51 protein-coding genes, 1 tRNA gene and 1 pseudogene (1 of these 53 running past the window's edge) are annotated in these 49708 nt (G+C 67.2%); 24 read left to right on the top strand and 29 right to left on the bottom strand.

All coding sequences use genetic code 11. The annotated features are described in order from the left end of the window. Nucleotides 1-228: DNA translocase FtsK (locus tag AC1DDA_RS24050; RefSeq protein ID WP_476797683.1), on the top strand; the 228-nt coding region annotated here is incomplete at its 5' end. A gap of 21 nt (nucleotides 229-249) precedes the next feature. On the opposite strand, the gene AC1DDA_RS24045 is transcribed toward AC1DDA_RS24050, so the two are convergent. Next, nucleotides 250-1020 (bottom strand): DUF899 domain-containing protein, encoded by a 771-nt coding sequence (locus tag AC1DDA_RS24045; protein WP_476797682.1) that lies wholly within the window; start codon nucleotides 1018-1020, stop codon nucleotides 250-252. 109 nt (nucleotides 1021-1129) lie between these two features. Here AC1DDA_RS24045 and AC1DDA_RS24040 point away from each other — a divergent pair, with 109 nt between their 5' ends. Together AC1DDA_RS24040 and AC1DDA_RS24035 are read left to right on the top strand one after the other, a co-directional pair. Then, nucleotides 1130-2350 carry a helix-turn-helix domain-containing protein gene (locus AC1DDA_RS24040; RefSeq protein ID WP_476797681.1) on the top strand — a complete coding sequence of 407 codons (1221 nt, stop codon included), beginning with the start codon at nucleotides 1130-1132 and terminating at the stop codon, nucleotides 2348-2350. Between the two features lie 34 nt (nucleotides 2351-2384). Then, entirely contained in the window at nucleotides 2385-3023 is a 639-nt protein-coding gene (locus tag AC1DDA_RS24035; RefSeq protein ID WP_476797680.1) for a Vgb family protein, read from the top strand. A 7-nt stretch (nucleotides 3024-3030) separates the two neighbouring features. Here the strand turns inward: AC1DDA_RS24035 and AC1DDA_RS24030 are convergent, their stop codons facing one another. After that, nucleotides 3031-4194, bottom strand: a complete 1164-nt coding sequence (locus AC1DDA_RS24030) for an amidohydrolase (protein ID WP_476797679.1) — start codon at nucleotides 4192-4194, stop codon at nucleotides 3031-3033. Nucleotides 4195-4294: 100 nt separating this feature from the next. After that, nucleotides 4295-5188, bottom strand: coding sequence for a LysR substrate-binding domain-containing protein (locus AC1DDA_RS24025; protein WP_476780882.1), 894 nt, complete (start codon nucleotides 5186-5188; stop codon nucleotides 4295-4297). A gap of 128 nt (nucleotides 5189-5316) precedes the next feature. Here AC1DDA_RS24025 and AC1DDA_RS24020 point away from each other — a divergent pair, with 128 nt between their 5' ends. Further along, a complete protein-coding gene (locus AC1DDA_RS24020; protein WP_476780883.1) occupies nucleotides 5317-6021 on the top strand; it encodes an SDR family oxidoreductase in 705 nt (234 codons plus the stop codon). Nucleotides 6022-6060: 39 nt separating this feature from the next. On the opposite strand, the gene AC1DDA_RS24015 is transcribed toward AC1DDA_RS24020, so the two are convergent. From AC1DDA_RS24015 to AC1DDA_RS23975, 9 genes are all read right to left on the bottom strand, one after another. Then, nucleotides 6061-7089: a GGDEF domain-containing response regulator gene (locus AC1DDA_RS24015; RefSeq protein ID WP_476797678.1), complete on the bottom strand. Its 1029-nt coding sequence runs from the start codon at nucleotides 7087-7089 to the stop codon at nucleotides 6061-6063. A gap of 10 nt (nucleotides 7090-7099) precedes the next feature. Next, nucleotides 7100-8122: a chemotaxis-specific protein-glutamate methyltransferase CheB gene (gene cheB / locus AC1DDA_RS24010; protein ID WP_476797677.1), complete on the bottom strand. Its 1023-nt coding sequence runs from the start codon at nucleotides 8120-8122 to the stop codon at nucleotides 7100-7102. Between the two features lie 22 nt (nucleotides 8123-8144). Next, entirely contained in the window at nucleotides 8145-10409 is a 2265-nt protein-coding gene (locus AC1DDA_RS24005) for a hybrid sensor histidine kinase/response regulator (RefSeq protein WP_476797676.1), read from the bottom strand. Beyond that, entirely contained in the window at nucleotides 10406-11107 is a 702-nt protein-coding gene (locus AC1DDA_RS24000) for a chemotaxis protein CheW (RefSeq protein WP_476797675.1), read from the bottom strand. Before AC1DDA_RS24000 ends, AC1DDA_RS24005 begins: the two co-directional genes overlap by 4 nt. Beyond that, nucleotides 11107-12381: a CheR family methyltransferase gene (locus tag AC1DDA_RS23995; RefSeq protein WP_476797674.1), complete on the bottom strand. Its 1275-nt coding sequence runs from the start codon at nucleotides 12379-12381 to the stop codon at nucleotides 11107-11109. The genes AC1DDA_RS24000 and AC1DDA_RS23995 overlap by 1 nt, the downstream gene beginning before the upstream one ends. After that, entirely contained in the window at nucleotides 12381-12845 is a 465-nt protein-coding gene (locus tag AC1DDA_RS23990; RefSeq protein WP_476797673.1) for a chemotaxis protein CheW, read from the bottom strand. The genes AC1DDA_RS23995 and AC1DDA_RS23990 overlap by 1 nt, the downstream gene beginning before the upstream one ends. A 24-nt stretch (nucleotides 12846-12869) precedes the next feature. Continuing rightward, nucleotides 12870-14507: a methyl-accepting chemotaxis protein gene (locus AC1DDA_RS23985; protein ID WP_476797672.1), complete on the bottom strand. Its 1638-nt coding sequence runs from the start codon at nucleotides 14505-14507 to the stop codon at nucleotides 12870-12872. 154 nt (nucleotides 14508-14661) lie between these two features. Then, the gene (locus tag AC1DDA_RS23980) at nucleotides 14662-15948 is read right to left on the bottom strand and encodes an NAD(P)/FAD-dependent oxidoreductase (protein ID WP_476797671.1); all 1287 of its coding nucleotides are present in this window, start codon (nucleotides 15946-15948) and stop codon (nucleotides 14662-14664) included. A 100-nt stretch (nucleotides 15949-16048) separates the two neighbouring features. Beyond that, on the bottom strand, nucleotides 16049-18397 hold the full coding sequence (locus AC1DDA_RS23975) for a molybdopterin guanine dinucleotide-containing S/N-oxide reductase (protein WP_476797670.1): 2349 nt from the start codon (nucleotides 18395-18397) through the stop codon (nucleotides 16049-16051). A 174-nt stretch (nucleotides 18398-18571) separates the two neighbouring features. Between AC1DDA_RS23975 and AC1DDA_RS23970 the strand changes: the two genes are divergently transcribed. After that, on the top strand, nucleotides 18572-19360 hold the full coding sequence (locus tag AC1DDA_RS23970; protein WP_476797669.1) for an enoyl-CoA hydratase/isomerase family protein: 789 nt from the start codon (nucleotides 18572-18574) through the stop codon (nucleotides 19358-19360). Here AC1DDA_RS23970 and AC1DDA_RS23965 read toward each other — a convergent pair. After that, nucleotides 19324-19803, bottom strand: a complete 480-nt coding sequence (locus tag AC1DDA_RS23965) for a MarR family winged helix-turn-helix transcriptional regulator (protein WP_476797668.1) — start codon at nucleotides 19801-19803, stop codon at nucleotides 19324-19326. The genes AC1DDA_RS23970 and AC1DDA_RS23965 overlap by 37 nt on opposite strands. A gap of 116 nt (nucleotides 19804-19919) precedes the next feature. On the opposite strand from AC1DDA_RS23965, the gene hmgA reads away from it, so the two are divergent. Next, nucleotides 19920-21278 (top strand): homogentisate 1,2-dioxygenase, encoded by a 1359-nt coding sequence (gene hmgA / locus AC1DDA_RS23960; protein WP_476797667.1) that lies wholly within the window; start codon nucleotides 19920-19922, stop codon nucleotides 21276-21278. Nucleotides 21279-21318: 40 nt separating this feature from the next. Here hmgA and AC1DDA_RS23955 read toward each other — a convergent pair whose 3' ends face one another. The 5 genes and pseudogenes from AC1DDA_RS23955 to AC1DDA_RS23935 form a co-directional block, all read right to left on the bottom strand. After that, on the bottom strand, nucleotides 21319-22773 hold the full coding sequence (locus AC1DDA_RS23955; protein WP_476797666.1) for an FAD-dependent oxidoreductase: 1455 nt from the start codon (nucleotides 22771-22773) through the stop codon (nucleotides 21319-21321). Beyond that, nucleotides 22770-23090, bottom strand: a complete 321-nt coding sequence (locus tag AC1DDA_RS23950; RefSeq protein WP_476797665.1) for a (2Fe-2S)-binding protein — start codon at nucleotides 23088-23090, stop codon at nucleotides 22770-22772. Before AC1DDA_RS23950 ends, AC1DDA_RS23955 begins: the two co-directional genes overlap by 4 nt. Beyond that, nucleotides 23071-24198, bottom strand: coding sequence for an NAD(P)/FAD-dependent oxidoreductase (locus tag AC1DDA_RS23945; protein WP_476797664.1), 1128 nt, complete (start codon nucleotides 24196-24198; stop codon nucleotides 23071-23073). The genes AC1DDA_RS23950 and AC1DDA_RS23945 overlap by 20 nt, the downstream gene beginning before the upstream one ends. Nucleotides 24199-24202: 4 nt before the next feature. Then, nucleotides 24203-24524, bottom strand: a pseudogene (locus AC1DDA_RS23940) (hypothetical protein); the annotation flags it as partial. A 254-nt stretch (nucleotides 24525-24778) separates the two neighbouring features. Beyond that, a tRNA-Leu gene (locus AC1DDA_RS23935) sits at nucleotides 24779-24865 on the bottom strand. Nucleotides 24866-25142: 277 nt separating this feature from the next. Between AC1DDA_RS23935 and AC1DDA_RS23930 the strand changes: the two genes are divergently transcribed. Together AC1DDA_RS23930 and AC1DDA_RS23925 are read left to right on the top strand one after the other, a co-directional pair. After that, complete coding sequence (locus tag AC1DDA_RS23930; protein ID WP_476797663.1) at nucleotides 25143-26147, top strand: complex I NDUFA9 subunit family protein; 1005 nt, start codon at nucleotides 25143-25145, stop codon at nucleotides 26145-26147. A 22-nt stretch (nucleotides 26148-26169) separates the two neighbouring features. Next, entirely contained in the window at nucleotides 26170-26850 is a 681-nt protein-coding gene (locus tag AC1DDA_RS23925; protein WP_476797662.1) for an HAD family hydrolase, read from the top strand. Between the two features lie 140 nt (nucleotides 26851-26990). Here the strand turns inward: AC1DDA_RS23925 and AC1DDA_RS23920 are convergent, their stop codons facing one another. Further along, nucleotides 26991-27986 carry a 2-hydroxyacid dehydrogenase gene (locus AC1DDA_RS23920; protein ID WP_265058007.1) on the bottom strand — a complete coding sequence of 332 codons (996 nt, stop codon included), beginning with the start codon at nucleotides 27984-27986 and terminating at the stop codon, nucleotides 26991-26993. Between the two features lie 182 nt (nucleotides 27987-28168). On the opposite strand from AC1DDA_RS23920, the gene AC1DDA_RS23915 reads away from it, so the two are divergent. Then, nucleotides 28169-28690 (top strand): SH3 domain-containing protein, encoded by a 522-nt coding sequence (locus AC1DDA_RS23915; protein WP_476797661.1) that lies wholly within the window; start codon nucleotides 28169-28171, stop codon nucleotides 28688-28690. A gap of 18 nt (nucleotides 28691-28708) precedes the next feature. On the opposite strand, the gene AC1DDA_RS23910 is transcribed toward AC1DDA_RS23915, so the two are convergent. Then, nucleotides 28709-29479, bottom strand: a complete 771-nt coding sequence (locus AC1DDA_RS23910; protein ID WP_476797660.1) for an META domain-containing protein — start codon at nucleotides 29477-29479, stop codon at nucleotides 28709-28711. A gap of 13 nt (nucleotides 29480-29492) precedes the next feature. After that, on the bottom strand, nucleotides 29493-29957 hold the full coding sequence (gene irr / locus AC1DDA_RS23905; protein ID WP_476797659.1) for a Fur family transcriptional regulator Irr: 465 nt from the start codon (nucleotides 29955-29957) through the stop codon (nucleotides 29493-29495). A 292-nt stretch (nucleotides 29958-30249) separates the two neighbouring features. Between irr and fabA the strand changes: the two genes are divergently transcribed. From fabA to AC1DDA_RS23880, 5 genes are all read left to right on the top strand, one after another. Further along, entirely contained in the window at nucleotides 30250-30762 is a 513-nt protein-coding gene (gene fabA / locus AC1DDA_RS23900; RefSeq protein ID WP_441513589.1) for a 3-hydroxyacyl-[acyl-carrier-protein] dehydratase FabA, read from the top strand. A gap of 111 nt (nucleotides 30763-30873) precedes the next feature. Continuing rightward, on the top strand, nucleotides 30874-32100 hold the full coding sequence (gene fabB / locus AC1DDA_RS23895) for a beta-ketoacyl-ACP synthase I (RefSeq protein WP_476797658.1): 1227 nt from the start codon (nucleotides 30874-30876) through the stop codon (nucleotides 32098-32100). 7 nt (nucleotides 32101-32107) lie between these two features. After that, entirely contained in the window at nucleotides 32108-32377 is a 270-nt protein-coding gene (locus tag AC1DDA_RS23890) for a DUF3303 domain-containing protein (protein ID WP_476797657.1), read from the top strand. A gap of 142 nt (nucleotides 32378-32519) precedes the next feature. Beyond that, nucleotides 32520-33353 (top strand): enoyl-ACP reductase FabI, encoded by an 834-nt coding sequence (gene fabI, locus AC1DDA_RS23885; protein ID WP_441513592.1) that lies wholly within the window; start codon nucleotides 32520-32522, stop codon nucleotides 33351-33353. Nucleotides 33354-33407: 54 nt separating this feature from the next. Continuing rightward, entirely contained in the window at nucleotides 33408-33653 is a 246-nt protein-coding gene (locus tag AC1DDA_RS23880) for a DUF2188 domain-containing protein (RefSeq protein WP_441513593.1), read from the top strand. 88 nt (nucleotides 33654-33741) lie between these two features. Here the strand turns inward: AC1DDA_RS23880 and AC1DDA_RS23875 are convergent, their stop codons facing one another. Together AC1DDA_RS23875 and AC1DDA_RS23870 are read right to left on the bottom strand one after the other, a co-directional pair. After that, nucleotides 33742-34092, bottom strand: coding sequence for a hypothetical protein (locus AC1DDA_RS23875; RefSeq protein WP_476797656.1), 351 nt, complete (start codon nucleotides 34090-34092; stop codon nucleotides 33742-33744). A gap of 101 nt (nucleotides 34093-34193) precedes the next feature. Next, the gene (locus AC1DDA_RS23870; RefSeq protein ID WP_476797655.1) at nucleotides 34194-35426 is read right to left on the bottom strand and encodes an argininosuccinate synthase; all 1233 of its coding nucleotides are present in this window, start codon (nucleotides 35424-35426) and stop codon (nucleotides 34194-34196) included. 247 nt (nucleotides 35427-35673) lie between these two features. Between AC1DDA_RS23870 and AC1DDA_RS23865 the strand changes: the two genes are divergently transcribed. Then, a complete protein-coding gene (locus tag AC1DDA_RS23865) occupies nucleotides 35674-36282 on the top strand; it encodes a 2-hydroxychromene-2-carboxylate isomerase (protein WP_441513595.1) in 609 nt (202 codons plus the stop codon). 4 nt (nucleotides 36283-36286) lie between these two features. Continuing rightward, on the top strand, nucleotides 36287-37195 hold the full coding sequence (locus tag AC1DDA_RS23860; protein WP_476797654.1) for an NHL repeat-containing protein: 909 nt from the start codon (nucleotides 36287-36289) through the stop codon (nucleotides 37193-37195). Here AC1DDA_RS23860 and AC1DDA_RS23855 read toward each other — a convergent pair whose 3' ends face one another. Both AC1DDA_RS23855 and AC1DDA_RS23850 read right to left on the bottom strand, forming a co-directional pair. Then, on the bottom strand, nucleotides 37196-38269 hold the full coding sequence (locus AC1DDA_RS23855; RefSeq protein WP_476797653.1) for a M48 family metallopeptidase: 1074 nt from the start codon (nucleotides 38267-38269) through the stop codon (nucleotides 37196-37198). A gap of 34 nt (nucleotides 38270-38303) precedes the next feature. After that, nucleotides 38304-38861: a LemA family protein gene (locus AC1DDA_RS23850; protein ID WP_476797652.1), complete on the bottom strand. Its 558-nt coding sequence runs from the start codon at nucleotides 38859-38861 to the stop codon at nucleotides 38304-38306. A 351-nt stretch (nucleotides 38862-39212) separates the two neighbouring features. Between AC1DDA_RS23850 and rpsA the strand changes: the two genes are divergently transcribed. The 6 genes from rpsA (at nucleotide 39213) to lhpI (ending at nucleotide 45079) form a co-directional block, all read left to right on the top strand. Beyond that, nucleotides 39213-40916: a 30S ribosomal protein S1 gene (gene rpsA, locus AC1DDA_RS23845; protein ID WP_441513599.1), complete on the top strand. Its 1704-nt coding sequence runs from the start codon at nucleotides 39213-39215 to the stop codon at nucleotides 40914-40916. A 192-nt stretch (nucleotides 40917-41108) separates the two neighbouring features. Beyond that, nucleotides 41109-42398 (top strand): Hsp70 family protein, encoded by a 1290-nt coding sequence (locus AC1DDA_RS23840; protein WP_476797651.1) that lies wholly within the window; start codon nucleotides 41109-41111, stop codon nucleotides 42396-42398. Between the two features lie 73 nt (nucleotides 42399-42471). Beyond that, nucleotides 42472-43443 (top strand): signal peptide peptidase SppA, encoded by a 972-nt coding sequence (gene sppA, locus AC1DDA_RS23835; protein ID WP_476797650.1) that lies wholly within the window; start codon nucleotides 42472-42474, stop codon nucleotides 43441-43443. Between the two features lie 28 nt (nucleotides 43444-43471). Beyond that, nucleotides 43472-43756: an integration host factor subunit beta gene (gene ihfB, locus AC1DDA_RS23830; RefSeq protein WP_441513707.1), complete on the top strand. Its 285-nt coding sequence runs from the start codon at nucleotides 43472-43474 to the stop codon at nucleotides 43754-43756. A 37-nt stretch (nucleotides 43757-43793) separates the two neighbouring features. Next, complete coding sequence (locus AC1DDA_RS23825) at nucleotides 43794-44132, top strand: LapA family protein (protein WP_441513602.1); 339 nt, start codon at nucleotides 43794-43796, stop codon at nucleotides 44130-44132. Beyond that, entirely contained in the window at nucleotides 44132-45079 is a 948-nt protein-coding gene (gene lhpI, locus AC1DDA_RS23820) for a bifunctional Delta(1)-pyrroline-2-carboxylate/Delta(1)-piperideine-2-carboxylate reductase (protein ID WP_476797649.1), read from the top strand. The genes AC1DDA_RS23825 and lhpI overlap by 1 nt, the downstream gene beginning before the upstream one ends. 39 nt (nucleotides 45080-45118) lie before the next feature. Here the strand turns inward: lhpI and AC1DDA_RS23815 are convergent, their stop codons facing one another. Then, the gene (locus tag AC1DDA_RS23815) at nucleotides 45119-45289 is read right to left on the bottom strand and encodes a DUF3309 family protein (protein ID WP_441513604.1); all 171 of its coding nucleotides are present in this window, start codon (nucleotides 45287-45289) and stop codon (nucleotides 45119-45121) included. A gap of 92 nt (nucleotides 45290-45381) precedes the next feature. Further along, nucleotides 45382-45786: a hypothetical protein gene (locus tag AC1DDA_RS23810; RefSeq protein WP_476797648.1), complete on the bottom strand. Its 405-nt coding sequence runs from the start codon at nucleotides 45784-45786 to the stop codon at nucleotides 45382-45384. Here AC1DDA_RS23810 and mepA point away from each other — a divergent pair. Further along, nucleotides 45776-46714 carry a penicillin-insensitive murein endopeptidase gene (gene mepA, locus AC1DDA_RS23805; protein ID WP_476797647.1) on the top strand — a complete coding sequence of 313 codons (939 nt, stop codon included), beginning with the start codon at nucleotides 45776-45778 and terminating at the stop codon, nucleotides 46712-46714. The genes AC1DDA_RS23810 and mepA overlap by 11 nt on opposite strands. Before the next feature lie 8 nt (nucleotides 46715-46722). On the opposite strand, the gene AC1DDA_RS23800 is transcribed toward mepA, so the two are convergent. After that, the gene (locus AC1DDA_RS23800; protein ID WP_476797646.1) at nucleotides 46723-47868 is read right to left on the bottom strand and encodes an extensin-like domain-containing protein; all 1146 of its coding nucleotides are present in this window, start codon (nucleotides 47866-47868) and stop codon (nucleotides 46723-46725) included. Nucleotides 47869-48460: 592 nt separating this feature from the next. Continuing rightward, on the bottom strand, nucleotides 48461-48760 hold the full coding sequence (locus AC1DDA_RS23795) for a hypothetical protein (RefSeq protein ID WP_476797645.1): 300 nt from the start codon (nucleotides 48758-48760) through the stop codon (nucleotides 48461-48463). Between the two features lie 186 nt (nucleotides 48761-48946). Here AC1DDA_RS23795 and AC1DDA_RS23790 point away from each other — a divergent pair, with 186 nt between their 5' ends. Beyond that, nucleotides 48947-49708, top strand: the 5' portion of a protein-coding gene (locus AC1DDA_RS23790) for a Tim44 domain-containing protein (RefSeq protein ID WP_476797644.1). It continues 213 nt past the right edge of the window; the window shows 762 of its 975 coding nt (coding positions 1-762); its start codon is at nucleotides 48947-48949; its stop codon lies off the right edge, out of view.

Here is a 49708-nt window from a genome sequence, read left to right as displayed (position 1 = left end):
GGTTCGGTCGACTCGGACGACCCCTACGAGCAGGCGGTCGCCGTCGTCTTGCGCGACAAGAAGGCCTCGACCTCCTACATCCAGCGCCGCCTCCAGATCGGCTACAACCGCGCCGCCTCGATCATGGAGCGCATGGAGAACGAGGGCATTGTCGGCCCCGCTAACCACGCCGGCAAACGCGAAATCCTCGGGGAGGGCGCCCGGCCGCCGCGCGACGACGAGGATTGATCGGACAACGCCGATCCGCGCTTACGAAGCTGTTTCGTAGCGATCGTGGTGACGCCACCAGGGACCGTCTGCCTCGTTGCGGCCCTTCGGGGCGCGGTCGAGCCAGGCATACATCGCCCAGATGCCGTCCACCCCGCGCGCATAGGCGGAGTAGGTGTGGTAGATCGCGCCGTCCTCGCGGATGAAGGCGCTCATGCCAGGGCGCTCGCGGTGATAGGTGGGGACATCGGTGCCGGCCATCTCCGCGAAGCTGCGCTCCACCGGATTGCCGCCGGAGCGCCATTCGAATTTCGGCTTGTGCCGGAAGTTGTAGTCGATCCCCGTGGTGCGCTCCTGCTCCTCCGTGAAGGAGACGTTGAAGTCGAAATTGAAGCCGCTGTCGCTCGATGAGGCCCAGGGGAAGCTCCAGCCCATCCGTTCGCGAAAGGCGAGGAGTTTTGCGAGCGGCGCCCGCGATACCGCCCACAGCATCACGTCGTGGTTGGCCAGATGCGTGGTACTGCCGTTGAAGCCGTCGGCGATGGCCGAGCAGGACAGGCAGCCCGCCTGATAGTCCGGGCCGAACATGAAATGATAGACGAGGAGCTGCGAGCGTCCTCGGAAGAGATCGGCCAGCGATGCCTCGCCATCTTCGGTGTCGAAGCGGTAGTCGCGGTCGATCCTGACCCAGGGCAGTGCTTGCCGTTGTTGCGCCAGTGCGTCGCCCAGCCGCGTGTAGTGCTTCTCGGCTTCGAGCAGTTCGAGCCGGGCCGCCAGCCATTCCTCGCGCGTTCCGATACGATGTGTCGTCATCGTGCTTCCCTCCTGTCGCCGGATGTCCTGCGCCGCTCGCCGCGGCGCGCCGATTGGTGCTACTGCGAAGAGAACGCGGGAAGGGAGTGACAAGTTTGGCGGGATTCCGATGGACTCGCTGATCACCGCCGCCGGCCGGGCACTCGCCTTGGGCGATCCGTTGGGCGCCCTGAACCGCGTTGCCTTGCGCGACGATCCGCCCGCGTTGGCCCTGCGTGGCATCGCCATGGCGCAGCTTGGCGATTTTCCGCGCGCCAAGCTCCTGTTGCGCCGGGCTGCACGCGGCTTCGGGGCGCGCGAGGTCGTCGCGCGGGCTCGCTGTGTGGTCGCCGAGGCCGAGATCGCCCTGGCGTCGCGTGACCTGATCTGGCCGCCCCGCAGGCTCTCGGCGGCGGCGGCGGTGCTGGAGGCCCATGGCGACCGGATCAATGCCGCGCATGCCCGTTATCTCGACATCCGTCGCCTCGTGCTGATCGGCCGGCTCGACGCGGCCGAACAGGCGCTTGCTGCGATGGACCCCGTGCCGCTGCCTTCGCCGCTCCAGGCCGTGCATGGGCTCGCGACCGCAGGCATCGCCTTGCGCAGATTGCGCGCGGGCGCAGCCCGGGAAGCTCTGGATGACGCGCGCGAAGCGGCCGGCAGAGGCGGCATCCCGGCGCTGCTGGCCGAGGTGGAGGCAGCATCCGCGGCCCTTGAGGCACCGGCGGCGCGGCTGATCGCGAACGGCAAAGAGTGCAATCTCCGCCTTCGCGACGTCGAAGCTTTGCACTCCTCGCCCGCCCTGATCGTCGATGCTTGCCGCTTCGCCGTGCGCGACAGGCATGTATCGGTCTCCCTCGCGACCCGTCCGGTGCTCTTTGCTCTGGCGCGGGCTCTTGCCGAAGCGTGGCCCTCCGATGCGTCGCGCGAAGTGCTGATTGCGCGGGCGTTCGGGGCGAAATTCACCGATGAATCGCACCGCGCCCGCCTCCGTGTCGAGATCGGGCGTTTGCGCGCGGCGTTGCGGCCGGTTGCGAGGCTGGCTGCCACGCGCGGCGGTTTCGCGATGGCGCCGCGCCATGCACCCGAGTTGGTCGTGCTGGCACGCCCTGTCGAGGAGAGGCACGCGGCGGTGCTCGCCTTTCTCGCCGATGGCGAGAGCTGGTCTAGTTCGGCGCTCGCTCTGGCCCTCAGCGCCAGCCAGCGCAATGTCCAGCGCGCGCTTGAGGAGCTGGCTTCGGCCGGCAAGGTGCAGTCTTACGGGCAGGCGCGCGCGCGGCGCTGGACGATGCCGGCCATCCCCGGTTTCGCGACGAGCTTGTTACTCACGGCGCCCTGGCGCGGTGGCTAGGGTCGAACCGTCACCATCCCTACGGAGCAGAACCATGACGGTATCCAAGGCAGAGATCATCCGCGAATACGGCCCATTTCCGGGCGTCGACAAGATCCATGGCGTGAGCTTCGACGGCGAGCGGGTCTGGTTCGCCTCAGGCGACCGGTTGAACGCGCTCGATCCCGCAAGCGGGAAGGTGGAGCGCGCCCTCGACGTGGCCGCCCATGCGGGCACGGCCTTTGACGGCAGCCATCTGTTCCAGATCGCCGAGGACCGCATCCAGAAGATCGACCCTCGTACAGGCGCCGTGCTGTCGACGATTCCCGCGCCCGGCGGCGGCGGCGATTCCGGGCTGGCCTGGGCCGAGGGAGCGCTCTGGGTCGGCGCGTACCGGGATCGCAAGATCCACCAGATCGATCCGGAGACCGGCAAGACGTTGCGCACCATTGAGTCCAACCGCTTCGTCACCGGCGTCACCTGGGTCGACGGTGAGCTCTGGCACGGAACCTGGGAAGGCGAGGAAAGCGAGCTGCGCCGGGTCGATCCCGCCACGGGCAAGGTGCTGGACAGCCTCGCCATGCCGGCGGGCGAGGGCGTCTCGGGCATGGAGTCGAACGGCGACGACCTCTTCTTCTGCGGCAGCACCTCGAAGAGCACGGTCCGGGCCGTCCGCCGGCCGAAGCGGAACTGAGACCTCCTCAGCCGGGGGAGAGCCTGCGGCGGGCGATGGCGGCGTGATAGCGTGCGCCGTGGATCAGCCCGCGATCGTCGAAATCGTAGCGGGGATTGTGCAGCGGAGCGGAATCCTCGCCGTTCCCGACATAGGCGAAGCAGCCCGGCACATGGTCGAGGAAGCGGGCGAAGTCCTCCGACCCTGTCATCGGCTCGCGCGCGACTGAGACGTCGCCATCGTCGAACACCGTGCGCGCCGCGGCGAATGCCTCCTGCACCATCGTCTCATCGTTCACCAGCGGCACGAATTCGCGGGTGTAATGCAGCTCGGCGCTGAGATTGTAGCTCTGCGCCGTGCCCTGAGCGATGATCCCCATCTGCCGCTCGATCTCGGCGCTGACCTCGGGCCGGAAGCTGCGGGCGTCGCCGAGGATGCGCGCGGTTCCGGGCAGGACGTTGCGGGTGCCGTCGGTCAGGAGTTCCGTCACCGAGACCACGGCGATGTCCGCCGGGCTCAGCCGCCGCGAGACGATGGTCTGCAGGCTGGTGACGAGCGCGCAGGCCGCGACCAGAACCTCGTTGCCGGAATGCGGCCTTGCGGCGTGCCCGCCCACGCCCTTCAGCACGATCTCGAAATTGTCCTCCGCCGACATGAACGACCCGGTGCGAGTCTGGAACTGTCCGACGGCGAGGCCGGGCATGTTGTGCAGGCCATGGATCTCGTCGAAGGGAAAGCGTTCCATCAGGCCGTCGGCGAGCATGGCGAGCGCGCCCTTGCCCCATTCTTCTGCGGGCTGGAACAGGAAGCGCACCGTGCCATCGAAGCCGCCCTCGGCCGCGAGCAGCTTGGCTGCGCCGAGCAGCATCGCCGTGTGCCCGTCATGGCCGCAGGCATGCATCACGCCGGGCGTCTGCGAGCGGTAGGGATGATCGCCCTGTTCGGCGATGCGCAGTGCGTCCATGTCGGCGCGCAACGCGATGGCGCGGTTTCCTGTGCCGCGCTTCAGCGTGCCGACGACGCCGGTGCCGCCCACGCCCTCGGCCACCTCGTCGAACCCGAATTCGCGCAGCTTCGCGGCGACGAAGGCGGCCGTCCCGACCTCCTCGAAGCCGAATTCGGGATGGGCATGCAGATGCCGCCGCCATGACGCCATCTCGGCCTGAAGCGTCTCAAGATCGAGTTCGGGCATGGTCGCGGCCTCGCAGGTCAGTCGGTTCCATGGTTAGGGCAGGCGGCGCGAAACAGGCGCTCCAATCCGCCTCGCGGGATGCAAGTTTCTTGCGCTGCCGTCAGCCCATTCCGGCGGCCTCGGTCAGCCAGCCGCGTACGGCTGCGACCGGCTCCGGATGCCGGGGCCGGCGCGGCGACAGGATGTAGAAGCCGGCCTCGATGGGCAGCTCGGCGCCGAAGAGAGGGACGAGCCGCCCGCGCGCGATATCGTCGTCGACGAGGAAGCGGCTCGTCAGCGCCAGGCCCTGGCCGGCGATGGCAGCATCCAGCGCAAGCGCCGTCTGGTTGAAGCGGATGTTCTGGGCGGACTTCGGTGCGGCGGCGGGGAAAACGGCCCCCAGAAACGCCGGCCAGAAATCATGGCCGTCATGCAGCAAGGGATAGCGCGCGAAGGTGCCGGGATCTGCGGGATCGCCGAGCTTTTCCAACAGGAGCGGGCTGCCGACGGCGATGATCCTCTGCTCATAGAGCAGTTCGGCGCTGAGCCCCGCTCCGAAGGGCGGCCGCCCGAGCCGGACGGCGAGGTCGACCGCATCGGTTCGGAAATCGGAGAGGCGGTCGGTGGCGACGATGCGCAGGTCGATGCCGGGATGGGCGTCGGTGAAATCCGGCAGGCGCGGGATGAGCCAACGCGAGGCGAAGCTCGGCGTCACGCTGATGGTCAGGTGCAGCGGCGCGGGCCGGAGTTCCTCGGTTGCGTCCGAAATCAGCTCGAAGGCCCGCCGCACGGAGGCGACGTAGCTTCGCCCGGCCTCAGTGGGCGCCAGCGTCCGCGGCAGCCGTTCGAAGAGCTTGAGGCCGAGCTCCGTTTCGAGCTGGCGGATCTGCTGGGCGACGGCGCCTTGCGTGACCCCGAGCTCCTCGGCAGCGAGGCGAAAATTGAGATGGCGCGAGGCGACCTCGAAGACGCGCAGGCCGTTGAGCGAGGGCAGGCGATGGATGCGGCCGGTCATGCGATAGTTTTTCTACAGGCCGATGCGAGTGAAACTGGTTCGTCAGGCACGAAGCGGAGTGGTAGGAAATTCGCCGGCTCGTGGAATGCGCTGCCAGATAGTGCTGCGCAGCGACAGTGGAGACAAGCATGGCGACAGAAAAAGTGGCTCTCGTCACCGCAGGCGGCAGCGGCATGGGCGCCGCCGCGGCGAAGCGCCTGGCGGCGGACGGCTTCCGGGTCGCCATCCTGTCTTCGTCCGGCAAGGGCGAAGCGCTGGCACAGGAACTTGGCGGGATCGGCGTCACCGGCTCCAACCAGTCGAACGACGATCTGCGCCGCCTCGTCGATCTCGCGATGGAGCGCTGGGGCCGCATCGACGCGCTCGTCAACAGTGCCGGCCACGGGCCGCGCGCTCCGATCCTCGAGATCACCGACGAGGACTGGCATCGCGGGCTCGACGTCTATCTGATGAACGTCATCCGCCCGGTGCGGTTGGTGGCGCCGATCATGCAGGCGCAGAAGGCCGGCGCGATCGTCAACATCTCGACGGCTTGGGCCTTCGAGCCGAGCGCGATGTTCCCGACCTCGGCCGTGTTCCGGGCCGGGCTGGCATCCTTCACCAAAATCTTCGTCGACACCTATGCGGCCGACAATGTCCGCATGAACAACGTTCTGCCGGGCTGGATCGACAGCCTGCCTGCGACGGAGGAGCGGCGCCAGAGCGTGCCGATGAAACGCTACGGGACGAGCGCCGAGATCGCCGGCGCCATCGCCTTCCTGGTCTCGCCGGATGCGGGCTACATCACCGGCCAGAACCTGCGCGTTGACGGCGGCATCACCCGGTCGATCTGAGACAAGGCGGTTGCAAGCCCGGTACCAGGGCTGCGCCGGCTAGCCTCCCGCCGCCGGCGCCGCCTCTGAGAATACCGCGCGGTCGCGCCCGCCGTTCTTCGCCCGGAACAGTGCGAGATCGGCCGCATTGACGAGGCCGCCAGGGCCGGTCTCGGCGCTCGGCCAGGCTGTCGCTACGCCGACGCTGATCGTCACGCGCCCGGAGCCATGGGGAATGTTCAGGTCGCGCACGCCCTGGACCATGGCCTCCGCCACATGGGCCGCGCCCTCGGGCGGCACATCGGTCAGGATCACGACGAATTCCTCGCCGCCGAACCGGGCGGCGAGGTCGGTCGAGCGGCACGCACCGTTCTGGATCACGCCGGCCACCTGCTTCAGCACGTCGTCGCCGGCGAGATGGCCATAGGCGTCGTTGTAGCGCTTGAAATGATCGACATCGATCATCAGCACGGAGAGCGGGTTGCCGGTCCGCACGCCCCGTTTCCACTCGGCTGCGAGATACTCGTCGAAGTAGCGGCGGTTGCCGAGTCCGGTCAGCCCGTCGATCCGTGTCAGTCGCTCAAGCTCGAGATTGGCGCGCATGAGCTCGCGCTGGCTCTCGCGCAGCGCCCGGTATGCCTCGTCGCGCTGGAGGTGATCGATATAGGCCCGGGTGTGGTAGCGGATGCGCGCGATCAGCTCGATCTTGTCCGGCAGCTTCACCAGATAGTCGTTGGCGCCGGCCTGGAAGGCCTCGCTCTTGATCGCCGGGTCTTCCTTGGTCGACAGCACGATGACCGGCACGCTGTGGAGCGCAGGGTGCTTGCGATAGCGCCGCACCAGATCGAGCCCATCCACACCGGGCATCACCAGATCCTGCAGGATAACGGTCGGTTTGACGCGCTGGGCTACTTCGATCGCGTCCAGCGGGTCCGTGCAATAGTGGAAGTCCACGTCGCCCTGATGCGTCAACGCCCGCCGGACCGCCTCGCAGACCATGACCTGATCGTCCACGAGCAGCACCATCGCCAGATAATTGTCGACGGGGAGCGGGGCATCGGGGGAGGAGGTGGTGGGTTCGCCTGCCATGGTAAGCCTTCTAGAGCGCCGGCTGGCCGCAGACCTCGGCGAGGCGCGGCGCGATTGCGGTCAGGGGCAGAATTTCGGTGGCGGCGCCGATGGCCGCAGCTGCCTTGGGCATGCCGTAGACGGCGCTGGTCGCCTGATCCTGCGCGATTGTCAAATGGTGCTTGTCGCGCAGCAGCTTCAATCCACGGGCGCCATCCCGCCCCATGCCGGTGAGCAGCACGCCGACCGCGCTTCCGCGCCATTGCTGTGCGACACTCTCGAAGAAGGCATCGACCGAGGGGCGATAGGCATAGTCGCGCGGTTCCGCCCGGTAGCCGAGCTCATCTGCCGAGGTGAAGACGAGATGGTCCGCGCTGGCGGCGATCAGCACGCTGCCCGGTACGGGACGGTCTCCTTGCAGGGCAGCGCGCACCGCGATCCCGCTTTGCTGTTCGAGCCAGCTCGCGAAGCCCGGGACGAACTGCGCGTCAAGGTGCTGGACGAGAACGATCGCCGCCGAGAAGCCCTGCGGCAGCCCGGCGAGCAGGGTTGCGACGGCCGCGGGGCCCCCGGCGGAGGCTCCGATGGCGACGAGCTGCTGCGTCGAGGCGCTGCGGGGCGCCGGCGGGCGCGATTTGCGCAGCGTTCGCGGCAGGTCGCTGGCAAGACGGCCGACCGCCGACATGCGCGCCAGCAGCGCGCCGCCTTGAGTCGAAGCGATGCCATTCGCGCCGATGACGGGGATGTCGACGGCGTCGAGCGCGCCATAGCCCATGGCCTCGTAGACGCCCGAGACATTGGCATCCACGCTGGCCGTGACGAGCAGGATCGGGCAGGGGGTCTCGGCCATGATTTGCCGGGTGGCCTCGACGCCGTCCATGACCGGCATGTTCAGGTCCATCAGGATGAGATCGGGAAGGTCGCGCCGGGCGGCCGCCACGGCCTCCGACCCGTCCATGGCGATCCAGGCGACCTTGTGCTCCGCGGTCGACGTCACGATCCGTCGCAGGACTTCGACGGCCATGGGCAGATCGTTGACCAGGCCGACTCTCATGGGAGGTCCTTCATGCGGGCGCTCACGGCTCGCCGATGAGATCTTCGACGGCGTGGAGCAAAGTCTCGTCGTGGAAGCTGCTCTTGGTCAAATAGTAATCGGCGCCAGCGTCGAGGCCTCGGCGCCGATCCTCCTCGCGGTCCTTGTAGGAAACGATCATCACCGGGATGTTCCGCAGGCCATTGTCCTTCTTGAGCAGGGTCACGAGCTCGATTCCGTCCATGCGGGGCATGTCGATATCGGTCACGACGAGGTCGAACGCGCCTGACCGGACGGCATTCCAGCCATCCATCCCGTCGACTGCGACCTCGACCTCGAAGCCGCGATGGGCGAGCAGCTTCCGTTCCAGCTCGCGCACGGTAAGCGAATCGTCGACGACGAGGATCCGCTTGCGCTGCCTCTGCGCGGCGCGTTCCGCCCGGTGCTCCAGCGGCTTCAGGCGACCGCTCGAAACCAGCTTCTCCATCGAGCGGATCAGATCCTCGACATCGAGAATCAGCACGGGGGACCCGTCCTCCATCAGGGCGGCGGCGCTGACGTCCTTGACCTTGGCCAGCCGTGGATCGAGCGGACGCACTACGAGTTCGTGCTCGCCGAGGAAACGATCGACAACCATGGCATAGATGTCGTTGCCCTGGCCGACGACGACGGCCGCGAGGTCGGCCCCGGCCGCGCTGGGCTCGCCGTGCCCGAGAACCTCATGCGCGGTGACGAGCCCGACCTGCCGGCCGTCGAATTGGAAATGCGGCCTGCCTTCGAGCGAGGCGATCCGTTCCAGCGGCAGTCGCAGCGCCCGCGTGATCGCGGCAAGCGGGAGGGCGTACGGCTCCCCGGCGATCTCGACGAGCAAGGCCCGGATGACGGACAATGTCAGCGGTAGCTGTAGCTGAAAGCGGGTGCCATGGCCGAGCCGCGAGGTGATCTCGACCTGTCCACGCGTCTGGCGCACCATTGCCTGGACTGCGTCGAGGCCGACGCCACGCCCGGAGATGTCGCTGATCGTCGGCTTCATCGAGAAGCCGGGCAGGAAGAGAAACTCCAGCAGCTCCGCCTCGCTGAGATCGTGGACGGTCTCAGTCGTGCTGAAGCCACGTTCGAGCGTCGCTTGCCGTAAAGCGTCGAGATCGATGCCGCGGCCGTCATCCGAGACGATGATCTGCAGGAGGCCGGCATGATGCCGTGCTTCGAGGCGGATGACGCCTTCGGCCGGCTTGCCGGCTGCGCGCCGTTCCTCGGGCGTTTCGAGCCCGTGATCGACCGCGTTGCGCAAGAGATGGCCGAGCGGGGCGTCGAGCTGCTCCAGGATATCGCGATCGATGCTCGTCGTGCCGCCGACGATGTCGAGGCGAACCGTCTTGCCGAGCGCCCTCCCGATGTCCCGGACCGTGCGGGAGAAGTGCCGGACGCCGTCGTCGAAGGGCCGCATGCGGCTTGCCAGCGTCTCGTCGTAGAGCCGGCTGGCAAGATCGGTGGCCTGCCGGTCGACCACGTCGAACTCGTCGAGCCGCTCGCTCAGGATCGCCTGGCTTTCCTGCAGCCTGATTTGCACGGCCTCAAGCGCCTGCAGCGCGTGCGGATCGGTCGTCGCGGCCGGCAGCGCGGTCTGGAGGGCGTCGACGCTCCGGGCGAGCTCGGCCTGCGCTCGCCGCAGCCGCAAGAGCCCGTCGTTGAAAGGTCGCAGGCGCCGGGATGCCATCAAAGACTCGCCGGCGAGGCCGAGCAGACGATTGAGGCTCTCCGCCGTGACCCGGACCATGCGGCCGCCCTGCCCGTCGTCGGACAGGGGGGGCGAGCCGGTCTCGGCAGACGTCGACAGCGTGCTGCTTTCGGTGAGCGGGGCGGTATTCTGTTCGGGCGCGGGTCCGGCGCTCTCGGGGCCATCCGGTACGCCGCCGGCGGAAGCCTGCTGAAGCGCCGCTATGAAGCCGCCGATCCGCCGCTCCGCCTCGGCTGCGTCGGGGCCCTCGTCGGAGGACAGGGTTGCCAGAAGATCGATGCCCTTGAGCAGGGTATCTATGTGGCCGTGGTTAAGCCGCAGCTTTCCGTGCTGCGCCGCGACCAGGCACTCCTCCATCTCATGGGCGATCCGTACGGCAGGAGTCAGATCGATGATCCGCGCTGCGCCCTTGAGCGAATGCGCAGCCCGCATGCAGGCTTCCAGATGCGTGGCCGCCACCGGATCGCGCTCCAGTGCCAGAAGCCCGGTCGTCAGGGCCTGAGACTGCGTGGAGAGTTCGGCGCGGAACAGCTCGAGCAGGGAGAACTCGCTGAAATCCTCGCCGCTCATGCGATGCTCCGGTCGATCAGCCCGGCCAGCCTTCCGTCGTGGAGACAGCCCACCGCCCGGCCATTCCAGGCGATGACGCCAGCGACGGCGCTCGCGGCGGCCTTGCCGATCGTGGCGGGGGCCATGCCAAGGTCATTCCGGTCGAAGCTGTAGAGCCCGTGGACCTCGTCGACTTCGAAGGCCGAGCGCCGGCCTTCGGCGCCGACCACGACGAGACGGCGGAAGGCCGTGATCCGCTCGCTTGTCCGGGGCACCGCGTCGGCATCGATCCCAAGCAGTTCGGACAGGGCGACGCAGACGAGCAACTCGCCACGGACGTTGACGATGCCGCGAACGGCGCTGCTGCGGCGGTGGGGCAGCGAATGGATCGGGCGCGGCTCAGCGATCTCCTGGCAGGCGGTGGCCGGCAGGGCGAGCCACTCCGCTCCGATCCTGAAGATCAGGACGGTCTTGAGCGCGTCCCGTTTCGCGCCGTCGCCGGCCGGCCGAGCGAAGAAGCGGGTCCATTCCTCGCGGTAGCCCTGCGGCACCGCCCGATCGAGCAGCTGGCGTGCGATCTGCGCATGGGTCGGGCAGTTGCGGCAATGCAGATGCGCCTCGAGCTCGGGGCAGGACTGGTCGCCCCGGACGCCGATCTTTCGCCAGCATTCATTGATGCCGCTCGCCGGCTCAGGCGTGATGTCGACTGCGACGGACATCAGGTTCCGCTCCTCTTCGTCAGCCGATCGAGCCGGTTGGCGAGCGCCCTGGCGCCCGCCTCGTCACCGCGGCGCTGCAGCAGCAGCTTGAGCTGCGCCAGCGCCTGGCGGTGGTCCGGCGCAAGATAGAGCGCCTTGCGGTAATTGCCCGCGGCGGCCTCCCCGGCGTTGTCGGCATCCTGGGCGAGGCCGAGCAGGTAGAAGACCTGCGCCGACGGGCCGAATGCGGCGATGTGGCGCTCCGCTGCGACGCGTGCTTCGGAGAGGCGCCCGGCATTGGCGGCATTCTCGATGGCGGCAAGTCCCGCAGCCTCGCCATCGGGCGGCACGGCCGAGGCCTTCGATGCGTTCTGCAGCGGAGCCGTGAAGGGTCGATGTTTCTGTGGCGGGGCAGCGCCGGAGAGCATGGAAACCGGCGGCTTACGGCGCGCCTGCGGTGCCGGTGCGGGGCGCGCCATGGTCTCGATGCCCGGCGGAGCAGGGGCCTTCGTAAAGGCGAAGGCGCGCGGCAGGCGCGCGCCCGTGAAGCCGTACAGGGAGGGCAGGCCAGACTCTCCCGGCCCAACGAGCAGCAACCCCTCCGGGGTCAAGGCCTGACGCAGCACCGCAAGGGCGGCGGCCTGGGTCTCGCGATCGAAATAGATCAGCAAGTTGCGGCAGAAGATGATGTCGTACGCGTCGCGCCCGGGCGCATGCGCCGGATCGAGGACGTTGCCGAGCGAAAACCGGACCTGCCGCCGCACGAGCTCATGCGGCCGAAATTCTCCCTCGAGCGCCTCGAAGTAACGTGCCCGGAACGCGAGGTCGCTGCCGCGGAAGGAGTTCCGCCCATAGAGGGCCCGTTCGGCCAGCAGGAGGTTGCGGCTGCTGACATCGATGGCGTCGATCGCGAAATCCTTCGGCTCGAATCCGGCATCGAACAGCGCCATCGCCATGGAATAGGGCTCTTCGCCCGTCGAGCAGGGCAGACTCAGCAGCCGGAGCGGGCGGCCCTCGCGCCGCAGCTCGCGTGCCTTGCGCGCCATCGCGGCGAAGGCCTCGCGATCGCGAAAGAACCAGGTTTCCGGCACGACGACGCAATCGACGAGTTCCTGGCGCTCGCTCTCGTTCTCAGCGAAGTAGCGCCGATAGGCCTCGAGGTCGGGCTGCCCGCAAGCCGTCATGCGCCGCGTCAGGGCGTGGCGGATGACGGAGGGGCCGACTGTCTCGATGCTCAGCCCGATCATCTCCCTAAGGATACGCTCGAAGTCGCCGGTGGCCGCGCCCTTCTCCATCACGGCTCTGCCGTCAGCTGCCGGAACAGGATGTCGCGGATCTCCGGTGGCAGCAGCGCTTCCGCCCTGATCCACTGAATGAGGCCCCCCTCGTCGGCCGCGACCGGTCCGAGATAGGCCGGCGTCCCGGCCTCGACGCCGGAGGTGGTGAAATCGGCGGGGTCGCGCGCAATTGTCTCGATGGCACGCTCTGCGATCAGCCCGAGGAGCCTGGGATCTCCCTGTTCCGCCGGATAGTGCAGCAGGATGATCCGGGTGCTCAGCAATGGCGCAGCCGGGCGGCCGAGCGCGAGCAGGGAGAGATCGATCAGCGGCACGGGCGTGCCGCGATAGCTGATCGCGCCGGCGACACCGGCTGGAGCGGCCGGTAGCTGCTTCACGGACAGCAGCGGCAGCACGGTCTCGACCTGCACGGTGTCGAGCACGTAGCGATCCGCCCCGAGCTGGAACATCAGGAACAGCATCTGTCGCTCCCGTTCGCGCCTCCGTCAGGCCCGGAGCTTGAAGCGCGAGATGCTGCTTCGCAGCCCGCTCGACACCTGGTTCAGCTCGTCGATCGCCAGGGTGGATTGCTGCAGGGATTCGACGGTCTGTTGCGCTGCTTCGCTGAGCTGTGCCAGCGCCTCGCTGATCTGGCCGGCGCCGGTCGCCTGTGCCTGCATGCCGTCGTTCGCGACCTCGAAGCGCGGCACCAACCCCTGCACCTGCTCGATGATTTCCGACAGCTGCCCGCCGACCTGCTGGACATCCTGCATGCCGCGCCGGACCTCCTCGGAGAACTTGTCCATGCCCATCACGCCGGCGGCGACGGCCGACTGGATGTCCTTGACGATCTGCTCGATGTCGTAGGTCGAGACGGCAGTCTGGTCGGCGAGGCGGCGAATCTCGGTCGCCACGACGGCGAAGCCGCGCCCGTATTGCCCCGCCTTCTCCGCCTCGATCGCGGCGTTCAGCGACAGCAGGTTGGTCTGGTCGGCGACCTTGGTGATGGTGGTGACGACCTGATTGATGTTGCCGGCCTTCTCGCTGAGGATCGCGAGCTTGGCGTTGATCGCCCCGGCCGCCTCCATCACCTGATGCATTGTGGCCTCCATCCGCGCGAGGCCCGCCTGGCCGCCGCCGGCAAGCGTCGCGGTCTGCTCGGCCACGGCGGAGACCTCGTCCATTGTCCGCACGAGCTCGTTCGAGGTCGCGGAAATCTCCTTGGACGTCGCGCCGATTTCCGTCGTGGTGGCGGCGATCTCGCTCGCCGTTGCCTGTTGCTCCTTCGATGTCGCGGCGACTTCCGTGATCGAGGTGTTGACCTGGATGCTCGACTTCTGGATCTGCCCGATCAGCCCGGCCAGGTCGTCGGCCATGGCGTTGACGCCATCCGCCAGAGTGCTGAATTCGTCGCGCCGCGCGAGGGCGAGCCTCTCGCTGAAATCGCCGCGCCGCATCACCTCGACGATGCCCAGCAGCTTGCCGAGCGGCACGGTGATCGCCCGGAACAGCAGATAGCCGCAGAGGATAGCGACGCCGAGCGCGACGACGAAAGCGATGATCAGCCCGAACTCGGCGGCGCGGACGATGCGGACGATGTTGCGGGTCGAGTCGTCGGCCTCGGTCTTGTTGAACTCCATCATGGTCCGGAGGGCGCTGCCGAGCCGGGTCGCGAGCGGTTCGATCTGGTCCTTCACCATCGCGCTCTGATCGATCGCCTGCCCATTGGTGGCCGCGAGCTTCGAGGACGCGAGCATCGCGTCCTCGATCGGGACATATTGCTCGAACAGCCGCTGCGCCTCGGCGTAGTTCTTGCGATCCTCCTCGGAGTCGATGGTGGGTTGATACGCCTTCAGCAGGGAGCGCATCGTCTCCCTGCTCGCGAGGATGGCATCGCTCGCGCGGGTTCTTTCCGCCGCCGTGTCGGAAAGCTGGAATTCGCGGATGAGGCCGCGGGCTCCGGTCCAGGCCGTGGTCAGCTGCGCGCTGTAATAGAGGCCGGGCACCGTATTGGTCTCGACGGTCAGCGCCTCGCGCTCGGTCTGCAGGAACCACACATAGCAGAGCGCCGCGATGGCAGACATCACTGCCATCACGGCGGCGAAGCTGAGCAGGATACGGCGGCGTATCGTCAGGCTCTTCATGGTTCAATCTCTCATCGACGCGCAGTGGGGCCCAATCGCGGTCGAGCAGACGCGCGGACGGAACGCCCCGAATCATCGTTAGCGTGGAGTTATTTCCCGACTGTTGAAGAGCACCGCTACGATTCGAGGAACCGCCCTGGCGCCGATCCTGCCGTTACTGCCGGCGTTCCCGCAGGAAATCGGCCGCCTGGTAGCGCCAATAGGTCAGCTGGACCGCGGCGGTGCCGAACGGCCCGCCGTTCCAGGCGAGGCCGAATGGGGCAAACAGCTTGAACCGATCGCTCGCGCCCCGGATCGCCTCGGCGATGACGGTGCCGCCGACCGCTGTCGTGTTCATGCCGTGGCCGCCGAAGGCGGTGCAGTACCAGACACCCGGGCGATACTGCCCGATCTGCGGCATCAGATGGCGCGCATAGGACATCAGGCCCGACCAGGCGAGCTCGACCTTGAGTTCCGAGAGCTGCGGATAGGTTGTGACCATCTCGCGGCGCAGGAGCGCGGCGACATCGCGCGGCTCGGTCGTGCGCGTCGTGATGCGGCCGCCCCAGAGGATGCGGGAGCCGCCCTCGACCAATCGGTAGTAATCACCGGCGCGCCGGTCGTCGCCAACGCCTGCGCTGGTCCGGATGGCCTCGCGGATCAACTCCGGCGCCGTCTCGGTCAGCAGCACATAGGTCGCGATCGGCAGAAAGGCGCGCTTCAACGGCGCGAACAGGCCGCCGGTATAGCCGCCCGTGGTCAACAGCGCCTGCTCCGCCTCGATGGTGGCCTGCGCCGTGCGCAGACGCTTCACCGGTCCTTCCAGCTCGCATGAGAGGACCGGCGAGCCCTCATGGATCACGCCGCCGAGCCGCACGAGCTCGCGAGCAAGGCCGTGCGCATAGTTCAGCGGATGGAAGTGGAAGGCGTCGTCGTCTGCCAGCGCGGCGTGGTATTTCGGCGAGCGCAGCAGCCCGCGCGTTTCTTCCCGCCCGAGATAGCGCAGATTGCGCCCGAAGCGCTTTTCTTGCGCGTCGCGCTCCTGTTGCAGCGCCGCGCCGCCATCATGGCGCACGACCCGCATGATGCCGGGCGAGGGCGCGGCGTCGGCGATGCCGAGGCTTTCGATATTGCGCCGGACGATGCCGACGCCTTCGAGGGTCAGGCGATAGAGTTCCTCGGCCTGCTGACGCCCTGCCTGGCGCTCGATGGCCGAGAGCGAGGTCGCATAGCCAGCGCTGACGAAGCCGCCATTGCGCCCCGAGGCGCCCCAGGCGACACGCTGCGCTTCCAGCAGCACGACCGACCGTCCGGCGCGGGCCAGTTCGAGCGCGGCGGTGAGCCCTGCCAGCCCGCCACCGACGATGCAGATCTCCGCTTTGATCTGCCCCTCGGCAGGATGGTAGCCGTCGGCCGAAGCGAGTGTGCGGCGGTAGTAGGTATCGATATAGGTCGGGGACATCGGGGCTCGCGGCAGGCGGAAGACGATTTCGGTGGAGCGCTGTCGCGCGACCCGCTAACGCCTTTCGGCACAACGGATCCGCGCTTCAAGCCGCGATGGCCTATTCCGCCGCTTCGGCGGCCGGTCCGCCCGGCGGATCATAGGCCTGGATCGGCGGCAGATTGCCGTCGAAGCGCTCGACCTGCACCGTCGTCAACTGCCCGGTGCAGCCCTGCGCCAGCGCCGAGGTGCCGATATCGCGGGTCAGCACGTTCGGATTGCCGTGGACGCAGAGCGGCTTGTCCTCGGTCGGGTCGGCCGGATCGTACCAGGCGCCGGTCGGCAGCTGGACGACGCCCTTGCGAATGCCGTCGCTGAGGATGACGCCGGCAAGGCAGGCGCCGCGCTCATTCGAGATGCGGATGATGTCGCCATCGACGATGCCGCGTGTGGCAGCATCTTCCGGATGCATGCGCGCGACCTCGCGGCCGCGAAGCTTGCCCTCGCCGCTGTGCCCGCCGAAGTCGAACTGGCTGTGCAGCCGGGTCCGCGGCTGGTTGGCGACGAGGACGTAAGGGGCGGCCGCATCGGGGATGTTCGTCGCGCCGAGCCAGGCCGGGTGCCCGAGGCAGTCCGTTTCGCCGAAGCTCGCAATGGTCTCGGAGAAGATCTCCAGCTTGCCGCTCGGGGTCCGCAGTGGCGAGCCCGCCGGATCCTGCCTGAAGGCGCGCAGATTGCCGCCATCGTCGGGCTGTTGCGGCAGCTCATAGCCTTCGCTCGCCCAGAATTCGGCGAAGGAGGGCGCCGGCAGTCCCTTCTCGGCAAGGCCGGCGCGGGTCGGCTCGTAGAGATGCTCCAGCCACTGCCGCACGCTGCGGCCTTCGGTGAAAGCTTCGGCCGTGCCCAGCCGCTCGGCCAGTCCGGCGAAGATGGCGTAGTCGTCGCGCGCCTCGCCATAGGGCGCGACGACCGGATGCATCGGCACCAGCAGCGGGTCGTTGGAATTGCCGCCGATATCCTCGCGCTCGAGCGTCATCGTGCAGGGCAACACGATGTCGGCATGGCGCGCCGTCGCCGTCCAGGCGAGTTCGTGGACGACGAGCGTATCGAGCCGGGCGAAGGCCTGCCGCAACCGGTTCAGGTCCTGATGATGGTGGAACGGATTGCCGCCGGCCCAGTAGACCAGCTTGATCTCGGGATAGGTCCGGGTTTGGCCGTTATAGCGATAGGTCGAGCCCGGATTGAGCAGCATGTCGGAAATGCGCGCGACCGGGATGAAATCGCTGACCGGGTTCTTCCCTTGCGAGAATGTCGGCATCGGCACGGCGTTGTAGCGCCGCCCGTAATAGGCGATGGCGCCGAGCCCATAGCCGTAGCCGCCGCCGGGCAGGCCGATCTGCCCGAGCGCCGCCGCGAGCACCATGCCCATCCAGACCGGCTGCTCGCCATGTGTCGCGCGCTGCAGGGCATGGGCCACGACGATCAGCGCGCGCTTGCCGTGCAGGCGCTTGGCCAGCGCCACGATGTCCTCAGCCGGCATGCCGGTGATGGGAGCGGCCCAGGCCGCATCCTTGGGCTGCCCGTCGTTTTCTCCGAGCAGATAGCGCTCGAAGACCGGCCATCCGGCCGTGTAGCGCTCGAGGAAGGCGCGGTCGTGCAGTCCGTTGACGACGAGCGCGTGGACGAGCGCCAGCATCAGCGCGGTGTCACTGCCGGGGATGTTCGCAACCCACTCGGCGCCGGCCTCCGTCGGCAGGTCGCCGCGCAGCGGGCTGACCAGCACGAATTCGCAGCCGCGTTCCCGGGCCCGCTCCATCGCGCCGCGCTCGACATGGCGGCTGATGCTGCCGCCGGCCACCATGCTGTTCTTGAGCGCCATGCCGCCGAAGGCGAGCACGATCTCGCTGTGCTCGGCGATCTGCTCCCAGGAGACGTTACGCTTCACCAGATCCTCGTAGTCGCCGATGATGTGCGGCACGAGGACGGAGGAAGCGCCCGAAGAGTAGCTGTTGACCGACTTCACATAGCCGCCGGTCGAGGTGTTGAGGAAGCGGTGGATCTGGCTCTGGGCATGATGAAAGCGCCCCGCGCTCGCCCAGCCATAGGAGCCGCCGAAGATCGCGCCGGGGCCGTGGCCGTCCCGTACGCGGCGCAGTTCCCCGGCGAGTTTGTCGAGCACCGCCGACCACGACATCGGCACGTACTCGTCACGCCCGCGGCGGTCGTCGGGACCAGGCCCATTCTCCAGCCAGCCACGGCGCACCATCGGCCGGGCGATGCGGGCGCGATGGCGCAGCGCGCCCGGAAAGTTCTGGATGATGTCGTTCGGGTCGGGGTCGCCCGGATGCGGCCGCACCTCGAGTTGTCCGTCCTTCATCCGCGCCGAAAATACGCCCCAATGCGAGGTATGCGGACGAAAGGCTTCGTTGTCGGTCAAAGCCTCGGGTGCCTGGCCGGCGGGGCTGGTCATCGCCGCGATCCTCGGATTGTTAGCTGGGAACGACGATCCGTCTTCGGTCGTGCCAGAACGGAGCGCAAGAAAAATCCGCCATCGAGCGATGCGCTGGGAGCAGACCCCTTCTGCTGGTCTTCATGAGCCCGGAGCGGCAGAGTGGCGGCGCATCATCTGAAAGGCGTTGGGACAATGCAGAATTCCTCGGACGACGTGATCGTCATCGAAAGACAGGGCACGGTGCTGACGGTGACGATGAACCGGCCGAAGGTGCTGAATGTGCTCGACGAGACGCTGGCGGATGCGCTGATCGCGGCATTTGAGCCGATCGCCGCGGATTCGGACATCCGAGCGGTGGTTCTCGCCGGCGCCGGCCGCTCCTTCATGGCGGGCGGGGATCTCTCCCGCTTCCATGCCGATCTTGCTGGGGCGCCTGCAACAGCGGGCCTGCTCATCGATCGCTTTCATGCCCTGATGCGTCTGATCAAAGCCCTGCCACAGCCCGTTGTCGCCGCAGTGCAGGGGCCTGTCGCTGGCGGCGGCGTCGGTCTCGCGCTCGCTTGCGACATGGTCGTCGCGGCTCAGGGCGCGAGCTTTCTGTCGGCCTACACCAAACTGGGAACCAACCCGGATGGCGGCACGACATGGTCGCTCGCGCGGCTGCTCGGTCCGCGCCGCGCGCTCGAATTCGTGCTGTTCAACGAGCCGATCGATGCCGACACCGCGTTGCGCCTCGGCCTCGTCAACCGGGTGGTGCCGGATGGCGAGCTGGCGGGCGCGGCGCAGGCGCTGGCCGAGCGCCTGAGCCAGTGCAGCGTCGGCGCCAACAGGGCGAGCAAGGCCCTCATTCAGGCCGCGATGGAAGGTTCCTTCGACGCCCAGCTCGATCTGGAGAAGCGGGCCTTCATGGCCAATGCGGCAACGGCCGATTTCAGGGAAGGGATTCAGGCCTTCTTCGACAAGCGTCCGCCAGGGTTCTGACGCGGCGCATCCGGGGCCGACAAGCGCGCCTCCAGCCGGTCCAGTCCTCGTAGCAGCTGGGCTGCGTCCGGGCCGAGCGCCGCCAGGATTTCTTGTTCGAAGGCGAGTGCGCGCGGCACGATCTCGCCATAGGCGCGCAGCCCCGCGGCCGTCAGCATCAGGCTCTCCTCGCGCCGGTCGGCCTCGTTTTCGCGGCGGGAGAGCCAGCGGCGCTCCTCGAGCGCGCGCACTGCCCGGCTGACCTTGGTCTTGTGCATGGCGGAATGGGCGCCGACGGCCTTCGCGGTCACCGTGCCGAACTGGCCGAGCGTGGCCAGGACGCGCCATTCCGGCACCGTCAGATCGTGATGCGGCCCATAGACAGCGCGGAATTTCAGCGAGAGCGCGCTGCTGAGCCGGTTGAAGCGATAGGGCAGGAAGCGTTCAAGCGCGAGCGTCGTCATGCCTTGTTGGTTACAAAATCAACCGTTACGAAAGCAACTTATTTGACGCGCGGGTACCGGCGAACACCGGCCGTTGTCACCTGCCGCGCCGGGAATCACCGTCGGGAGGTCGCACCATGAACGTTCAGGATCCCGCTCGGCCGCCCGCAGGCGTGCGCAAGGTCGAGAGCGCCATCCAGTCGAGCTACATGTCCGGCTTCGGCAACGGCTTCGAGACCGAGGCGCTGCCGGGCGCACTGCCGCTCGGCCGCAACTCGCCCCAGCGCTGCGCCTATGGCCTCTATGCAGAGCAGCTCTCGGGCTCGCCCTTCACCGCGCCGCGCACCACCAATGAGCGCTCCTGGCTCTACCGCATCCGGCCGACGGTGGCGCATTGGAACCAGTTCCGAAAGGCCGATATCGGGCTGTGGCGCACCGCGCCGGCCCGCGAGGTCGATCTGCCGCTCGCCCCGCTGCGCTGGAGCCCGCTGCCGATACCGTCGCAGCCGCTATCCTTCATCGAGGGCATGCACAGCATGACCACGGCCGGCGATGCCGGCAGCCAGGGCGGCATGGGGGCGCATGTCTATCTGGTCACGCGGTCGATGGTGGATGAGTATTTCTACAATGCCGATGGCGAGATGCTGTTCGTGCCGCAGCAGGGGAGTTTAAGACTCTGGACCGAGTTCGGCATCATCGACATCGAGCCGGGCGAGATCGCGGTGATCCCGCGTGGCGTGAAGATCCGCGTCGAGCTGCCCGGCGAGCCGGCACGCGGCTACATTTGCGAGAACTATGGCGGCGCCTTCTCCTTGCCGGAGCGGGGACCGATTGGCGCCAACTGCCTTGCCAACCCCCGCGACTTCCTGACGCCGGTCGCCGCTTATGAGGATCGCGACGCGCCTTCCAAGATGTTCGTGAAATGGGGCGGCAATCTCTGGGTTGCCGACATCGACCATTCACCGCTCGACGTCGTCGCCTGGCACGGCAACTACGCGCCCTACAAATACGACCTGCGCAAATATTCTCCGGTCGGGCCGGTGCTCTATGACCATGCCGACCCGTCGATCTTCACGGTGCTGACCTCGCCCTCCGAGACGCCCGGCACCGCCAATATCGACTTCGTCATCTTCTCCGACCGGTGGCTGGTGGCGGAAAATACCTTCCGCCCGCCCTGGTACCACATGAACGTGATGAGCGAGTTCATGGGGCTGGTCTATGGAGTCTACGACGCCAAGACCGGCGGCGGCTTCATGCCCGGCGGCGTCTCGCTGCACAATATGATGCTGCCGCACGGCCCGGATGTGGACGCCTTCGAGCGGGCGAGCAATGTCGAGCTGAAGCCGCACAAGCTGGAGGGAACGCTCGCCTTCATGTTCGAGACGCGGTTTCCGCAGCAGGTCACCGCCTTCGCCGCTGGTTCCAATGCCTTTCAGAAGGACTATGGAGGGTACGGACACAAGCTTGCGAAGCACTTCGATCCGGACCGGCCATAGCGGGCTGGCGCGTGGCGCGCGCCGGCATGCCGGGCAGATCTCACCGCGCGACCGCCTTCACCGCAGCCTCGGTCTGCGGCAGCGCCGCCAGCTCCGCCAACGTCACCGGCTTGACCGGCGGGCGCAGGCGGTAATAGCCGACCTCGGCCGGCGTTGTTCCGCGCGTCCGGGCGATCAGCTCGACGACCGTGGGCCCGCAGAGCCGGCCCTGACACGGCCCCATGCCGCAGCGCAGGAACGCCTTCATCTGATTGGGGCCGGTGACGCCGAGGCGCGCCGCCGCATCGCGCACCTGTCCTGCGGTGACCTCTTCGCAGCGGCAGATGATGGTCTCGTCCTGCGGCGGCGCCAGAAACTGCGGTGCCGGCTTGTAGAGCAGGTCAAGGAAACGGCGGCCATGCAGCAGGCGCGCGAGTGCGGTGCGGATCGGCGTCGCCTGCCGGTCGCGCTCGGCCTCGCTCAGCTTGCCCAGCCGCGACGCTGCGCCCAAAGCCGCGATCTCTCCGCGAAGGGCCGCGCTCTCCGCCCCGCCGATGCCGGCTCCGTCACCCGCGATGGCGATGCCCGGCACGCTGGACGCGAACCAGGCATCGACGCGAGGCACCCAGGCATGCTGCTCTTCGTCGAAGTCATGGGCGCAGCCGGCCGCGTTGGAGAGGTTGACGCTCGGGATCAGGCCCTGATGCAGCAGCAGCGTGTCACAGGTGATCGCGCCCTGTCGTCCGCCTTGCTCGAACTCGACTTGCCGTAGCTTGCCTTCGCCTTTCGCCGAAAGGCCGGTCACATCGCGCACGAATCGCAGCTTCCGCCGCACCGCAGCCATCAGCTTGAGCCCCTTGGCGAGATAGGGCGAGCGCAGGAAGTCCGGCAGCGCGGAGAGCGCCTTCGGCCAGTTGGCGCGCGGTGTCGTGTCGAGCACGGCGACGATCTCGCAGCCGGCGGCCGAAAGCTGGCTCGCCAGCAGATAGAGCAGGGGGCCGCAGCCGGCGAAGACGGTGCGCCCTGCCGGCACGATGCCGGCGCCTTTCAGGGCGATCTGCGCGGCGCCGGCCGTCATCACGCCGGGCAATGTCCACCCCGGAATCGGGAAGGGGCGTTCCTGCGCGCCGGTGGTGAGGATGATCTGCCGGGCGCCGATGATGCGGGCCTTGCCGTCGAGCGAGAGGCCGAGCTCGAAGGAGCCGGGTGCCGTTTCGTCCGGGCCGAGCGACCAGGCGGTGCAGCGTGCCGCATAGGTGGTCTGCGAGCGCTCACAACGCCCGATGATCTCCGCGCCGCGCCAATAGTCCGCGCCGAGGACCGCGCGGTCCTTGACCGGCGTCGTGGTGACGGCGCGGTAGATCTGGCCGCCGGGCGCCGGATTTTCGTCGGCGAGCAGGACGGTGAGGCCTAGCCCCGCGGCGCGCGTCGCGGCGGAGAGACCGGCCGGGCCGGCGCCGACCACCGCGAGATCATAGCCCTCGGCGAGTTGCTCGATGGTTTCGGCCGGAGTCATCGGCCGGTCTCCGCGAGATGGCGGCGGCCATGCTGGGGCTCGATCCGCATGCCGTCGGTCAGAGGTACCAGGCAGCCCTGCCGGTTGCCGATGCCGTCGATGACGACGAGGCAGTCGAAGCACACGCCCATCAGGCAATAGGGTGCGCGCGGCGTGTCGGAGACCGGGGTCTCGCGGCAGGCGACGATGCCGTTGGCGAGCAGGGCGGCGGTGACGGTGTCGCCGGAGCGGCCGGTAAGCGGCGTGCCGTCGAAGGTGAAGCTGAGTCTCGCGGCGCCGGTCGCCCCCTCTCTCGCCTCAGCTATGGGCCGGAACATGGAACCTCCGCGCGGTAAAGGACGCCACCGCCTCCGGCAGCGCGCCGGAGAGGATCGCGGGGGCGAGGGTCGAGACGTGATTGGCGGCCAGCGTCACGCCGGAATGGCAGGTGACGACGAAGGCGCCGGGGCAGGTTTCGGACTGGTCGTAGATCGGGAAGCCATCGGGGCTCATCACCCGCAGCGCCGACCATGTCCGCACCACGTTGAGGCCGGCGAGTCGCGGAAACATCCTGACCGCGCGCTCGGCCATCGCCGACAGGACCGGCTGGCCGACCACAGTGTCGAAGCCGCGATCCTCGTGGCTGTCGCCGATCATGACGCCGCCCTCGTCGGTCTGGCGCACCGTGACCATGGGGTTGCTCAGGAAGGGCTCGGTCTTCTCGGTGACGATGATCTGGCCCTTGCTCGGCTTCACCGGCGCGTCGAGCCCGACCATCGGGGCGAGCCGCGCATTGCCGAGCCCGGCGCAGAGGACGATCCTGCCAGCGCGCATCTCGCCCCACGGCCCCGATATCGCGAAGCCGCCTTCCTTCGGCAGGATGCGCTCGACCGGGCTGTTAGGGCGATAGTCGACGCCGCGCCGGACCGTCGCCTCGCGCAGCGCCCGGAACAGCTTCAGCGAATTCACATGGCCGTCGAGCGGGGAGTAGATCGAGCCGACCACATCCTTGCCGATGGCGGGCAGGCGTCGCCTCGTTTCGGCATGGTCGAGCACCTCATAGGGGAAATCGGTCAGCGGCCGGCTGTTGTGGAGACGCCGCATCGCGTCGATGCGCTTGTCGAGTTCGGCCTCGGAGAGGCAGAGCATGAAGCCGCCGGGCTGGCTGTGCGCGACATCGATACCGGCCTCCTGGCGCAGGATGCCGGCAAGCTCGTGCCAGCTATCGGCCGAGCGGCGCGACCAGAGCGCGTAGTCCGGCATGCCGAAGCCTTTGGACTGCACCCAGACCAGCGCGAAATTTCCGCGCGACGCCCGGAAGGCCGCGTCGCCCTCGTCGAGGATGGCGACACGGGCGCCGCGGCGGGCGAGCCCGAGCGCGATGGCGCCGCCGACCACCCCGCCGCCGATCACGGCGATATCGGGTTCTGTGGATTTGCTGGGCACGGGATCAGCCTCTTCCGGTTCCGACGAACAGCCGGTCGAGGCCGAACAGCCTGTCCAGCGCGATCAGAGGAACCGCGGTCAGGGCGATCAGGCAGGCGCAGACGGCTGCGATGAGCGGGTCGATATTGTCCTGGATATAGAGGAGCATCCGAACGGGCAGGATCACGATGACATGGCTCAGCACAAGCCCGAGGAATGTTCCGGAGAGGCCAATCTGCGTGAAGAAGTGCAGGAAGGCGATGCCGAGGACGACATGCGGCACCATCGATGGAGACATGAACAGCGCCGTCATGGCGTCGCGGCCGGGGGAAGCGGTGGCGCGCGATGTCTGGGTCACCTCGGTGCGGCAAGCCAAGCCGGCCTTGCTCATGAAGGGAGCATGCGCAGCTTGCGTTCGACCGCCCCGGTCATCCGGTCTGACGGGATGGGCTGGGCACGTAGACGATGGAAAAAGGAGTTCCGCCCAATGGGGGCGCCGAAGCGCAACGAAATCGACGCTCGCCATTGTTCACGACAACGGCGAGGCATAGCCCCATAACGTCAGCTAAGGCGCTGACAAACCACCACTCTGGTAGATGAGTGGTGCCCAGGAGAGGACTCGAACCTCCACGCCCTTGCAGGCGCCAGCACCTGAAGCTGGTGCGTCTACCAATTCCGCCACCTGGGCAACGGCGGTTCGTTTACGGGGGGCGAGTCGTCCTGTCAACGGGCCCGCATCAACGAAATGCATTCGGCCGTCCGCAGCCTGTGGAAAGAGTTCTGGCCCGGAATATCGGAGTGGACGGAAAGCCCCGCGGAAAGACGAAGGAATGCCCGAATAGCCGAACCGCCCTCGGGCGAAAGGCCGCATGCTCAGGCCAGGAGCGCATCCGGCGCAAAAGGGATTTCCACTTTCGCGGAACATGATCTAGGAGGGCAGAAGCATTCTAAACGGAGCTCCCGCGATGGCCCTTCAAGCCCCGGCTCAGCAACTCGTCACGGTTTTCGGTGGTTCCGGATTCGTCGGCCGCCATGTCGTGCGGGCGCTCGTCAAGCGCGGCTATCGGGTGCGCGTCGCGGTGCGCCGCCCGGATCTCGCAGGCTTCCTGCAGCCGATCGGCACTGTCGGCCAGATCCATGCCGTGCAGGCCAATCTGCGTTATCCCGCCTCGGTCGCCGCCGCCGTGAAGGGGGCCGACGCCGTCATCAATCTCGTCGGCATCATGCAGGAGCAGGGGCGCCAGAGCTTCCTGGCTGTGCAGGCGAATGGCGCGCGCGCTGTAGCGCAGGCCTGCGCCGCCGCCGGCATCACACGACTCGTCCATGTCTCGGCGCTCGGTGCCACCGCCGAATCGGCATCGGCCTATGCCCGCACCAAGGCGGAGGGCGAGGCCGCAGTGTTCGCCTCCGTACCGGGCGCGGTCGTGCTGCGGCCTTCGGTGATGTTCGGGCCGGAGGACACCTTCTTCAACCGCTTCGCCTCGATGGCGCGGATGCTGCCGGTGCTGCCGCTGGTCGGCGGCGGGAAGACGAAATTCCAGCCGGCCTTCGTCGGCGATGTCGCCGCGGTGGCCGCGCGTGCGGTCGACGGCACGGTGCAGGGCGGGCGCGTCTACGAGCTCGGCGGCCCGGAGGTCATGAGTCTGCGCCAGATCCTCGAAGAGGTCTGCCGCGTGACCGGCCGCAAGCGCCTGCTGGCGCCGCTGCCTTTCCCGCTGGCGCGGATCATGGGCAGCGTGCTGCAGGTGGTGGACACGTTGACGCTCGGGCTGATTCCCGACGAACTGGTCCTGACCCGCGATCAGGTGACGCTGCTCCAAAGCGACAATGTCGTTTCCGCGGCTGCGGCCAAGGAAGGTCGGGACTTCGCCGGGATCGGCGTTGCGCCGACCTCCGTCGAGGCGATCATCTCCTCCTATCTCTGGCGCTTCCGCAAAACCGGCCAATTCGATACCGCCCGGGCGAACTGAGCGGCAACGCCGGGAGGCGAGGATGCCGTTCGAACTCGTCATCTACGATTGCGACGGCACGCTGATCGACAGCGAGACGCTCTACAGCGAGGTCAGCCTCGTGCTTTGCCACGAGATCGGCCTGACGCAGTGGACGATCGAGGATTACAACGCGCATCTCGTCGGGATTCCGCTTGCCGACGGCTTCAAGGTGATCGAAGCGGCGCTCGGCCGCCGGCTGCCACCTGATTTCGAGCGCAGAATCGAGGACGGCGTGGCTGCCCGGCTCGAATGCGAGCTGCGGGCGCTGCCGGGAGTACGGGAGGCGTTGCCGTTGTTCGCCGGACGCCGCTGCGTCGCATCCTCGACGAGCCTCGAGCCGCTCAGGCGCAATCTCGGCCTGGCCGGCCTCCTCGGCCTGTTCGATCCGCATGTCTTCTCGGCCTCGCAGGTCGCGCGTGGCAAGCCGGCGCCCGACGTCTTCCTCTTCGCCGCCGGGCAGATGGTTGTTGAGCCGGCAAATTGCCTCGTCCTGGAGGATTCCGTGCCGGGCGTGCAGGCCGCCCGGGCGGCRGGCATGCCGGTGGTGGGCTTCACCGGAGCGGCCCATGACAAGCCGCGCATGCGCGAACGCCTGCTGGCGGCAGGGGCCGCCGGCGTGATCGACACCTATCGGGACTGGCCGGGCGAGGCTGCGCGGGTCGCGGAACTCCACGCCGCCTGAGGGCTTGCCTCGCAGGCTGCCGGACGTCTCTGAACTCTCATCCCAAGGAGGCCCGCAGGGCCGTCTCGCAGGATGTTCCAGATATCTCGGAACCTCCCGGAGCATCGCGGGCGAGGGCTCGGGGAGGAGCTGAGTGCGCCTCAGAGCATGCTGGGCAGCACGCGATCCGGCGGCTTGTGCCCGTCCATGAAGGTCTTGATGTTGACGATGACCTTCTCGCCCATATCGGCGCGGCCCTCATGGGTGGCCGAGCCCATATGCGGCAGCACGACGACCTTGTGCTGGCGGGCGAGCTTGAGCAGGCGCGGATTGACTGCCGGCTCGCTCTCGAACACGTCGAGCCCGGCGCCGGCAAGTTCGCCGGCTTCCAGCATGCGCGCGAGGGCGGTTTCGTCGACGACCTCGCCGCGTGCCGTGTTCACCAGAATGGCGTCCGGCTTCATCAGCTTGAGGCGCCGCGCCGAGAGCAGGTGATAGGTCGCCGGCGTATGCGGGCAGTTGACCGAGACGATGTCCATCCGCGCCAGCATCTGGTCGAGTGAATCCCAGTAGGTCGCATCGAGTTTCTCCTCGATGCGCGGGTCGACCCGGCGGCGGTTGTGATAGTGGATCGACAGGCCGAAGGCTGCGGCGCGCTTCGCCAGCGCCTGGCCGATGCGCCCCATGCCGACGATGCCGAGGCGCTTGCCGGTGATGCGCCGGCCAAGCATCCATGTGGGGGACCAGCCGGCCCAGTCGTCGTCTGGGATGACGCGGGCACCCTCGGCGATCCGGCGGGCGACGGCGAGGATCAGAGCGATCGTCATGTCGGCGGTGTCGTCGGTCAGCACGCCCGGCGTGTTGGTGACGGTAATGCCGCGCTGCACGGCGCTGGCGACGTCGATGTTGTCGACGCCGTTGCCGAAATTGGCGATGAGCCGAAGCTGGTCCCCGGCCTGCGCGATGATGGCGGCGTCGATCTTATCGGTGACCGTCGGGACCAGGACGTCGGCGGTCTTCACGGCTTCGACGAGGGCTGCCTGCGACATCGGCTTGTCGTCGATGTTGAGCCTGGCGTCGAACAGCTCGCGCATTCGGGTTTCCACCACCGCGGGCAGCTTGCGCGTCACCACGACCAGGGGTTTCTTCTTCGACATGGCGGTCACCCTTCCGTCATCCGTATTCGCCTCGGCCTTCAACCAGCCATTAACCCTGCTGGCCCAGGAATGGAGCGGTTGCGCGGCCCCGTATGAGTTGTCTATGCGGCGGCGCAGCGGAACACAACTTGACCCTTCGCCGGGGGCAGGGTGCCGAGTAGAGAGAACGGCGGATGAAAGTTATGACGATGCGCCAAATCGCCCTGATCGGCGCTCTCTTCATCGGTTCGTCGCTCACCGCCGCCGCACAGGACATGCAGGCGGGCTCCGTCACCGGGCTGCCGGTGCCGCGCTATGTCAGCCTGAAGACGGACCGGGTGAATCTGCGCGAGGGGCCGTCGAAGGAGCATCGCACCCGCTGGGTCTACCAGCGCGCCGGTCTGCCGGTCGAGGTGACGGCGGAGTTCGAGACCTGGCGCCGTGTGCGCGATGCGGATGGCACGGAGGGGTGGGTGCTGCACAGCCTGTTGTCCGGACGCCGCACAGCCCTTGTGGCGCCCTGGTCTCGCAACAAGGACGAGGTGTTCCCGATGCGCGCCAGCGCTTCGGAAGATGCGAATGTCGTTGCCCGGTTGCAGGCGGGGGTGGTCACGAATGTCGCGTCCTGCGCCAATGCCTGGTGCCGCGTCAGCGTCGGCAACATCATCGGTTTTATCCGGCAGGACCGGCTCTGGGGTGTCTATCCGAACGAAAAGGTCGACTGAGGCTGTTGGCTGCCGGGACTACTGCCGGGTCAGCGTCATCAACGGCCGGCCGCCCCGGTCGAGCAAAGCGAGCCGCCCCGTGCGCCGCTCGATGCTCCAGCGGTGAACCCGCTCCAACGTCTTCAGGAAGCGCTGCTCCTGATCCATCACATCGGGTGCGCAGGCCATCATCGTCGAGACCATGCGGGAGAACCGGATTATCCGGCCCTTGACCGTCGCGTTGCCGCCGAAGCCGTTGCAGCCGCCGCGGCCCGACACCCTGCCATCGTCAGCGATGGTGATGACGGTGGTGATCGATCCCGGTGTCTCGGTGCCACCGAGACTGGCGAGGCGCCAGCTCCCGATGGGGGAGGAGGCCGGCGCGGCAGGCTGATCCTGCGTCGCCGCGCGCTGGACCCAGATTGCGGTGTCGTCCTGGTCGCCCGTGAAGACGCTGTGCCGTTCGGTCGTGATGAACAGCAGCTGTCCGCGATCGAGGATGCGCGCCTGTAGCGCGTAGCTGCGCCGCGGCTCGATCTGCCGCGAATCGAAATGCAGGGTCCACGGCGCCGGGATGCGCCGCCCGGAGACGCGGGTTTCGGCGATGGTGCGCGCCGGTGCATCGGCCAGGGAGACGTCGAGAAGCTTGACCTCGGTGATCGCGCCCGGCGGCAGCAGCATGCGCTCGCGATAGGATACGGTTCCGCTCAGCGTCTGCGGCGCGGCGGCTGCGGGAATGGCGGGAAGAGCCGCGGCGAAAGCCAGCCCCACGAAAATCCGCCGCGAGATCAGGGGGCGGGGAGGGCGCATCTTGCTCGCCCGCTCAGCCGTCGATCTTGCGGAGCCGGACCACCACGTCGACGCGGGCGATCTCATAGCCCGCAGGCGGTGTCGGCAGGCTGGCGATGTCGATCTCCTGGGCAGGGATGTCGATCACCCGGTTCTCGCCTTCCACGACGAAATGGTGATGCTCGTGATCGGCGGTGTCGAAATAGGCCTTGGCGCCATCGAGCGTCAGCTCGCGCAGCAAGCCTGCCTCGGTGAACTGGCGCAGTGTGTTGTAGATCGTCGCCAGCGAGACCGGGATCCGCTCCTTCATCGCCTCTTCATAGAGCATCTCGGCGCTGACATGGCGCTGACCCTTGGCGAAGAGCACCCAGCCGAGCGAAACGCGCTGACGCGTTGGCCGCAGGCCGACGCGTCTCAACTTCTGCCGGACGTCGTGGAAGGGGCAACCTTGCCGCACAACCGACCCGTCGCCCTGGTTTTGCGAAGTCAGATCGCTCATGCCAATTCTCGTTCTCATGTCTTCGTTCGCAACGGGCGCCCGCAGCTCCGCCGATTGATTGCAATCATTCCAAGGAAATGTAGGGCCTCGGCTCCACCCCCGCAAGCATGACGCAGGCTTCCTAGCAGATGATGGGCGTGCCGGCTTTGATCTGGCGCATGTCGAACGCCGTTTTTGACGTTGGCGTGTGGGTCGACGCGCCTGTGCCCTTTCGTTTCCGCTTCCCGCCGTGTTAGGCACGGCGCAGAATACGCCTTGCCGAATCCGGCCGGCGCAAAGGAGCGGAACGGGAATGCAGCGTCAGTCGTCTTTCAGCTACGAGGAGATCCTCGCCTGTGGTCGCGGGGAGCTGTTCGGGCCGGGCAACGCGCAGCTGCCGCTGCCGCCGATGCTGATGTTCGACCGCATCACCGAGATCGCCGAGGAGGGCGGTGAGCACGGCAAGGGCCTCGTCCGCGCCGAATTCGACATCAAGCCCGACCTCTGGTTCTTCGACTGCCATTTCAAGGGCGATCCGGTGATGCCGGGCTGCCTCGGGCTCGATGCGCTCTGGCAGCTCACCGGCTTCTTCCTCGGCTGGCTCGGCCTGCAGGGCCGCGGCCGTGCGCTCGGCGTCGGCGAGGTCAAGTTCGCCGACCAGGTGCTGCCTTCGGTCAAGAAGGTCGTCTACGGCGTCGACTTCAAGCGTGTCTTCAAGTCGAAGCTCGTGCTCGGCATTGCCGATGGCTGGCTCGAGGCCGACGGCAAGCGCATCTACACGGTCAGCGACATGCGCGTCGGCCTGTTCAAGCCGGAAGCGGCCTGAGGAAAAACGCGCCGCGACCTTGCGCGCAGCTGCTGCTCGGTCCATTTGCGCGGTATGAATCCAGAGCGGCGGGCCAGCCCGCCGCGCGCTGACAGCTGGAGTGAAGCGAGCATGAGACGCGTCGTCGTCACCGGGATGGGCATCGTCTCGTCCATCGGCAACAACACGCAGGAGGTCCTGGCCTCGCTGCACGAAGCGAAATCGGGCATCTCCCATGTCGCGGAATTCGCCGCGCACGGCTTCCGCAGCCAGGTTGCCGGCGTTCCCACGCTGGATCCCGCGAGTGTGCTCGACCGGCGTGCCATGCGCTTTCACGGTGGCGGTTCCGCCTGGAATCAGGTCGCGATGGAACAGGCGATCGTGGATGCGGGCTTGGAGCCGGCCGAGGTAAGCAACGAACGCACCGGAATCATCATGGGTTCGGGCGGACCCTCGACCCGCGCGCTGATCGACGCCTACGACAAGGCCCGTGAGAGCGGTTCGTCCAAGAAGGTCGGCCCCTTCGCCGTGCCGAAAGGCATGTCCTCGACCGCCTCGGCGACGCTCGCCACCTGGTTCAAGATCAAGGGCGTCAACTATTCGATTTCCTCGGCCTGCGCGACCTCGAACCACTGCATCGGTAACGCCTACGAGCTGATCCAGTGGGGCAAGCAGGACATGATCTTCGCCGGCGGCTGCGAGGAGCTGGACTGGACGCTCTCCGTCCTCTTCGACGCCATGGGCGCGATGTCCTCCGACTTCAACGACCGCCCCGCCGTCGCTTCGCGCGCTTATGACGTGGCCCGCGACGGCTTCGTCATCGCCGGCGGCGCCGGTGTCGTCGTGCTTGAGGAACTGGAGCACGCCAAGGCGCGCGGCGCCAAGATCTATGGCGAGATCGTTGGCTATGGCGCGACTTCGGACGGCTACGACATGGTCGCTCCTTCGGGCGAGGGTGCGGAGCGCTGCATGCGCATGGCGCTGCAGGGCGTGAAGGCCAAGGTCGACTACATCAACCCGCACGGCACCTCGACCCCGGTCGGCGACGGCAAGGAGATCGAGGCGATCCGCGCCGTGTTCGGCGCCGGCGACAAGGCGCCGCCGATTTCGGCGACCAAGTCGCTCACCGGCCATTCGCTCGGCGCGACCGGCGTGCAGGAGGCGATCTACTCGCTGCTGATGCTGAACAACGATTTCATTTGCGAAAGCGCCCATATCGAGGAACTCGACCCGGCCTTCGCTGACATGCCGATCGTGCGCAAGCGCATCGACAATGCCGGCCTCGGCTGCGTGCTCTCCAACTCCTTCGGTTTCGGCGGCACCAACGCCACCATCGTGATGAAGCGCCTGGAGGCCTGAGGCCGCCATGCTCTTCATGGTGATCGAGCATTTCGATCAGGCCCGCGTGAAGGATGTCTATGCCCGCTTCCAGGAGCGCGGGCGTATGGCGCCGGAAGGCTTGCGCTACGTTGAAAGCTGGGTTGCCGCCGATCTTGGCCGCTGCTTCCAGATCATGGAATGCGACGATGTCGCTCTGTTRCAGGAATGGGTCCTGCGGTGGAGCGACCTTGCCCGCTTCGAGATCGTGCCCGTCGCGACGTCGAAGTCCGCGGCGGGCGCGGTGCTGAAATCATAGTTGCGCGGCGTCGCGTTTGCCGCCCGTGCAACGGGCGTGCAATCACCAGCTGCCGTTCAGGCTTGACGAGCCAGAGTTGCCGAGCGTTTTCCTCTTCTCCCGCCATCCGACCAGTTCCTGAAGATCCCTTCCAGAGTGTGCCATGCTCCCGCTGATGCATAACAAGCGCGGCCTCATCATGGGCGTCGCCAACCAGAACTCGATTGCCTGGGGCATTGCCCGCACCCTTCACGCACATGGTGCCGAGGTCGCTTTCACCTATCAGGGCGATGCGCTCGGCAAGCGCGTCCGGCCGCTGGCGGAGAGCCTCGGTTCCAACCTCGTCATCCCCTGCGATGTCGAGGACATCGCCTCCGTCGATGCGACCTTTGCCGCTCTCGACGAGGCCTGGGGCGGTGATCCCGAACGCAACACGCTCGACTTCGTCGTCCACGCCATCGGCTTCTCGGACAAGAACGAGCTCAAGGGTCTCTATGCCGACACCTCGCGCGAGAACTTCTCGCGCACCATGGTGATCTCCTGCTTCTCATTCACCGAGATCGCCAGACGGGCCGCAGATCGCATGCCGAAGGGCGGCAGCATGATCACGCTGACCTATGGCGGCTCGACTCGGATCATGCCGAACTACAACGTCATGGGCGTGGCCAAGGCGGCGCTTGAGGCGAGCGTGCGCTATCTCGCCGGTGACTACGGCCCGCGCGGCATCCGCGTGAACGCCCTCTCGCCCGGGCCGGTGCGGACGCTGGCCGGTGCCGGCATCTCGGATGCGCGCGCCATGCTGTCCTGGCAGCGGGCCAACTCGCCGCTGCGCAAATCGGTCTCGCTCGATGAGATCGGCGGCTCGGCGCTATACTATCTTTCTGACCTGTCGGGTGGCGTCACAGGCGACATCCACCACATCGACGCCGGCTATCACATCACTTCGATGCCGACGCTCGAAAGCCTGCGTGCCGCCGACAGCGGCAACGGGGAGTAGACGGAACTCTGCGACGGGACCATCGTTCTTTCCGGATCGGTAGGAGGACATGCGATGGCCCTGGTCAGGTACCAGATCGTCGAGCACGATGGCGGGTGGGCCTATAAGGTCGGCGACGTGTTGTCGGAAACATTCCGTTCGCATGAGGCGGCGCTGAAGGCCGCCACGCGAGCAGCGGCACGCCAGACGGTCGCTGGCCACACCGATGGCATCGTCTATCAGGACAAGGATGGCCAGTGGCGTCAGGAGTTGGCTGACGGCCATGATCGCCCTGCGACCGAGGTCATCGACGAGCCCTAGGGGCGGCGCGCTTTGCCGCCGATCCAAGCCGATCAGGCCGGGTATCCAGGGCAAGCGCCGATCGAACCCGACGCGATCGGATGCGGCTTCAGCGCGCGGTGAAGAAGGTCAGCAGCACCTTGCTGTTCTCGCCGAGAAGGCAGAGGAAGCGGCGGGGTTTGTCGGAGCGGTCGGTCCGGAGATAGGCCTCGCCCATCACGATGCGCGTAACCGGAATGGTCTCGATCTTCGATTCCGATACCGCGACCGTGGTGCCGTCCTCATCGATATAGATGTCCTTGATCGCCGGTTCCCTGGAATGCAGCGTCTGGAGCGCCGCTGCCTTGCAGGTCGCGATTTCCGGCGTCGCCGGCTTCTCGCTCTTCGGAGGGACTTCTTGTGCGAAGGCGGGAGCCGATAGTGCGGTGGAGATCAGAACGGCGGCGAGGCAGGGGAGCATGCAGGAGCACTCACATCGACAATGGAGAGTGCTGAACGCTTCAGGAGGCCGTCGGTTCAAAAGAAGAAGCCCGCCGTTGGGCGGGCTTCCGTGGGCAGGGCTCAGAGACCGAGCTTCTTCTTGCGTTGGCCCAGCGTGCGCAGGCGCAGGGCGTTGAGTTTGATGAAGCCCGCTGCGTCGCGGTGATCATAGGCCACCGCGCCTTCCTCGAAGGTGACGAGGTCCTGATCGTAGAGCGAGTAGTCGCTGGAGCGGCCGATGACGTGGACACCGCCCTTGTAGAGCTTGAGGCGCACGTCGCCGGTGACGAATTCCTGGCTCTTGTCGATCAGCGCCTGCAGCATCTCGCGCTCCGGCGAGAACCAGAAGCCGTTATAGATCAGCTCGGCATATTTCGGCATGATCTCGTCCTTGAGATGCGCCGCGCCGCGGTCGAGCGTGATCGACTCGATCGCGCGATGCGCCGCGTGCAGGATCGTGCCGCCGGGCGTCTCGTACATGCCACGGCTCTTCATGCCGACGAAGCGGTTCTCGACGAGGTCGAGCCGCCCGATGCCGTTGTCGCGGCCGAGATCGTTGAGCTTGGCGAGCAGCGTCGCGGGCGAGAGCTTCACGCCGTCGATCGCGACCGCATCACCCTTCTCGAACGAGACGGTGACGATCGTCGGGGTGTCCGGCGCGTCTTCCGGCGAGATCGTGCGCGAATAGACATAATCTGGAACCTCGACCGCCGGATCTTCCAGCACGCGGCCTTCCGAGGAGGCGTGCAGCAGGTTGGCGTCGACGGAGAAGGGCGCTTCGCCGCGCTTGTTCTTGGCGATCGGGATCTGGTGCTGCTCGGCGAAGGCGATCAGCTGCTCGCGCGAGCGCAGGTCCCATTCGCGCCAGGGCGCAATCACCACGACGTCGGGCTTGAGCGCATAGGCGGTGAGCTCGAAGCGGACCTGGTCGTTGCCCTTGCCGGTGGCGCCGTGGGAGACGGCGTCGGCGCCGGTCTTCTCGGCGATCTCGATCAGCTTCTTGGCGATCAGCGGCCGCGCGATCGAGGTGCCCAGGAGATAGACGCCCTCATAGGCGGCGTTGGCGCGGAACATCGGGAAGACGTAGTCGCGCACGAATTCCTCGCGCAGGTCTTCGATGTAGATGTTCTCGGGCTTGATGCCGAGCAGCAGCGCCTTGTCGCGCGCCGGCCCGAGTTCCTCGCCCTGGCCGAGATCGGCGGTGAAGGTCACGACCTCGCATCGATAGGTGGTCTGCAGCCATTTGAGGATGATCGAGGTGTCGAGACCGCCGGAATAGGCGAGGACGACCTTTTTCACGCTGCTGTCAGCCATCTGTTCAATTTCCTTCTGGCAGCCCCCATGGGCCGCGTTTCGGACGCAATGGCGCACTATCGCAGGGTTCGGGGCGAAGCAATCGGAACCTTCTGATCGATCCCGCGTCGTCCGGTGATGGATCGACGTGGGCGAGCGCGTCGTCCCTCCATTCCACAGGCGCCCATTCGCGGCGCTTGCGGTCGTGCTTCGGAGGGCGCAGGCTCGGCGATGCGCGACACGAGATGACGACTTGTTCGGAGGCTGAATGCCGAATCGTCCCGTTCTGGACTTCTGGTATGAGTTCGCGTCGCCCTATTCCTGCCTGAGCGCCCTCAGAATCGAAAAGCTGGCCGAGCAGGCCGGCGTGATGTTGCGCTGGCGGCCTTTCCTGTTGGGGCCGATCTTTGCTGCGCAAGGCTTGAACACCTCACCCTTCGCTCTTTATCCCAGCAAGGGCCGCTATATGTGGCGCGACACGGCTCGGCGCGCTCGGCGGCAGGGGCTCGGCTTCGTCAAGCCCGACAATTTTCCCCAGAATTCGCTGGCCGCGACGCGGTTGGCTCTGGCTGGCCGCGATGCGGGGTGGACGCCGGCCTTCTCCAAGGCGCTGTTCCGGGCCCAGTTTTGCGAAGGAAAGAACATCTCCGAGGAGGGGGTGCTTGCGGCGGCATTGAAGGAAGCGGGCAGCGAGCCCGGCGTCGCCATGCCGCTTTCCCGCAGTGAGGAGACCAAGGGGCGCCTGCGGGCCGAGATCGAATATGCCAAGTCGATCGGCATCTTCGGCGCGCCCTTCTTCGTCGCTGGCGATGGCGAGCTGTTCTGGGGCGACGATCGGCTGGAGGAAGCGCTCGAATGGGCGCAGGACGGGCGCTGAAACCGTGATCGTCGATCGCCGCCGTCTCTTGGCGGCGGGGGCAGGTCTATGCCTGGCTCCCGCTGCGCTGGCGCGTCCGTCCTTGCCGGGCGATGCGCCGGGTTACGACACGCGCGAACTCAGCGCCGTGCCCAACGAGCCTGCCATCGGTCGCCGTTATTGGTCTCCGGGGCTGAACGAAGGCTACGTTCCCCAGGGGCTGACGGTTTATCGGGACGAGATCCTGATCGCCGCCTATCGAAGCAGCGAGCGTGATCAGGAGAATGGTCCGTCCCAGCTCTTTCGCCTGTCGCGTACCGATGGGCGCTTGCTCGGTAGCTTCGCCTTGCCGGCGACCTATGGCCATCCGGGCGGCCTCGCCATGGTCAAGGACACGCTGTTCGTTGCCAATTCGGGGCGCCTGCTCGCTCTCGATTTCAGGGAATCCTGCCGCACCGGGGAATGCGTTCCGCTGAAGGAGGCGCGCGTCGACAAGGCGATGGGCCCTTCGTTCCTTGCCGCATCCGGCGACAGGCTCTGGTTCGGCCCCTTCCGCCGGGAGGGCACGCCCAGCCTCCATGCCGTGCCGGTCGCGCGGGTGTTGTCCGGGAGCGAGGCGGCGATCGGCCTGGCGGATGCGGATGCGACCGTCCCGCTGCCGCTCTTCGCGCAGGGCGCAACTTTCGACGATGACGGAAGCATCTGGATAGCGCAGAGCGCCGGCAATCGACCCGCATTCCTCTCGAGGCTCGACAGCCGCACCGGCGCGGTTCTGGCGCGTTACGCGGCCCCTGGCGGCATCGAAGACCTCGGCCGCGCGCCGGATGGCAAGCTCTGGGCGGTCAGCGAGGCCGGGACGCAGCGCTGGAACCGCTGGAGCACCTTCTTCCCCGTCGTTTTCGAAATCGACCCCGCGAAGCTGGTCGTCGCCTGATCAGCCTTGGCCGGGCGCTTGCGGCGGGCGGGACCAGGGGCCGCGCGCCACCGTCTCCTCGACCATGGTCGGCAGGTCCTGACGCTCGGCGAGCTTGGGCGGGTGCGGCGGCATCTCCGGCATGCGCCCGCCCGCTGTCTCGATCAACGCCTGCACGCGCTTGGTGACGGAAGGGTGGGTCGAGAACAGGTCGGCGAAATCGTCCGGATCGTTCTCGAAGCACATGTCCATCACGCCGGAGGGAACGCCCTCGATATCGGCCCGGCCGGAGATCTTGAGCAGGGCGGAGATCATCGCATCCGGATTCTTGGTCAGCTCGACCGCTCCGGCATCGGCCAGATATTCGCGCGAGCGCGACAGAGACAGCCGGATCAGAATGGCCAGGAACCAGGAGATCGCGATCACCGCGACACCGACGACGATCGCCAGCCCGTTGCCCTTCTTGGAATCGTCCGACGAGACCCTGATCCTGCTGCGGCCGAAACCGCGGAATACGATCTCGCCGATGAAGGAGACGACGCCGGCAATCACCACGGCGACCACCATCAACCGGACATCGCCGTTGCGGATATGGGTCAGCTCATGGGCGAGAACCGCCTCGACCTCGGCGTCGTTGAGCTGGGCGAGGAGCCCGCTGGTGACGCTGACCGTGAATTGCTTGTCGTTGACGCCGCTGGCGAAGGCGTTGAGCGCGTCGCTCTCGACGATCGCGAGCTTCGGCATCGGCAGGCCACGCGAGATGCAGAGATTCTCCAGCATCCGGTAGAGCTTGGGGTTGTCCTCGCGCCCGATGCCCCTGGCGCCGGTCACGGCGCCGATCAGCGCGACGTTGATGCGGAAGCCGATGAAAACCCAGAGGATCGTCGCCAGCGTGACGAAGGGAAACCAGGAGCGGAAGATGCGGTTCGCCTCGCCGAAGACGGTTTGTCCGCGCGGCACGCCGCCATAGCCATAGGCGATCAGCAACAGCCCCCAGGCGGTGAGATAGACGAGCAGGAAAAGCCCGGCGATCAGGAGGTTGGACCTGATCCGGTTGTTGCGCTGGTGGGTATAGAGCCCGAAGGCCTGGGCCATCGCAGCCGCTCCCCCTGCCGCCGGCAGTCTTGCGCTAGAACTTCACGCTCGGCGCGACCTCGATCTGGGCGCGTGCGGTCTCGCCGACATCGAAGAATTCGCGTTGCGTGAAGCCCATCTGCGGCGCAAAGAGCATGGCCGGGAAGGCCTGGATCGCCGCGTTGAACTCGCCCACCGCATTGTTGAAGAAGCGCCGCGCCGCGGCCAGCTTGTCCTCGACATTGCCGAGATCGACCTGGAGTTGCTGGAAGTTCGCGCTGGCCTTGAGGTCGGGATAGGCCTCGCCCAGCGCCAGCAGCCGCCCGACGGCGCCGGAAAGCTGCTGCTCGGCAGCAGCCTTGTCGTGCACGCCGCTCGCGCCCTGTGCCGCGTTGCGTGCGGCGATCACCGCGTCGAGTGTCGACTTCTCGTGCGTTGCGTAGCCCTTCACCGTCTCGACGAGGTTGGGGATCAGGTCGTGGCGCTGCTTGAGCTGGACGTCGATGTCGGCGAAGGCCTGGTTGACGCGCTGCCGCATCGTGACGAGCCCGTTATAGGTCATGATCGCATAGGCGACGATGGCCACGATCAGCCCCAGAATGACCCAGCCCATGCAAAGCTCCCCTTGTGCCGGCCCCGGAGCATGCACACTGGCACGGCCGGAGACCTCGGAAAAGCGGCAGAAAGCTTGCTCTGACGGCTGGAGTGGATTACATCGCCCTTGTCCGAAGGGCCGTGATCGATCATGCGCCGGGGGCGGTCTTCGAGACCTGCTCCCGTTTCGTGCTGGAAGCGGGCTCTTTGGATACGGATCGAACCGGCGGCACGGCGCCTCCGGCCCCGATATGTCGGGGCGGGATTCCTCCGAAAGGAGAAGCTGACGGTCGCGGTCTGGAACGCAACACTAGCCCAGGCGCCCAAGCCGGACATCCGCGGGATACGCGGCCGGCTCCCAGGAGATTACATGTCTGCAGTTGAGAGCTACAGCGCGGGTCGCGAGGATTTCGCCGCCCTTCTCGAAGAGTCCTTCGCCCGCAATGAGGCGATGGAAGGTACCGTCATCAAGGGCAAGGTCGTTGCCATTGAGAAGGACATGGCGATCATCGACGTCGGTCTGAAGACCGAAGGTCGCGTCGCGCTCAAGGAATTCACCGGCCCCGGCCGTGAGCAGGAGATCGGCGTCGGCGACGAGGTCGAGGTTTATCTCGACCGGATCGAGAACGCGCTCGGCGAAGCCGTCATCTCGCGCGACAAGGCTCGCCGCGAAGAGAGCTGGGTCAAGCTCGAGAAGGCCTTCGAGGCCCGCGAGAAGGTCACCGGCATGATCTTCAACACCGTCAAGGGCGGTTACACCGTCGATCTCGACGGCGCCGTGGCCTTCCTGCCGCGCAGCCAAGTCGACATCCGTCCGATCCGCGACGTCGGCCCGCTGATGGGCCAGCCGCAGCCCTTCGAGATCCTCAAGATGGATCGCCGCCGCGGCAACATCGTCGTGTCGCGCCGCACCGTCCTCGAAGAGACTCGCGCCGAGGCTCGTTCCGAGCTCGTCGCCTCGCTCGAAGAGGGCCAGGTCATCGACGGCGTCGTCAAGAACATCACCGAATACGGTGCGTTCGTTGACCTCGGCGGCATTGACGGCCTGCTGCACGTCACCGACATGGCGTGGCGCCGCGTGAACCACCCGTCCGAGGTCGTGACCATCGGCCAGACGGTCAAGGTCAAGATCATCAAGATCAACCAGGACACGCACCGCATCTCGCTCGGCATCAAGCAGCTGCTGGCCGATCCGTGGGATGGCATCGCCGAGCGTTACCCGGTCGGCACCCGCCTCAAGGGCCGCGTGACCAACATCACGGACTACGGCGCGTTCGTCGAAGTGGAGCCGGGCATCGAAGGCCTGATCCACGTCTCCGAGATGTCCTGGACCAAGAAGAACGTCCACCCCGGCAAGATCGTCTCGACCTCGCAGGAAGTCGACGTCGCGATCCTCGAGGTCGATCCCGTCAAGCGCCGCATCTCGCTCGGCCTCAAGCAGACCCTGCGCAACCCGTGGGAGCTCTTTGCGGAGCAGCACCCGGCCGGTTCGACGGTCGAGGGCGAGGTCAAGAACAAGACCGAGTTCGGTCTGTTCCTGGGCCTTGAAGGCGACATCGACGGCATGATCCACCTTTCGGATCTCGACTGGAACCGTCCCGGCGAGCAGGTCATCGAGGAATACAAGAAGGGCGACGTCCTGCAGGCCGTCGTTCTCGATGTGGACGTCGAGAAGGAGCGTATCTCGCTCGGCCTGAAGCAGCTCGGCGGCGATCCCTTCGTGGATGCCGGCGAGTTCAAGAAGGGCCAGATCGTCACCTGCGAGGTGGTCGAGGTCAAGGAGTCCGGTCTCGACGTCAAGATCGCCGACACCGACATGATGACCTTCATCAAGCGTGCCGAGCTGGCGCGTGATCGCTCCGAGCAGCGCCCCGAGCGCTTCGCGGCCGGCGAGCGCATCGACGCCCGCGTCGTGCTCTTCGACAAGAAGGCCCGCAAGATCCAGGTCTCGATCAAGGCCCTGGAGATGGCCGAGGAGAAGGAAGCGATGGCCCAGTACGGCTCCGCCGATTCCGGCGCCTCGCTCGGCGACATCCTCGGCGCGGCCCTCAAGAAGGCCACCGACAAGAAGTGAGGTTTCGGCTGCGAAAGCGGCCGGACATTCAAGACAGCCCGCGCGGAGCGATCCGCGCGGGCTTTTGTTTCGGTCCTGCCCGTTATTCTCGGGCGGAGTGAAGCGCAGACCCGAGAATCTCGTGACCAGAGTCCGCTGGTTTCCGAGATGGTCGGGTCAACCCCGACCATGACGCCACACGAGGAACTCGCCATGACCCCCGCCGCCATCGGCATCGACTTCGGCACCACCAACAGCGTCGTCGCGCTGGCGGGAGCGGACGGCTCGGTCATGACACGCTCCTTCGCCACCAGGCAGGGCGCGGTCGACGCTTACCGCTCGGCGCTGATGTTCTGGCGCGAGGGGCGTCCCCCTGAGACCCGCATCACCCATGTGAGTGGGCCCGATGCGCTCGACATGGCGCTGGGCATGACGACCGAGCATCGCTTCCTGCAGTCGCTCAAGACCCATCTTTCGAGCCGCGCCTTTCAGGAGACGCGCCTGTTCGGCAAGCTCTTCCGGCTGGAGGATCTGATCGGCGTCTTCCTGTCCGACCTGACGACGGACCTGCCCGGCCATGACGAATTGCCGCTGGTTTCCGGCCGCCCGGTCGTCTTCGCCGGCGAGCGCCCCGACGAGGAACTGGCGGTCGGCCGCCTCAAGGGCTCCTACGGCAAGGCCGGCATGGAGCAGGTCGATTTCGCCTATGAGCCGCTCGGCGCCGCCTACTGGTACGCCCGTGACCTCAAGACACCGCAGACCATGCTGGTCGCGGATTTCGGCGGGGGCACCAGCGACTTCTCGGTGATGCGCTTCGAGCCCGGCCGCAATGGCGGGCTGGAGGCGATCCCGCTCTCGCATGCCGGCGTCGGCGTCGCCGGCGATACCTTCGACTACCGCATCATCGAGCATGCGGTCTCGCCGGCGCTGGGCAAGGGCACGGAGTACCGCTCCTTCGACAAGCTCCTGCCGGTGCCCGCCCATTATCACGCCGCCTTCGCGCAATGGCACAAGCTCTCGCTGATGAAGAGCCGCGAGACCATGGCCGAGCTCAACGCCCTGATCCGCGAGGCGGTCGAGCCGGCCAAGCTCGAGGACCTGCTGACGGTGATCGAATACGATCTCGGCTACGAGCTCTACCGCGCTGTCTCCGCAACCAAGGTCGCGCTTTCCGACAACGAGATGACGACGCTGAGCTTCAGCCAGATGGGCGTCGTCATCGAGAAGGCGATCCGCCGGACCGATTTCGAGCGCTGGATCGCCGAGGACGTCGGTGCGATCGAAGCCGCGCTTGACCGCGCGCTGGCCGAGGCAGGGCTTGGCGGAGATCGCATCGAGGCGGTCTTCATGACCGGCGGCACCTCCTATGTTCCGGCGGTGCGTCGCCTGTTCGATCGCCGCTTCGGCGCCGGGAAAGTCCATATCGGCGATGCCTTCCGCTCGGTCGCGAGCGGCCTCGCGCTGCTGGCGCTCGACCGGGCGCGCGCCTCCGTCGCGGCCTAAAGGCCAAGCTCGCGCCTTGCCCGCCCGGCATGGCGGGTCTACATCACGGACCCACAGCCGCCAGGAGTGCCCGATGTCGTCCGACGCAGATCTGCTCGCAGATCGCCGCAGCCTGCGGCGCAAGCTGACGCTTTGGCGCGTGCTCGCCGTGCTCGGCGTGATCGTCGCCGCGGTGGTCGGCGGCCTCGCCTGGAGGGGCGATAGCCCTGTGAGTCTGTCGAGCGCGCATATCGCGCGCATCACCGTCTCCGGCTTCATCTCCGGCGATCGCCGCACGCTCGATCTGATCAAGTCTGTCGAGGACAGCAGCGCCGTCTCCGCCGTCGTGCTCAGGGTCGACAGCCCCGGCGGCACCACCTCCGGCTCGGAGGCACTACATACGGCGCTGCGCCAACTGGCGGCCAAGAAGCCGATGATCGCAGTGGTCGATGGCGTCGCCGCGTCCGGCGGCTATATCGCCGCGATGGGCGCCGACCGCATCGTCGCGCGCCAGACCTCGCTCGTCGGTTCCATCGGCGTGCTCTTCCAATTCCCCAATGTCTCGCATCTGCTGGACACGGTCGGCGTCAAGGTCGAGTCGATCAAATCGAGCCCGCTTAAGGCGGCGCCCAGCGGCTTCGAGCCGACCTCGCCGGAGGCACGCGAGGCGCTGCAGCGCGTCGTCGACGACAATTACGCCTGGTTCAAGCAGATGGTCCGCGACCGCCGTCACCTCGCCGATGCCGAATTGGCGACCGTCTCGGATGGACGGGTCCATTCCGGCCGTCAGGCGCTGGGGCTGAAGCTGGTCGACCAGATCGGCGGTGAGGCCGAAGCGATCACCTGGCTCGAGCGCGAAAAGGGCGTCGCCAAGGATCTCAAGGTGCAGGACTGGCGTCGCCGCAGCGAATCCTCGTCCTTTGGCCTCTGGAGCCTGGCCGAGGCGATGGCGCGCGGCGCGGGGCTGGAGGCCCTGGCGGCGACGATTGCACGGGCAGCCGACCAGCCGGTCGGCTTGCGGCTTGACGCGCCCTTGGCGCTCTGGCAGCCTGCCGCTGAAAAGTGATGTTGATACAAATGGTTATACTCCGGCGATGATTAAGTCTGAACTCGTTCAGCGGATTGCTGATCAGAACACCCACCTTTATCAGCGCGACATCGAGAACATCGTCTCGGCCATCCTGGACGAGGTTGTGAAGGCTCTCGCACGTGGCGACAGGGTGGAGTTGCGTGGCTTCGGCGCTTTTTCGCGCAAGGCGCGCTCCGCCCGCGTCGGCCGCAACCCCCGCACAGGCGATGCGGTGGAGGTCGAGGAGAAGTTCGTCCCCGTCTTCAAGACGGGCAAGGAGCTGCGGCTGCGCCTCAACGGCAAAGATTGAGCCTTAGGCCGGCCGTTCCTGTCGCACGGAGATCGCGATGAAAGCCTTCCTCAAGGCATTGGTGCTCGTTCCGGTCGCGCTGCTGATCGTGCTGTTTTCAGTTGCGAACCGTGCCCCGGTGCGGGTTTCGCTCGACCCCTTCAGCCGTGACCTGCCGGCGCTTTCCTACGAGCTGCCGCTCTTTGCCGTGGTGCTGGCGGCGATCGCCGTCGGCGTCCTCGTCGGCGGACTGGCGTCCTGGATTGCCCAGCGCAAGCACCGCAAGGCCGCGCGCCGCAACCGGCGCGAGGTCGAGGCCCTGCGCTCCGAGACGCAGGCCCTGCGCTCCGCCGTTCCCGATTCTGCCCTGCCGGCCCTGACCAGCGGACGTAATTGATGCGCCTTTTCGATGCGGCCGAGATCGACGCGGCCCTGAGCTATCCCGCCCTGATCGACATTCTCGACGATGCCTTCCGCAGCGAGGTCATTGCGCCCAAGCGTGGCCAGTACGCGATCGAGCGGCCGGAAGAAGAGAATGCCATCCTGCTGACCATGCCGGCCTGGAGCGGGCCGGAGGTCGACAAGCCCTATATCGGCACGAAGATCGTCTCGGTCTTCTTCGGCAACGGCCGCCGCAACCTGCCGGGCGTGATGGGCGCCTATCTGCTGATGAACGGCGAAACCGGCGCGCCGCTTGCGGTGATGGACGGCAACCGCCTGACGACCTGGCGTACCGCCGCGGCCTCGGCCCTGGCTTCGCGCTATATGTCCAATCCGGAAGCCAGCCGCATGCTGATGGTCGGCGCCGGTGCGCTTTCGCCCTTCATCATCAAGGCGCATCGCGCGGTCCGGCCCCTGACGGAGATCGCGATCTGGGCCCGCCGTCCGGAAGCCGCCGAGGCTGTCGTCGCGGAGCTGGCGAAGGACGGCATCGAGGCCCGCGCCACCGCCGACCTCGAAGGCGAGGCCCGCATGGCGGACATTATCTCCTGCGCCACCAACGCGACCGAACCGCTGATCCACGGCCATTGGCTGAAGCGCGAGGCGCATCTCGACCTCATCGGCGGCTTCACCATGCAGATGCGCGAGGCCGATGCGGATGCGCTGCATCGCGCGCGCGTCATCGTCGATTCCAGCAAGGCGATCGACGAGGGCGGTGACGTCGCCGTGGCGATTGCCGAGGGCAGCTACAGCGCCGACAAAGTCGCCGGCACCCTCGCCGATCTCTGCCATGGGCGGATCGCCGGCCAGATCGAGGGTGGCGGCATCACATTGTTCAAATCGGTCGGCGTCGCGCTGGAGGATCTGGCCGCTGCCGTCGCCGTCTGGGACAACCGCGCCTGACGCCTGGGTCGTCGCGTTCCCTGCCGAACACAGGCGTACCTACGCTATCGGCGCACCGCCAATGGCTCCGAGCAGCCACAGGATCAGCACGATGACGAGCACGAGGCCGAGCACGCCGCCGAGGCCGGCGGTGCCGTAGCTGCGGTGGCCATAATACCCGCCGCCGCCGAGCAGCAGGATGACGAGCAGGACGATCAGAAGAGTGGACATGGCAATCTCCCGTAAATCGGCGCCCCTGCGGGGCGCGGTCTAGCGGGAAACGCCGTCGGGAAACCGCCGGTTCCGAAGAGATGCCCCAGGGATTATTCGGCCTTGATGCCGGCATCCCGGATCAGGTCGCCCCATTTCTTCATTTCGGATTGCAGGGAGCTGGCCGTTTCTGCCTGGCTCCGGTCGGCGCGTTCGGCGAGCAGATCCATCTTCGACCTGACGGCGGGGTTGGCGATCGCGGCCTTGGTGTCGGCCTGGATTTTAGCAATGATCGACGGCGGCGGCGTCTTCGCTGGGCGAACAGCGCGAGCCAGGAGAAGACGTCGAAGCCCGGCGCCGTCTCCGCGACGGGCGTAAATTCCGGCGCGGTCGGCGCGCGCCTGAGAGGGCGCTCTGCGTCGCCTTGCCCCAAGGCTGCAATCCGTCGCGCCGCTTGTCCAGCTATCGCGCTTGACCGCCGTCGAAGGTCGCGGCGATTCTGCAGCCATGCGCAACACCTCCCGAATCGCCGCCCTGCTCGCGTCGTTGGTTCTCCTGCCGGCCGCCAGCCTCGCACAGTCGACCGCCGATCAGGAGGCGAAGACGCGGGCTGCCAACATCGCCGCCTATCCCGACGCTGCTCGCGCGCTCTTCGGCCAGAAGACCACGCCGGCCAGCATGCAGGCGCGCGCCATCGGCTCCTATGCCCGCGGCTGCCTCGCGGGCGCCGAAGCTTTGCCGGTCGATGGGCCGAGCTGGCAGGTGATGCGGCTCAACCGCAACCGCAACTGGGGCCATCCGGTCCTGATCGATTATCTCGAAAAGCTCGCCCGCGACGTGCCTCGCATCGCCGGCTGGCCGGGCCTTCTCGTCGGCGACATGTCGCAGCCGCGCGGTGGTCCGATGCTCACCGGCCATGCCTCGCACCAGATCGGGCTCGATGCCGATGTCTGGCTGACGCCGATGCCGAAGGGCCGGCTCGATCGCGAGGAGCGCGAGAACATGCCGGCGGTCAACATGGCCCGTTCCGACTGGCGCGACGTCGATCCGCGCAACTGGACCCCGGCGCATACCCGCCTGATCAAGGCCGTTGCGGCCGAGCCCCGGGTCGAGCGCATCTTCGTCAATCCGGCGCTCAAGGTCGCGCTTTGCCGCGAGGCTGGAGCCGACAAGACATGGCTCGAGAAGGTCCGGCCGATCTGGGGCCACAACTATCACTTCCACATCCGCATGGCCTGCCCGGCCGGCATGGCGAGTTGCCAGGGCCAGGAGCCGCCGAATTTCGGCGATGGCTGCGGGGCGGAGCTGAGCGGCTGGGTCGAGCGCCAGCGCCAGGCGATCTTCAACCCGCCCAAGCCCAAGCCGGGTCCGAAACCCAAACCCAAGCCACCCATGTCGCTCGATGCCCTGCCGCCGGAGTGCCGGCAGGTGCTCGTCTCGCCCTAGGTCTGGCCTCAGCGCCTCGCCGTGGTGCGCCCGGAGCTGTAGGCGAAGGGGTCGCGCTCGGGGCTGATCGGCAGAGCCTCCTCGGAGCCCTGCTGGTCGACGACGCCCCCGCCGCCGCCATCGCCGAGAACGGCCTCCTCCTCCGAGGGCTCGACCGCACCGGGCAGCGTGAGCGGCCCGCGCGCCTCGCTCGGCAAGGGCTGGGGCTGAAAGCGCCCTTGCCGCTGCCGCGCGTCGTATTGGTCCAGGAAGCGCTGCTGTGCGTCGAGGCTGTGGTCCTGGCCCCGCCCGTTGTTCGCGACCGGGTAGCCACCTTGCACGGCTCCGGGCGGCCGCAGGCCGTCGCTCGGCTGGCGCAGCAGCGGCCCGGCGGCATAGGCAGTGGCGGCCGGTGCGTTGCCGCGCTGAGACGCCGGAGCGTTCTGCGCCGAGGAGTAGGGCCTGGCCGGGTCCGGCGGCGGCAGGTTGTAGTTCGGGGTGTACTTGATGATCGGCTTGCAGATGTGCCGGCCCTTGGCGTGGCGGGCGAGGTCGATGTGGAGGTGGTCATAGTGCATCGGATCGGCGCCAGGGCCGAGCACCGTGCCGAAATAGGTGCAGGCGCCGACGAAGATCTCGCGCAGGAAGTTCTGTTCCTCGGGCGAGCCGCGCCAGCCATCCTTGACGGTGACGACGCGGTTGTCGTTCAGCCGGAAGGAGAAGACGTCGACGGCATTGCCATAGGCGTGCTCCGACGTGCGCGTCGTATAGGTTCCGTTGTTCATCGCGCGACAGGAATAGGAGCCGGCGCGGATCTCGATGACCTGCGCGCCGAGGATGTTCATGGCGGCGGGCTGCACGACCTCGGCGAACCATTGGTCAGTGGTCGCCACGACAGGGCAGGCGAGCAGGGCAGGGCTCGTCAGGCTGACGCTGCCGCTCTGCAGGGCCGTCACCTTCAGCGGCTGTTGCATGCCGCAGATTCCGGGGCCGTCGATCGCCTTGCCACGCAGGCTGACATAGCTCGAAATCTGCACCTGGCCGGCGGCCATGCAGGTTGCTTCCGCCTGGTCGCGCCAGGGAGCGCGCTGCGGCTTCTGGAATTTGCCGCAGCCGGCCAGGCCGGCTGCGCCGGCCAGTCCCAGTGCGATGAGGGCGAGTTTTGCGCGTCGCATGACCTATCAAATGCGAAGCGTTTGGTGAACGGTTTCTCAACCGGCTGCGCCCCGGCCGCCACAGCCCGATTAACTTTGGCGGGGTGGTGAATCGGTCCTTAATTCGGGCTGCGCGCGCGTTAACTATGGGCTCCCTGTGCCGCCCGGCCGAGGTTCTCAGTTGCGGTGAAGATCAGCCGGCGAGGCCCGGTGGACAAACGTGGCGCCGGCAAGGCGAGGGGTATGGCAAGACGTTTCCGTGACATTTTGTCTTGCGAAATATCCCCAAATCTAATCAATGCTTTAAGTAAGTTTTAAGGGTGATCTAGCCTCCGCCGTCGCACGGCCACGGTCTCGCCCCCTTGCGGCCCCCGTCAGTTCTGCTAGCTTCCGCGACAGGTCAATGACAGGAGGAGGGTGTGATGAGTATCACGCTACGTCTCGACCGATGGATCATGGGTGCGGCCTTCGTGTTCATGATGGCGATCGTTCTGGGAGCGTTCTGACGAGGTCAGTCTCGAAGTCGCTAAGACCACAAGAGCCATGAGAAGCGACGCCGCCGGGAAATCCCGGCGGCGTTTTTGTTTCGATGCCGCTGTCCCGCCCGCGCGCGTCAGCTTTCGGGGCAGGGGGTCTCGGTGATCTGCCAGGACATCATGTTGACCACCCTTCCGCAGGTCGCCAGCCGGCTGCCCTGGGTTGTCCGAATGCAGGAGTTCGATCCTTCCGCGATCTTGCGGCCGTTGTTCCAGCAGAAGCAGAGCGGTTCCGGCGCCTGCGCGAGGCGTGGCCGATCGAGCGCGATGGCCGGCTCGGCGGCGGCGGCCGCCTCGCTGATCAGAAGCAGCACGGCGAGGGCGAGCAGCCAGCTCAACGCCCTGTGTCGGTGAGGCCTCGGTCCGGATCCGGTCATGGCACTCTCCCTGCTTGGCGGGATGACGCTGGAGTTTACCACGCAGGCCCGATCACGACGAATAATTATGCACTGATTTGAAAGAGTAAGAGATTTCAGTCTGTTAGCCGGGCGAGGGCTTGCGTGGATCGCGATCGCTCTCCATATTCGGAGCCGGTGGGCCCATGGAGGGCTCCGGGAGGAACAATGTCTCTGATTTCGCTCGCCCGTCGTGGACGTGCCGTCGCCCTGGTCGTCGGGGCCCTGATGCTCGTGCCGCTCGTTGCCGAAGCCCGTCCGGGCGGCGGCCGCAGCTCGGGCAGCCGCGGGTCGTTCACCAACAGCGCGCCGCCTGCGACGAGCACGACGCCGGGCGGCGCCCAGACGTTCCAGCGTACGGCGCCTTCGCCGGCGCCGTCCATGGCTGGCCCCTCGGCCGGCGCGGCTGCGGCGCAGGCCGCCCGTCCGTCCTTCGCGCGCAATATGATGATGGGCATCGGCGCCGGTCTGCTCGGCGCCGGCCTGTTCGGCCTGCTCTCCGGCTCCGGCTTCTTCGGCGGTCTGGCCTCGCTGGCCGGCATGCTCGGCTTCCTGCTGCAGATCGCGCTGGTCGCCGGCATCATCATGCTCGCCATCCGCTTCTTCCGTCGCCGCTCCGAGCCGCAGCTCGCCGGCGCGGGCGCGCCCTATGCCCGTCAGGGCTATGATGCGCCCCAGCCTGCCGCGGCCCGCATGGGCGGCTTCGGCGGAGGCGCTGCCGCGGCGCAGCCCCAGCCGATCGAACTTACCGGCGAGGACTTCAACAGCTTCGAGCGTCTGCTCGGGGAGATCAACACCGCCTATTCGAACGAAGACGAGGCTGGCCTGCGCCAGCGCACCACGCCGGAAATGTTCGGCTATTTCGACGAGGACCTGACGGCGAATGCCCGTCGCGGCGTCGCCGACCGCGTCTCCGACGTCAAGCTGCTG

The organism is Allobosea sp. 10N428 (assembly GCF_056394545.1).
This window is presented reverse-complemented; position numbering and strand designations above follow the sequence as displayed.

Coding starts and splice junctions, on each gene's coding strand:
- AC1DDA_RS23955 (WP_476797666.1), bottom strand. CDS start 22,773: ATGACTCCGGCCGAAACCATCGAGCAACTCGCCGAGGGCTATGATCTC.
- AC1DDA_RS23800 (WP_476797646.1), bottom strand. CDS start 47,868: ATGCGACGCGCAAAACTCGCCCTCATCGCACTGGGACTGGCCGGCGCA.
- AC1DDA_RS24000 (WP_476797675.1), bottom strand. CDS start 11,107: ATGTCCGTCGCAGTCGACATCACGCCTGAGCCGGCGAGCGGCATCAAT.
- AC1DDA_RS24020 (WP_476780883.1), top strand. CDS start 5,317: ATGGCGACAGAAAAAGTGGCTCTCGTCACCGCAGGCGGCAGCGGCATG.
- AC1DDA_RS23920 (WP_265058007.1), bottom strand. CDS start 27,986: ATGTCGAAGAAGAAACCCCTGGTCGTGGTGACGCGCAAGCTGCCCGCG.
- AC1DDA_RS23975 (WP_476797670.1), bottom strand. CDS start 18,397: ATGACCAGCCCCGCCGGCCAGGCACCCGAGGCTTTGACCGACAACGAA.
- fabB (WP_476797658.1), top strand. CDS start 30,874: ATGAGACGCGTCGTCGTCACCGGGATGGGCATCGTCTCGTCCATCGGC.
- fabA (WP_441513589.1), top strand. CDS start 30,250: ATGCAGCGTCAGTCGTCTTTCAGCTACGAGGAGATCCTCGCCTGTGGT.
- mepA (WP_476797647.1), top strand. CDS start 45,776: ATGCGCAACACCTCCCGAATCGCCGCCCTGCTCGCGTCGTTGGTTCTC.
- rpsA (WP_441513599.1), top strand. CDS start 39,213: ATGTCTGCAGTTGAGAGCTACAGCGCGGGTCGCGAGGATTTCGCCGCC.
- AC1DDA_RS23850 (WP_476797652.1), bottom strand. CDS start 38,861: ATGGGCTGGGTCATTCTGGGGCTGATCGTGGCCATCGTCGCCTATGCG.
- AC1DDA_RS24025 (WP_476780882.1), bottom strand. CDS start 5,188: ATGACCGGCCGCATCCATCGCCTGCCCTCGCTCAACGGCCTGCGCGTC.
- AC1DDA_RS23985 (WP_476797672.1), bottom strand. CDS start 14,507: ATGAAGAGCCTGACGATACGCCGCCGTATCCTGCTCAGCTTCGCCGCC.
- cheB (WP_476797677.1), bottom strand. CDS start 8,122: ATGAGAGTCGGCCTGGTCAACGATCTGCCCATGGCCGTCGAAGTCCTG.
- AC1DDA_RS23795 (WP_476797645.1), bottom strand. CDS start 48,760: ATGACCGGATCCGGACCGAGGCCTCACCGACACAGGGCGTTGAGCTGG.
- AC1DDA_RS23840 (WP_476797651.1), top strand. CDS start 41,109: ATGACCCCCGCCGCCATCGGCATCGACTTCGGCACCACCAACAGCGTC.
- AC1DDA_RS23825 (WP_441513602.1), top strand. CDS start 43,794: ATGAAAGCCTTCCTCAAGGCATTGGTGCTCGTTCCGGTCGCGCTGCTG.
- AC1DDA_RS23965 (WP_476797668.1), bottom strand. CDS start 19,803: ATGACGACGCTCGCGCTTGAACGCTTCCTGCCCTATCGCTTCAACCGG.
- AC1DDA_RS23915 (WP_476797661.1), top strand. CDS start 28,169: ATGACGATGCGCCAAATCGCCCTGATCGGCGCTCTCTTCATCGGTTCG.
- AC1DDA_RS23855 (WP_476797653.1), bottom strand. CDS start 38,269: ATGGCCCAGGCCTTCGGGCTCTATACCCACCAGCGCAACAACCGGATC.
- AC1DDA_RS23865 (WP_441513595.1), top strand. CDS start 35,674: ATGCCGAATCGTCCCGTTCTGGACTTCTGGTATGAGTTCGCGTCGCCC.
- fabI (WP_441513592.1), top strand. CDS start 32,520: ATGCTCCCGCTGATGCATAACAAGCGCGGCCTCATCATGGGCGTCGCC.
- AC1DDA_RS24035 (WP_476797680.1), top strand. CDS start 2,385: ATGACGGTATCCAAGGCAGAGATCATCCGCGAATACGGCCCATTTCCG.
- AC1DDA_RS23950 (WP_476797665.1), bottom strand. CDS start 23,090: ATGTTCCGGCCCATAGCTGAGGCGAGAGAGGGGGCGACCGGCGCCGCG.
- irr (WP_476797659.1), bottom strand. CDS start 29,957: ATGAGCGATCTGACTTCGCAAAACCAGGGCGACGGGTCGGTTGTGCGG.
- AC1DDA_RS23910 (WP_476797660.1), bottom strand. CDS start 29,479: ATGCGCCCTCCCCGCCCCCTGATCTCGCGGCGGATTTTCGTGGGGCTG.
- AC1DDA_RS23995 (WP_476797674.1), bottom strand. CDS start 12,381: ATGGAGAAGGGCGCGGCCACCGGCGACTTCGAGCGTATCCTTAGGGAG.
- AC1DDA_RS23815 (WP_441513604.1), bottom strand. CDS start 45,289: ATGTCCACTCTTCTGATCGTCCTGCTCGTCATCCTGCTGCTCGGCGGC.
- AC1DDA_RS24030 (WP_476797679.1), bottom strand. CDS start 4,194: ATGCCCGAACTCGATCTTGAGACGCTTCAGGCCGAGATGGCGTCATGG.
- AC1DDA_RS23970 (WP_476797669.1), top strand. CDS start 18,572: ATGCAGAATTCCTCGGACGACGTGATCGTCATCGAAAGACAGGGCACG.
- AC1DDA_RS23980 (WP_476797671.1), bottom strand. CDS start 15,948: ATGTCCCCGACCTATATCGATACCTACTACCGCCGCACACTCGCTTCG.
- AC1DDA_RS23990 (WP_476797673.1), bottom strand. CDS start 12,845: ATGCTGTTCCTGATGTTCCAGCTCGGGGCGGATCGCTACGTGCTCGAC.
- AC1DDA_RS24045 (WP_476797682.1), bottom strand. CDS start 1,020: ATGACGACACATCGTATCGGAACGCGCGAGGAATGGCTGGCGGCCCGG.
- AC1DDA_RS24040 (WP_476797681.1), top strand. CDS start 1,130: ATGGACTCGCTGATCACCGCCGCCGGCCGGGCACTCGCCTTGGGCGAT.
- hmgA (WP_476797667.1), top strand. CDS start 19,920: ATGAACGTTCAGGATCCCGCTCGGCCGCCCGCAGGCGTGCGCAAGGTC.
- AC1DDA_RS24015 (WP_476797678.1), bottom strand. CDS start 7,089: ATGGCAGGCGAACCCACCACCTCCTCCCCCGATGCCCCGCTCCCCGTC.
- sppA (WP_476797650.1), top strand. CDS start 42,472: ATGTCGTCCGACGCAGATCTGCTCGCAGATCGCCGCAGCCTGCGGCGC.
- AC1DDA_RS23875 (WP_476797656.1), bottom strand. CDS start 34,092: ATGCTCCCCTGCCTCGCCGCCGTTCTGATCTCCACCGCACTATCGGCT.
- ihfB (WP_441513707.1), top strand. CDS start 43,472: ATGATTAAGTCTGAACTCGTTCAGCGGATTGCTGATCAGAACACCCAC.
- lhpI (WP_476797649.1), top strand. CDS start 44,132: ATGCGCCTTTTCGATGCGGCCGAGATCGACGCGGCCCTGAGCTATCCC.
- AC1DDA_RS23930 (WP_476797663.1), top strand. CDS start 25,143: ATGGCCCTTCAAGCCCCGGCTCAGCAACTCGTCACGGTTTTCGGTGGT.
- AC1DDA_RS24005 (WP_476797676.1), bottom strand. CDS start 10,409: ATGAGCGGCGAGGATTTCAGCGAGTTCTCCCTGCTCGAGCTGTTCCGC.
- AC1DDA_RS23870 (WP_476797655.1), bottom strand. CDS start 35,426: ATGGCTGACAGCAGCGTGAAAAAGGTCGTCCTCGCCTATTCCGGCGGT.
- AC1DDA_RS23880 (WP_441513593.1), top strand. CDS start 33,408: ATGGCCCTGGTCAGGTACCAGATCGTCGAGCACGATGGCGGGTGGGCC.